Annotated in this window: 49 protein-coding genes and 3 tRNA genes (1 of these 52 running past the window's edge); 35 read left to right on the plus strand and 17 right to left on the minus strand. The window is 61.8% G+C overall.

The genetic code is table 11. The annotated features are described in order from the left end of the window. Window positions 1-261: 261 nt before the first annotated feature. Entirely contained in the window at window positions 262-1,650 is a 1,389-nt protein-coding gene (locus PHAMO_RS04335; RefSeq protein WP_002726812.1) for a TolC family outer membrane protein, read from the minus strand. A gap of 105 nt (window positions 1,651-1,755) precedes the next feature. Beyond that, complete coding sequence (locus tag PHAMO_RS04340) at window positions 1,756-2,409, minus strand: protein-L-isoaspartate O-methyltransferase family protein (protein WP_002726813.1); 654 nt, start codon at window positions 2,407-2,409, stop codon at window positions 1,756-1,758. 161 nt (window positions 2,410-2,570) lie between these two features. Between PHAMO_RS04340 and PHAMO_RS04345 the strand changes: the two genes are divergently transcribed. Together PHAMO_RS04345 and PHAMO_RS04350 are read left to right on the plus strand one after the other, a co-directional pair. Then, window positions 2,571-2,644 (plus strand) — tRNA-Cys (locus tag PHAMO_RS04345). 68 nt (window positions 2,645-2,712) lie between these two features. Next, window positions 2,713-2,787: transfer RNA gene (locus tag PHAMO_RS04350), tRNA-Asn, on the plus strand. A 217-nt stretch (window positions 2,788-3,004) separates the two neighbouring features. On the opposite strand, the gene PHAMO_RS04355 is transcribed toward PHAMO_RS04350, so the two are convergent. Then, on the minus strand, window positions 3,005-3,472 hold the full coding sequence (locus tag PHAMO_RS04355; protein WP_002726815.1) for a MarR family winged helix-turn-helix transcriptional regulator: 468 nt from the start codon (window positions 3,470-3,472) through the stop codon (window positions 3,005-3,007). Between the two features lie 157 nt (window positions 3,473-3,629). Here PHAMO_RS04355 and PHAMO_RS04360 point away from each other — a divergent pair, with 157 nt between their 5' ends. The 5 genes from PHAMO_RS04360 to sugE all read left to right on the plus strand — a co-directional run bounded on the left by PHAMO_RS04360 (window position 3,630) and on the right by sugE (window position 6,039). Further along, the gene (locus PHAMO_RS04360; RefSeq protein ID WP_002726817.1) at window positions 3,630-4,082 is read left to right on the plus strand and encodes a hypothetical protein; all 453 of its coding nucleotides are present in this window, start codon (window positions 3,630-3,632) and stop codon (window positions 4,080-4,082) included. Further along, entirely contained in the window at window positions 4,075-4,641 is a 567-nt protein-coding gene (locus tag PHAMO_RS04365; protein ID WP_081504454.1) for a DUF2269 family protein, read from the plus strand. The genes PHAMO_RS04360 and PHAMO_RS04365 overlap by 8 nt, the downstream gene beginning before the upstream one ends. A 150-nt stretch (window positions 4,642-4,791) precedes the next feature. Beyond that, a complete protein-coding gene (locus PHAMO_RS04370; protein WP_040566189.1) occupies window positions 4,792-4,983 on the plus strand; it encodes a hypothetical protein in 192 nt (63 codons plus the stop codon). A 157-nt stretch (window positions 4,984-5,140) separates the two neighbouring features. Beyond that, a complete protein-coding gene (gene fldA / locus PHAMO_RS04375; protein WP_002726824.1) occupies window positions 5,141-5,659 on the plus strand; it encodes a flavodoxin FldA in 519 nt (172 codons plus the stop codon). A 59-nt stretch (window positions 5,660-5,718) separates the two neighbouring features. After that, complete coding sequence (gene sugE / locus PHAMO_RS04380) at window positions 5,719-6,039, plus strand: quaternary ammonium compound efflux SMR transporter SugE (protein ID WP_002726826.1); 321 nt, start codon at window positions 5,719-5,721, stop codon at window positions 6,037-6,039. Between the two features lie 10 nt (window positions 6,040-6,049). Here sugE and PHAMO_RS04385 read toward each other — a convergent pair whose 3' ends face one another. The 3 genes from PHAMO_RS04385 to ygfZ all read right to left on the minus strand — a co-directional run bounded on the left by PHAMO_RS04385 (window position 6,050) and on the right by ygfZ (window position 9,239). Further along, window positions 6,050-7,552 carry a sensor histidine kinase gene (locus PHAMO_RS04385; protein WP_002726828.1) on the minus strand — a complete coding sequence of 501 codons (1,503 nt, stop codon included), beginning with the start codon at window positions 7,550-7,552 and terminating at the stop codon, window positions 6,050-6,052. Then, window positions 7,549-8,274 carry a response regulator gene (locus tag PHAMO_RS04390; RefSeq protein ID WP_002726830.1) on the minus strand — a complete coding sequence of 242 codons (726 nt, stop codon included), beginning with the start codon at window positions 8,272-8,274 and terminating at the stop codon, window positions 7,549-7,551. Before PHAMO_RS04390 ends, PHAMO_RS04385 begins: the two co-directional genes overlap by 4 nt. A gap of 62 nt (window positions 8,275-8,336) precedes the next feature. Next, window positions 8,337-9,239, minus strand: coding sequence for a CAF17-like 4Fe-4S cluster assembly/insertion protein YgfZ (gene ygfZ, locus PHAMO_RS04395; RefSeq protein WP_002726831.1), 903 nt, complete (start codon window positions 9,237-9,239; stop codon window positions 8,337-8,339). Window positions 9,240-9,328: 89 nt separating this feature from the next. Here ygfZ and PHAMO_RS04400 point away from each other — a divergent pair, with 89 nt between their 5' ends. The 4 genes from PHAMO_RS04400 to PHAMO_RS04415 are packed head-to-tail and all read left to right on the plus strand — an operon-like array spanning window position 9,329 to window position 14,520. Beyond that, the gene (locus PHAMO_RS04400; protein ID WP_002726832.1) at window positions 9,329-10,351 is read left to right on the plus strand and encodes a glycosyltransferase; all 1,023 of its coding nucleotides are present in this window, start codon (window positions 9,329-9,331) and stop codon (window positions 10,349-10,351) included. Further along, window positions 10,348-11,379, plus strand: a complete 1,032-nt coding sequence (locus tag PHAMO_RS04405) for a glycosyltransferase (RefSeq protein ID WP_002726833.1) — start codon at window positions 10,348-10,350, stop codon at window positions 11,377-11,379. The genes PHAMO_RS04400 and PHAMO_RS04405 overlap by 4 nt, the downstream gene beginning before the upstream one ends. Next, window positions 11,379-13,139, plus strand: a complete 1,761-nt coding sequence (gene asnB / locus PHAMO_RS04410) for an asparagine synthase (glutamine-hydrolyzing) (protein WP_002726834.1) — start codon at window positions 11,379-11,381, stop codon at window positions 13,137-13,139. The genes PHAMO_RS04405 and asnB overlap by 1 nt, the downstream gene beginning before the upstream one ends. A 37-nt stretch (window positions 13,140-13,176) precedes the next feature. Next, window positions 13,177-14,520, plus strand: a complete 1,344-nt coding sequence (locus PHAMO_RS04415; RefSeq protein WP_002726835.1) for a dihydroorotase — start codon at window positions 13,177-13,179, stop codon at window positions 14,518-14,520. Between the two features lie 3 nt (window positions 14,521-14,523). Here PHAMO_RS04415 and PHAMO_RS04420 read toward each other — a convergent pair whose 3' ends face one another. After that, on the minus strand, window positions 14,524-14,925 hold the full coding sequence (locus PHAMO_RS04420) for an HIT family protein (RefSeq protein WP_002726836.1): 402 nt from the start codon (window positions 14,923-14,925) through the stop codon (window positions 14,524-14,526). A 292-nt stretch (window positions 14,926-15,217) separates the two neighbouring features. Between PHAMO_RS04420 and PHAMO_RS04425 the strand changes: the two genes are divergently transcribed. The 6 genes from PHAMO_RS04425 to PHAMO_RS04450 all read left to right on the plus strand — a co-directional run bounded on the left by PHAMO_RS04425 (window position 15,218) and on the right by PHAMO_RS04450 (window position 23,438). Then, complete coding sequence (locus PHAMO_RS04425) at window positions 15,218-16,183, plus strand: SGNH/GDSL hydrolase family protein (RefSeq protein ID WP_235720789.1); 966 nt, start codon at window positions 15,218-15,220, stop codon at window positions 16,181-16,183. Window positions 16,184-16,371: 188 nt separating this feature from the next. Then, window positions 16,372-18,117: an AMP-binding protein gene (locus PHAMO_RS04430; RefSeq protein WP_002726841.1), complete on the plus strand. Its 1,746-nt coding sequence runs from the start codon at window positions 16,372-16,374 to the stop codon at window positions 18,115-18,117. Window positions 18,118-18,211: 94 nt separating this feature from the next. Next, a complete protein-coding gene (locus PHAMO_RS18320; protein WP_002726843.1) occupies window positions 18,212-20,305 on the plus strand; it encodes a sensor histidine kinase in 2,094 nt (697 codons plus the stop codon). A 41-nt stretch (window positions 20,306-20,346) separates the two neighbouring features. Next, window positions 20,347-21,633, plus strand: coding sequence for an FAD-dependent tricarballylate dehydrogenase TcuA (gene tcuA, locus PHAMO_RS04440; protein WP_162136942.1), 1,287 nt, complete (start codon window positions 20,347-20,349; stop codon window positions 21,631-21,633). Further along, window positions 21,620-22,696, plus strand: coding sequence for a tricarballylate utilization 4Fe-4S protein TcuB (gene tcuB, locus PHAMO_RS04445; protein ID WP_002726847.1), 1,077 nt, complete (start codon window positions 21,620-21,622; stop codon window positions 22,694-22,696). Before tcuA ends, tcuB begins: the two co-directional genes overlap by 14 nt. Then, window positions 22,686-23,438 carry a cobalt-precorrin-6A reductase gene (locus PHAMO_RS04450; RefSeq protein ID WP_002726849.1) on the plus strand — a complete coding sequence of 251 codons (753 nt, stop codon included), beginning with the start codon at window positions 22,686-22,688 and terminating at the stop codon, window positions 23,436-23,438. The genes tcuB and PHAMO_RS04450 overlap by 11 nt, the downstream gene beginning before the upstream one ends. Here the strand turns inward: PHAMO_RS04450 and cobJ are convergent. The 3 genes from cobJ to PHAMO_RS04465 are packed head-to-tail and all read right to left on the minus strand — an operon-like array spanning window position 23,425 to window position 25,987. Then, on the minus strand, window positions 23,425-24,630 hold the full coding sequence (gene cobJ / locus PHAMO_RS20270; protein WP_002726851.1) for a precorrin-3B C(17)-methyltransferase: 1,206 nt from the start codon (window positions 24,628-24,630) through the stop codon (window positions 23,425-23,427). The two genes, PHAMO_RS04450 and cobJ, sit on opposite strands and share 14 nt — an antisense overlap. Further along, window positions 24,627-25,361: a precorrin-2 C(20)-methyltransferase gene (locus PHAMO_RS04460; RefSeq protein ID WP_002726852.1), complete on the minus strand. Its 735-nt coding sequence runs from the start codon at window positions 25,359-25,361 to the stop codon at window positions 24,627-24,629. Before PHAMO_RS04460 ends, cobJ begins: the two co-directional genes overlap by 4 nt. Beyond that, a complete protein-coding gene (locus PHAMO_RS04465; RefSeq protein WP_040566227.1) occupies window positions 25,361-25,987 on the minus strand; it encodes a precorrin-8X methylmutase in 627 nt (208 codons plus the stop codon). The genes PHAMO_RS04460 and PHAMO_RS04465 overlap by 1 nt, the downstream gene beginning before the upstream one ends. A 183-nt stretch (window positions 25,988-26,170) precedes the next feature. Here PHAMO_RS04465 and PHAMO_RS04470 point away from each other — a divergent pair, with 183 nt between their 5' ends. Next, window positions 26,171-27,379: a bifunctional cobalt-precorrin-7 (C(5))-methyltransferase/cobalt-precorrin-6B (C(15))-methyltransferase gene (locus PHAMO_RS04470; RefSeq protein WP_002726856.1), complete on the plus strand. Its 1,209-nt coding sequence runs from the start codon at window positions 26,171-26,173 to the stop codon at window positions 27,377-27,379. Here PHAMO_RS04470 and PHAMO_RS04475 read toward each other — a convergent pair. Beyond that, entirely contained in the window at window positions 27,376-28,611 is a 1,236-nt protein-coding gene (locus PHAMO_RS04475; RefSeq protein WP_002726858.1) for a Coenzyme F420 hydrogenase/dehydrogenase, beta subunit C-terminal domain, read from the minus strand. The genes PHAMO_RS04470 and PHAMO_RS04475 overlap by 4 nt on opposite strands. A 206-nt stretch (window positions 28,612-28,817) precedes the next feature. Beyond that, a complete protein-coding gene (locus PHAMO_RS19940; protein WP_235720790.1) occupies window positions 28,818-29,138 on the minus strand; it encodes a hypothetical protein in 321 nt (106 codons plus the stop codon). Here PHAMO_RS19940 and PHAMO_RS04480 point away from each other — a divergent pair. The 12 genes from PHAMO_RS04480 to PHAMO_RS04530 all read left to right on the plus strand — a co-directional run bounded on the left by PHAMO_RS04480 (window position 29,130) and on the right by PHAMO_RS04530 (window position 37,925). Continuing rightward, window positions 29,130-30,308 carry an ankyrin repeat domain-containing protein gene (locus PHAMO_RS04480; protein ID WP_235720791.1) on the plus strand — a complete coding sequence of 393 codons (1,179 nt, stop codon included), beginning with the start codon at window positions 29,130-29,132 and terminating at the stop codon, window positions 30,306-30,308. The genes PHAMO_RS19940 and PHAMO_RS04480 overlap by 9 nt on opposite strands. Window positions 30,309-30,429: 121 nt before the next feature. Further along, window positions 30,430-31,095 carry an ATP phosphoribosyltransferase gene (gene hisG / locus PHAMO_RS04485; protein WP_002726861.1) on the plus strand — a complete coding sequence of 222 codons (666 nt, stop codon included), beginning with the start codon at window positions 30,430-30,432 and terminating at the stop codon, window positions 31,093-31,095. Beyond that, complete coding sequence (gene hisD, locus PHAMO_RS04490; protein WP_002726862.1) at window positions 31,095-32,393, plus strand: histidinol dehydrogenase; 1,299 nt, start codon at window positions 31,095-31,097, stop codon at window positions 32,391-32,393. Before hisG ends, hisD begins: the two co-directional genes overlap by 1 nt. Beyond that, window positions 32,393-32,866, plus strand: a complete 474-nt coding sequence (locus PHAMO_RS04495; protein ID WP_002726863.1) for a UPF0262 family protein — start codon at window positions 32,393-32,395, stop codon at window positions 32,864-32,866. Before hisD ends, PHAMO_RS04495 begins: the two co-directional genes overlap by 1 nt. Window positions 32,867-32,869: 3 nt before the next feature. Next, window positions 32,870-33,316, plus strand: a complete 447-nt coding sequence (locus PHAMO_RS04500; protein WP_002726864.1) for an arsenate reductase ArsC — start codon at window positions 32,870-32,872, stop codon at window positions 33,314-33,316. Window positions 33,317-33,406: 90 nt separating this feature from the next. Beyond that, window positions 33,407-33,625, plus strand: coding sequence for a translation initiation factor IF-1 (infA, locus tag PHAMO_RS04505; protein ID WP_002726865.1), 219 nt, complete (start codon window positions 33,407-33,409; stop codon window positions 33,623-33,625). 7 nt (window positions 33,626-33,632) lie between these two features. Beyond that, window positions 33,633-34,223: a Maf family protein gene (locus PHAMO_RS04510; RefSeq protein ID WP_002726866.1), complete on the plus strand. Its 591-nt coding sequence runs from the start codon at window positions 33,633-33,635 to the stop codon at window positions 34,221-34,223. Beyond that, a complete protein-coding gene (locus PHAMO_RS04515; protein ID WP_002726868.1) occupies window positions 34,216-35,352 on the plus strand; it encodes a ribonuclease E/G in 1,137 nt (378 codons plus the stop codon). The genes PHAMO_RS04510 and PHAMO_RS04515 overlap by 8 nt, the downstream gene beginning before the upstream one ends. Further along, window positions 35,349-35,543, plus strand: a complete 195-nt coding sequence (locus PHAMO_RS04520; RefSeq protein WP_040566190.1) for a DNA gyrase inhibitor YacG — start codon at window positions 35,349-35,351, stop codon at window positions 35,541-35,543. Before PHAMO_RS04515 ends, PHAMO_RS04520 begins: the two co-directional genes overlap by 4 nt. Window positions 35,544-35,595: 52 nt before the next feature. Then, window positions 35,596-35,671: transfer RNA gene (locus PHAMO_RS04525), tRNA-Phe, on the plus strand. Between the two features lie 376 nt (window positions 35,672-36,047). Then, a complete protein-coding gene (locus PHAMO_RS18875; protein WP_002726870.1) occupies window positions 36,048-36,275 on the plus strand; it encodes a hypothetical protein in 228 nt (75 codons plus the stop codon). 441 nt (window positions 36,276-36,716) lie between these two features. After that, window positions 36,717-37,925 (plus strand): glycosyltransferase family 4 protein, encoded by a 1,209-nt coding sequence (locus PHAMO_RS04530; RefSeq protein WP_002726872.1) that lies wholly within the window; start codon window positions 36,717-36,719, stop codon window positions 37,923-37,925. Here PHAMO_RS04530 and PHAMO_RS04535 read toward each other — a convergent pair. Continuing rightward, window positions 37,922-39,079 carry a glycosyltransferase gene (locus PHAMO_RS04535; protein ID WP_002726874.1) on the minus strand — a complete coding sequence of 386 codons (1,158 nt, stop codon included), beginning with the start codon at window positions 39,077-39,079 and terminating at the stop codon, window positions 37,922-37,924. The two genes, PHAMO_RS04530 and PHAMO_RS04535, sit on opposite strands and share 4 nt — an antisense overlap. A 169-nt stretch (window positions 39,080-39,248) precedes the next feature. On the opposite strand from PHAMO_RS04535, the gene PHAMO_RS20275 reads away from it, so the two are divergent. After that, on the plus strand, window positions 39,249-40,832 hold the full coding sequence (locus PHAMO_RS20275) for a Gfo/Idh/MocA family oxidoreductase (RefSeq protein ID WP_002726876.1): 1,584 nt from the start codon (window positions 39,249-39,251) through the stop codon (window positions 40,830-40,832). Then, entirely contained in the window at window positions 40,829-41,947 is a 1,119-nt protein-coding gene (locus tag PHAMO_RS04545) for a DegT/DnrJ/EryC1/StrS family aminotransferase (RefSeq protein WP_002726878.1), read from the plus strand. Before PHAMO_RS20275 ends, PHAMO_RS04545 begins: the two co-directional genes overlap by 4 nt. 200 nt (window positions 41,948-42,147) lie before the next feature. Here the strand turns inward: PHAMO_RS04545 and hemA are convergent, their stop codons facing one another. Beyond that, a complete protein-coding gene (gene hemA / locus PHAMO_RS04550) occupies window positions 42,148-43,374 on the minus strand; it encodes a 5-aminolevulinate synthase (RefSeq protein WP_002726880.1) in 1,227 nt (408 codons plus the stop codon). Window positions 43,375-43,497: 123 nt separating this feature from the next. On the opposite strand from hemA, the gene PHAMO_RS04555 reads away from it, so the two are divergent. Together PHAMO_RS04555 and adhE are read left to right on the plus strand one after the other, a co-directional pair. Next, window positions 43,498-44,910, plus strand: a complete 1,413-nt coding sequence (locus PHAMO_RS04555) for an aminotransferase-like domain-containing protein (RefSeq protein ID WP_235720792.1) — start codon at window positions 43,498-43,500, stop codon at window positions 44,908-44,910. Window positions 44,911-45,271: 361 nt separating this feature from the next. Beyond that, window positions 45,272-47,932, plus strand: a complete 2,661-nt coding sequence (gene adhE / locus PHAMO_RS04560; protein ID WP_002726884.1) for a bifunctional acetaldehyde-CoA/alcohol dehydrogenase — start codon at window positions 45,272-45,274, stop codon at window positions 47,930-47,932. A gap of 135 nt (window positions 47,933-48,067) precedes the next feature. Here adhE and PHAMO_RS04565 read toward each other — a convergent pair whose 3' ends face one another. The 3 genes from PHAMO_RS04565 to PHAMO_RS04575 form a co-directional block, all read right to left on the minus strand. Next, window positions 48,068-53,596 (minus strand): calcium-binding protein, encoded by a 5,529-nt coding sequence (locus tag PHAMO_RS04565; RefSeq protein WP_002726886.1) that lies wholly within the window; start codon window positions 53,594-53,596, stop codon window positions 48,068-48,070. 187 nt (window positions 53,597-53,783) lie between these two features. Further along, window positions 53,784-55,076, minus strand: a complete 1,293-nt coding sequence (locus tag PHAMO_RS04570) for an HlyD family type I secretion periplasmic adaptor subunit (RefSeq protein WP_162136943.1) — start codon at window positions 55,074-55,076, stop codon at window positions 53,784-53,786. A gap of 67 nt (window positions 55,077-55,143) precedes the next feature. Next, window positions 55,144-56,868, minus strand: coding sequence for a type I secretion system permease/ATPase (locus tag PHAMO_RS04575; RefSeq protein ID WP_002726890.1), 1,725 nt, complete (start codon window positions 56,866-56,868; stop codon window positions 55,144-55,146). A 424-nt stretch (window positions 56,869-57,292) separates the two neighbouring features. Here PHAMO_RS04575 and PHAMO_RS04580 point away from each other — a divergent pair, with 424 nt between their 5' ends. Continuing rightward, on the plus strand, window positions 57,293-57,671 hold the 5' end (the start) of the coding sequence (locus PHAMO_RS04580; RefSeq protein ID WP_235720794.1) for a DUF2264 domain-containing protein. 1,076 nt of this gene lie beyond the right edge of the window; 379 of the gene's 1,455 nt are visible here — the first part of the coding sequence; its start codon is at window positions 57,293-57,295; the stop codon falls past the right edge of the window.

The raw sequence follows: 57,671 nt of genomic DNA on the forward strand, positions 1-57,671 counted from the left end.
GTGGGGGGGGGGAGGTGGCGGCGGCGGAGCCTTAGCCTTCTCGTCAACCTCGTCTTCGGACAATATCCTGCGAATGGAGGCAAGGATATCCTCCATCGATGGTTCTTGCTGGGCCTTATCTTCGCTCATGTCACGGCTATTCTATCTGCCTGCGCCCGTAATAGGGCCCCGTTTCGATCATGCCGCACTGCCGGGAACAAATCACCAAAATCCTGCGTCCGATCAGAATGATGGGATCGACCGTGAAGCGTTTCACAAATCTTACTCGGCCCCTTTGTCGGATCCGATGCCGGTCCCGATCCACTTTTCCCGCACGGATTGGTAGTGCTGAACGGGGTCGAAGGTCTGGACAGGAAGATTAAGCCCCTGCGCCGTCATTTCTCCAACCGCTGATTTCAGCTGATAGGCCGCCAGCAATTGATCGTGGACGGCACGAACCAACGAGACGCGGGCGTCGAACACTTCCTGTTCGGCATTCAGCACATCAAGAACGGTGCGTGATCCCACCTTGGATTCCTCGCGAACACCAGCCAGAGCCAGATCGGATGCCTTGATCTGCGCATTGTACGAAGTGACCTGAGCCTGAGCCGACTGAAGGCTCTCCCACGCCTTGCTCGCGGTCTCGATCGCGTCGCGGCGGGCCTGATCGGCCTCGATCCGGCGCTGTCCCGCCGTTTCCTTCGCAGCGCGCAGACGGGAATAGGTGCCTCCGCCCTCGTATAGCGGCACCGACAGGTTCAACAGCACTTCCTTGTTCGTCGATTCTGAATCGTAGCCCCCGATCCCCGTTGCCGCAGCGTCACGATACCAGGACACGTTCGCGTCAACGGAAACCTTGGGCAGCAATTCGCCAAATACCAGATCGACCCCGCTCTTGGCCGCGTCGAAGGTGCGGTCGGCGGCAACGACGTTGGGATTGTTGGCAAGGGCGGCAGCCGTCGCCTCGATCAGCCCACCCGGAAGGGGAGCGGGCAAGGCTGGCTGGGCGACCGAATCCGGCAGAGCACCAACATTATTCAGATAATTGGCACGAGAGCTCTTCAGGGTTCCTTCCGCCCCGATGCGATCGGCGACCGCCTTAGCCAGGCGGGCTTCGGCCTGACTGACATCGGTACGGGTGATCTCACCGACACGGAAGCGTTCCTGGGTTGCCTCAAGCTGGCGGCGTAACACCTGCTCGTTATTAATCGACAGGTTCAACACCTCCTCATCGCGAACAACGTTCAGATAGGCGTTCGTCGCGCTCAACAGCACCGTCTGCTCGGTTGCGATCAGGCGGGCCCGCTCGGCCAAAACCTGCGCTTCGGCCTGATCGGTCGCGGCAACGGTGCGTCCACCGCTATAGATCGGCTGGCTGATATTAAGACCGGCGGATTTTGGGCTACGGTTGGTGTCGTTCTTTGGAAGCGTGTTGAGATAATAAGCTCCCCGCCCGGCCGCTCCAGTCACCGTCACCGTCGGACGCCACCCAGACAAAGCCTGCGGCACACCTTCGTCGGTTGCCCGCAGTTTGGCCCGGTAAGCCGAAAGATTCGGGTTCGACTCGTAAGTCGCCGCCAGAACATCGTTGAGCGATGCGGCCAGAACCGGGCTGGAACCGGACATTGCCATCAGGGTCACCCCGGCCAGCAGACCGTATGCCTTTTTCATCACGACACCTTCTTTTCGGGGGACTGTCCGTCCGGTTCTACTGCGCCCAATCCACAACCGAGGAAGATTAGCGGGACACGCTATAAGATCAAGGTCAAATCCCGCTCAGAACCTGAAGACCGGCTTTGGCTCCAGTCCGGGAAGAAACGGCGTGGCGGCATCAAACGGCGTATCGCGACCCAAAACAGCCCCCATCCGCGTCAAGCGCGTTCCAGCCCCACCCCCTGGCCCATGGGCGACCACAGCGACCAAACGCCCTCCATCGGCCAATTGAGCCGCGATTCCCTCGGGGATTTCGGCAACCGCGCCCAGGAAAAGAATAACGTCGTAAGGTGCCTGGGCCGGATATCCGACCGACAGATCGCCGGTCATGACCGCAACATTATCGACCCCCTGCTCGGACAATGTCGCGGCGGCGGCAGCGGCAAGGGCGCCGTCACATTCAAGCGAGACCACGGTACTGGCCAGTTTCGACAGAACCGCACTGCCCCACCCTGTTGCATCGCCGATGGCCAGAACCACATCACTGCTCCTGATCGCGGCGGCCTGAAGCAATCGGGCCATCACCAACGGCTCGATCATCACCCGCCCCCGGCCCAACGGCAAATCCTCGTCGGCATAGGCATATCCGCGCATGCGGCGGGGCAGGAACAATTCGCGCGGAGTGGACGAGAGCGCCCGAAGCGTACCGGATTCCACGACATTGTTGGTGCGAATCTGGCTCTCGACCATATTGAAGCGGGCGGCGGCAAAATCCATCTCGACATGGCTCCTAAGATTAGATTGCGCCCTGTGGCGACGGTTTCCTTATAGGGCCACCGCAAAATGAAAACAATGTCGCCACAAAGCCGCTTGACCGGGGTGAAATCTCCGTTTATAAGCACCCACCTCACGTCGGCCCCTGGGCCGGTCGGACCGGTGGCCGGGTGGCAGAGTGGCTATGCAGCGGACTGCAAATCCGCGTACGTCGGTTCAATTCCGGCCTCGGCCTCCATCGTCCTTCGGGCGGGTTCGATGTGAAAATAGTTTTTCGGTTTCCCGTAACCGCAGGGAAATCGTTGATCCGGAGTAGCTCAGCGGTAGAGCAGCCGGCTGTTAACCGGCTGGTCGGGGGTTCGAATCCCTCCTCCGGAGCCAATAAAAACAAGGCCTTAGCTGGAAACAGCTAGGGCCTTGTTGCATTGTGGCTAGCGGAATGGCCGGGATCACATCGGCTCATCCCGCCGCCTTCTGGCCGATCGCCTGGGCCTGGGCCACCGACATAACCATCGTGCCGCCGCAGCGGGGCAGGAACGTTCAAATTCAGCGTGAATTTGCAATCAGGTCCCGCTTGCCACGGCAGTAAGACGGGTGATCAACCAACCTGAGCGTGACGTGGCAGTGGACGATCCAGGCGGTTCATTAGCTCGCCAAGCACGTCTTTGGCTGTGATCAACATGACTTCGGAAAAAACCTGCCCCAGATCACCAGCCCACAAATCGCACAAGCGGTCAGCCTCGACGAAGGCATGTTTCCCTGTGTCGGTGAGGATGTAAAGAGACGAGCGTTCATGGGACGGGTTATGGCAACGTTGCAGCAACCCTTCATCAATAAGCAGATTCAACTGCTTCTGCGTCCCTTGTCGAGTGATGCCCATGGCGGCGGCAATCTGCGGGGCGGTCAGTGGCCGGCCGGCCAGGGCCAGGGCCCCGAGCACCTGCCATCGCGCACTCGTGAGGCCGAGCTCCCCGACCAACCGGTCACCCTGCTCCAGCAGGCGTCCGTTCAGGCGGAATACCAACACCATGATGTCGGCCAGCAGCTTTTCTTTCGGTCGCGTCATCGTTTCCTCTCGGCGGTTCGTGGCTTCAGAAGGTCATAAATGACAGCCGACTGTCAAAACACATTGACAGCCGGCTGTCATTTATGACAACTGGTTGTCAATTGACGTTCCAAGCCTCAGTGGCGTGGGGTAAATCCTGTGCCCGAAGGAGATGCCAATGTTGAAGCGAATTCATGTCGCAGCCGGTGCCTTGGCTCTGTTGACACTGCTCTCGTTCTGGACATCGAGCGTGTGGGTGGAGTGCTTCCAGGACGAGGCATCGGTGGCAGCCGTCAAAGGCACCATCGTCAAAGGGTTGTTTGTTCTGGTCCCGGCCATGGCGGCAGCCGGCATAACCGGAGCCTCGCTGTCCAAGGGACGCGGAGGCATGCTGGTGGCGAGAAAAACCAGACGGATGAGAATCCTAGCCGCAATCGGCGCTCTCTTGATGATCCCGGCAGCCCTGTTCCTCAACTCCAAGGCCACGGCTGGCGAGATGGATGGACTGTTCTACCTAGTCCAGGCCCTTGAGCTGACAGCGGGGGCCTTGCAGATCCGTTTCATGATTTTGAATGTTCGCGACGGGCTGCGGATGAGCGGACATCTTGGTGGGGGGCTCAACCATGACTGAGACAGCGAGGATCGCCCATATGGTGGGCGCGATGGTTCTGGGACTGGGGCTCTTCGCCGTGTGGGTCTTTGACCTCGTGGGACGCCGCGCTGCCTCGTTGGATACGATCGCGGCAGCAGCCAAGCGGGTCGCCCTCCTCTACGACGCGGTGGTGGTTCCCGGCGCTTTGCTGATCATGGCGTCAGGCGGATGGACGATCGTCACGATCCACGGGAGCTCGTTCCTGGAGATTCCCTGGCTAGCCGGAATGGTGATCCTGTTCTCGCTCGAATTCGTGGAAGGCAACACGATCACGCGGTTGTTCTTCCTGCGGCTCCGGCGAACGACAGCGGCAGCGGCGGCGGATCCCCACGGTCAGATGCCTGACGTACAAAGAAGCTTTCTGCCGTCGTTCACCCACTTTCTGGACATACCGGTCTTCGTGCTGATCATGTCCCTGGGCATATTCAAACCAACCGAATGGTCGGTGCTTATCCTGGGCTGTGTGCTCGCGGTCGCGGTTGCCCTGGCCCAAACCATATACTTTATCCCGCGCCTAAACGGTCAGGATGGGCATTGATGTACAGGGCATTCAAGCGCCATGGCGTGAACCCCAGGGTTGGCGGGCTATTTTCGAGTATCTCTAGAAAATCATTGCATCTCGACCTGCGGCAAGCGCCTAATAGGCCATTGGGCATAGTGCGACACCAGCCTAAGGGAGACACAGAATATGTCCGTCAGCTCGATCCCAAGCGGCTCCGCCCCTCCTCCTTCGGCACCGCCCCAGCAGGCCAAGCCTGCGGCTCGCGATGGCGACAACGATAACGAGGCCACAGAATCTTCGGCGTCGAAATCCAGCGAAGCATCCGCCACCGCCTCGAATAATGCCAATCTTGGCCAGAACGTCGATATCAAAGCCTGAGATTGCTTGGTTCCAAGCATGTAGGTTTCGAAGCCGATCGTCGCTGCGACGGTCGGCTTTTTATTGCCGTGCCCTGACAAGGGACATATTGCGAACGCTTCGCAATATCATTATCCTATCATCTTCACTAGGCCGCTTGATGTGGAGAGAGGGATCAATGAACGTCACCGTGATTTTCGGCTCGGAATCCGGCACCACCAAAGCGATCGCCAAACGCATTGCCGCCGGATTGCAAGCCAAGCTGCTTGACATCACAGCGGCAAAGACCGCCGATTTCGAGCAATGCGACCTTCTGGTTCTTGGCTCGCCCACCTATGGGATTGGCGACCTTCAGACCGATTGGGAAGACCGGATCGGCACGTTGCGGAACGCGACCCTGACCGGCAAGCGCGTTGCCCTGTTCGGAACCGGCGATCAGGCGACCTATGCCGACAGCTTTGTTGACGCGATCGGGATTCTTCACGATATCGTCGTCGAAAAGGGCGCGGTGATCGTCGGCCACACCTCGATAGAAGGATACGATTACGTCGCCTCTCTGGCCGAACGCGATGGACGCTTTGTCGGGTTGGCGCTCGATGAGGACGGGCAATCGTCGAAAACCGAGAAGCGGATCGCGGCTTGGATCGACCAACTGGTCAAGTCGGAATCCTTGCCTATCACGGCGCTTTCCGCCTAGAGATGAACGTGGCTCGGTCTCCAGAGGGGGGCGGCCGCCCTCCCCTTCTGGAGATGAAAATGTCCTGGGTTGCCTTATTCTTCGCGGGTCTGTTTGAAATCGGCTGGGCCATCGGTCTGAAATATACCGATGGCTTCACCAAGTTGATGCCGTCGCTGGCGACCTTGGTCGCGATGACGGTCAGCATCGTCCTGTTGGCCCTGGCGCTGAAGACCCTCCCGCTCGGCACCGCCTATGCGATCTGGACTGGTATAGGCACCGTCGGCACCGCACTGCTTGGGATCGTGCTGTTCGGTGAGCCGAGCGATGCCCTGCGGCTGGGCTGTATCGGCCTGATCGTCGCGGGGATCGTCGGATTGAAACTTTTGTCATCACACTGAGGCAAGCGGGTCACGCTTGCGGCAAGCTGAGGGTGACGCGAAGCCCACCCTCAGCCCGGTTGGCAAGAGCGATATCACCACCATGGGCGCGCACGGCGGCCCGCGCCACCGCCAGCCCCAACCCCGTGCCGCCAGTATCGCGTGACCGCGAGGTTTCCAGGCGAACGAACGGTGCAAACACCCGCTCTCGCGAATCGGCGGGGATACCGGGGCCATCATCATCGATGGTCAGGCGGATTTCGCCGCCGCTTACCGCCAGACCAACTCCGGCCCGCCCGCCATATTTGACCGCATTATCCAGCAGATTGGCGATGGCGCGCTTCAACGCCACCGGCCGCGCCGCGATCACCAGACTGTCCGGGCCGTCATAGCTGCATGTGAGGCCCATATCCTCCATGTCTTCCAGCATTCCCTGAACCATTGCAGCGAGATCCAGCCGCTGGCCCGGTTCTCTGGCGGCATCGTCGCGGGCAAAAGCCAGAGTGGACGCGATCATCTGCTCCATCTCGGCCAGATCGGCCAACATCTTCCCTCGCTGCTCGTCATCCTCGATAAATTCAGCACGCAGGCGCAGACGGGTGATCGGAGTCTTCAAATCGTGGCTGATCGCCGCCAGCATCTGCGTCCGGTCCTGAACAAAGCGGACGATCCGATCCTGCATCACATTAAAGGCATGGGCGGCGCGGCGAACCTCGCGCGGGCCAGTCACCTCCATCGGCGGCGCCCCGACATCGACACCCAACCGCTCGGCGGCAGCGGCGAAAACAGCAAAGGGTAAGGTCGCCTTACGCACTGCGATCAACGCCGCCAGCGTCACCAGGACGAGACCAAGCAGCAGTGGCGCGACAAAGCGCGGCCGCCACAGGGAAACGCCGGGATCGAGCGGTGCCAGCACGTTCAGCCACGACCCATCAGCCAGACGAACCGAAATGCGCAGCGCCGGACCGATCATGTGGTGAGAGCGACCAAAGCCAGACGACCGCTGGGACTCAGACCTACGCGACGGCAAAGGCTCGGTTCCCGGTCCAAGAAGAGACGGGTCATCGCCGGGAGGAGGCGGAGGGGGGGGCCGATTGTCGTCACGGCTACGCCCGTTCCATCCGAACATGCCGGTGGCCGGGCCGCCGACCGGGCCGGGCCGGGCCGAGACACGAATCTCGCGCCCCTCCAGCCCAACTTTCAACGTGTCGCGGACAAAGGCGGCAAGGCCGAAAGATTCGTCGTTTTCCACGACCGGATGGGTGCCCCAGCCGACCCTGAAGCGGGGGGTGTCAAGCCGACGCAGCGTGCCGTGTCGCCGATCCGGCTCGGTCTGTTCCGCAATCGCGACCAGCCCGCCGACCCGTTCGGCGGCATTGCGTCCGCCAATCGCCTCCAGCGCTTCCTGACGCTGGCTTTCGAACAGCATCACCGCCGACGCCACCGACAACAGCAACGCCAGCACCAAAACCAAGGCGGTGCGTCCAAGAACGGTATCCGGCCAACGAAACAATCGCCGGATCGGATGGGTCATGCCCGATCGACCTGGGCGGTGAACAGATAGCCGCCCCCACGCACGGTCTTGATCAGTTGCGGGTCCTTGGCATCGTCGCCCAGACGGCGACGCAGGCGGCTGACCTGGATATCGATGCTGCGATCGAACGGCGCTGCGGCGCGGCCCCGAGCGAAATCGAGCAACTGATCGCGCGACAGGACGCGACGCGGATGCTCGACGAACACCTGCAACAGCCCGAACTCGCCCGCCGACAGACCAATCATCACGCCATCGGGCGACAGCAGATCGCGGGTGGCGAGATCGAGAACCCAGCCGTCAAAGCGCAGCCTGACCCCTTGCGGCGCGACGTCACCCTCGTCGCCGCCGCCCTGGACCCGACGCAGCACCGCTTTGATCCGGGCCAGTAATTCACGCGGATTGAACGGCTTGGCGACGTAATCGTCGGCTCCCATCTCCAGCCCGACGATGCGATCGGTTTCCTCGCCCATCGCAGTCAGCATCACGATCGGAATCGCCGAGCGGGCTTCGCGCAGGCGACGGGTCAAGACCAGACCGTCTTCGCCGGGCAGCATCAGATCGAGAACCACCAGATCGATCCGCCGCTCGTCGAGCAATCGCATCATCTCGGTGCCGTCGCGGGCGGTCGTGACGCGCAGCCCATGCCGGGCGAGAAAGCGCGCCAGCAAGTCGCGGATTTCGCGGTCGTCATCGACGACAAGAATGTGAGGTCCGGGTTCCATACCGTTTTATACCGCGCCGTCACGATGCAAGTCGGTTGGTTTTGGGTAACCGAAGGTAACAGCTACTCCGTCTCGGGAAATTTCGCCCAATCGGGGCGGGTCGCGGTCAACACCGCATCGCCGCAGGTCAACCCCTGCCCGCCCGAGGCCTTGAACGCCTCCAGCCGGATCAGAGCCAAACCGAGATCGCCAACGCTGGAGCGCATTTCTCCCGCCTCGACCTCGCCATGATGGATGATCGTCCCCGCCGCCGGGGCCGGCCCCGAAATGACGACCGGCATCAACCGCTTGCGGATCAGTCCGCGATAGCGGGTGCGCGCCGTCAGTTCCTGCCCCATGTAGCAGCCCTTTTCGAAATCAACCCCGGCCAGTTCCTCATAGCCATTTTCAAGCAGAAGGGCCTTTTCCGGCTCCATATCGCGGGCGCCGTCGGGAAGGCCGAGACCGATGCGGGCACGGTCCCACTCACCGAGATCTCCCGGCGTGAACCCGGCGGCGGCCAGGGCCGTCTCGCCGCCCTCGGGCAGCAACAGCCGCACCCCGGCGGCAGCCAGACGCGGATCGACCAGAGCGATTCCGCCTGCGAACGGAGCTGTGGACCCGGCGGGAGCGGCGACGCCCAGTCGGGCGGCAGCACCGTCGCCCCAAGCGGCATAAATCGATACGGTCGGATCAGGCTCGATCGTCACCTTGGCGCGCAACCGATGCATTGTCAGCTTGCGGATCAGGGCGTCGGCCCGATCCGCCTCGGTATCGATCAGAAAGGTTCCGTCCGCCGCCTGGGCCAGGAACAGATCGAACAGAAACTTGCCCTGGGGTGTCAGCATCGCGGCGAACAGGGCGCGGTCGAACGACAGCCGGGTAACGTCGTTGGAGATCAGCCCCTGAAGATAGGTACGGCGATCGTCGCCGCCGATCGCGATGATGGCGCGCCGTTCCAGACGCACGAACCGCAGTTCCCTCATGATGATCCCCTTCATCTCGTTCGGTTCAGAGGGTGGGACAAAGCGCCCGTGATGACAAGCCCGTTCGCCAGCCGTATAAGGATCGGACGATGCATATTACCCTGGTGGACCAGTCCATCCCCTTCGACGGCCTCAGCGCCGCAACCCGGCCGCTGGGCGGCGCGGAAAAGGCGTTCGCCGCGTTGGCCGTCGCGCTGGCCCGGCGTGGCCACACGGTACGGGCCTTTAACGCCACGCCCTACGGCACCGATATCGATGGGGTGCGATGGGATCCGTTGGACGCGCGCAAACCGCCGCGCACCGATGTCCTGATCGCGTTTCGTCAACCGGCGCTGCTTGATTTCATCCGACTGGCCGACCGGCGCGTGCTGTGGATCACCGGACCGGGACGGCTCTTAGAGCGCGCCCCGGCCCGTGCCGCCCTCGACAGCTTTGCGCCGTTGCTGCTGCTGACCTCCGAAGCCCAGACGGCCGGGTTCGAACGGCGCGGACGAACCGCCGGTCTCCTGCCCCCGGCCGTGGCCGAGTCCTACCGCAGCGCCGAGCCGAGTCCGGTCCAGCCGCCTTATGCTATCGTCACCGCCCATCCCGCGCATGGACTCGACGGTATTCTGGACCTGTGGCAAAGCCGCATCCATCCTGCCGCCCCCCAAGCCGAGTTGGTACTCTGTTCAACGATCCTGGCCCGCGCCGAAGCCGGAGACGAAGCCGAAGGAGCGTTGCGCCCCGTCATCGATCGTGCCCTGGCGGCACGGGATCAGGGCGTGCGGATCGTCCGGCCTCAAGCCGATCCCGGCATGGCGGCTTTGTTCGCCGGGGCCAGCGTGCATCTTCATCCCGGCCATGCGGACGACATGGGCTGCTTCACCCTGATGGAAAGCCAGGCCTGCGGCTGCCCGGCCGTGGTGCGGCCGCTGGGAGCGGCAGGCGAGCGGGTCGCCAACGGTGTCTCTGCCTATGTCGTGCCGGACGACGATTCGTTCGCCAATTTGGCGCTGCTGCTGTTGACCGACCGTGCTCTTCAGGGGGTGTTGAGCCGCGAGGCCAAGGGACTCTACCGGACCCGATCCTGGGATAACGCCGCCATGGTGCTGGAAGGCTGGATTTCGTGACCCGGTTGCTCCAGATGATGGCCGGAGCCCGTCACGGTGGGGCCGAAGCATTCTTCGAACGGCTGGCACCGGCATTGGCCCGCGCCGGACTCGCCCAACATCTGCTGATCCGCGCCGACGCCGAACGAGCAGCCCGGCTGCGCGCCGCCGGGCTGGAAGTGACCGAACTCGGTTTCGGTGGCGCTCTCGACCTGTTTACCCGCCGTCGCGCCGCCACCATCGCCAAAACATTCCGGCCCGACATCGCTTTGGCCTGGATGAACCGCGCCGCCCGCTTCCTGCCCAAAGGCGACATCGTTCGGGTCGGACGGCTGGGCGGCTATTACGACCTCAAATATTACCGCGCCTGCGACCATCTGGCTGGCAACACCCCCGATCTGTGCGCCTGGATTGCCAAACAGGGCTGGCCCGCCGACCGGGTTCATTACCTGCCCAATTTCGCCGCCGATCCCGGCCCCTCCCCGGAGCCGTTGCCGCGCCAGTCGTTCGACACCCCGCCCGAGGCAAAGCTGATCGTCGCGCTGGGGCGGCTGCATCCCAACAAAGGCTTCGACGTGCTGCTGCGCGCAGTGGCGCGGGTCGAAGGCGCGGTGCTGTGGCTGGCTGGAGAAGGGCCATTGCGGGCCGAGCTGACCGCCCAGGCCGAAACACTGGGGATCGCCTCGCGGGTCCGCTTCCTCGGCTGGCGCGACGACGGCCCCCGGCTGCTGGCAAGCGCCGATCTGTTCGTCTGCCCGTCGCGGCACGAACCGCTCGGGAATGTGGTGATCGAAGCCTGGGCCGCCGCCCGGCCGGTGATCGCCGCCGCATCGCAAGGGCCAAGTCAATTGATCCGAGACGGCATCGACGGTCTTCTGGTGCCGGTGGACGATGACGATGCGATGGCGGCGGGACTCGCCCGGCTGCTGGCCGATCCGGCCCTGGCCGCCACCCTGGCCAGCGCTGGCCGTGCCGCCTACGACGCCCACTTCACCGAGGCGGCGGTGGTGGCGCGCTATATCGAATTCTTCGAACGGGTAAAACGCTGATGTGCGGGATTGCCGGTCTTATGACGGCCGATGGAACCGCCCCGGCGGCGGACATCCTCGACCGGCTGGCCGAGGCGCTGGCCCATCGCGGCCCGGACGGACGCGGACGCCGGGTCACAGGCTCGGTCGGGCTGATCCAGAACCGGCTGTCGATCATCGATCTGAAGGGCGGACGTCAGCCGATCCTGGACGAATACGGTAACGCGATCGTCGCCAATGGCGAGATCTACAATTACCTCGAACTGAAAGCGGCAATGCCGGAGCAGCGCTTCGCGACTGGCTCGGATAGCGAACCGCCACTGCATCTACACCGGCAACGCGGCCTCGACTTCATTCACGCCCTGCGCGGAATGTACGCTCTGGCAATCCATGATGTCGCCGCCGACCGACTGATCCTGTCGCGCGACCCGTTCGGGATCAAGCCGCTGTATCTGGCCGAAGGGCCGTGGGGACTGGCCTTCGCCTCGGAACCCGCGGCGTTGATCGCGGCTGGTCTGGTCAAACCCCATGTGGAGCCCCAGGCACGGGCGGAACTGCTTCAGATGCAGTTCACCAGCGGAACCGACACGATCTTTACCGGCATCCGGCGCCTTGCGCCCGGTGAGACACTCGTGGTCGAGCGTGGACGGATCGTCGAATCCCGCCACCGCGCCGCGTTGCCTCCCGGCCCTCCGGTCAAGGGACAGCCCGAGACGCTGCTGGAGCGGCTTGATTGCCTGCTGACAGAGACGGTCGAACTGCATCAACGCTCCGATGTGCCCTATGGAATGTTCCTGTCGGGCGGGATCGATTCCTCGGTGGTGCTGGCGCTGATGGCCCGGTTGAATCCAACTGGTATTCTTGCCTTCACCGCCGGTTTTCCCGGCACCGGCGTCCATGACGAGCGCGCTCATGCTCGCGCTCTGGCGGAATCGGTCGGAGCCAGGCATGTCGAAGTCGAATTCACCGAGGCCGATTTCTGGGACTTGCTGCCGAAGATCGCCGCCTGCATGGACGATCCCGCCGCCGATTACGCCTGCCTGCCGACCTACAAGTTGGCCCGCGAGGCAGTGAAGGACGTCAAGGTGATCCTGTCCGGCGAAGGCGGAGACGAATTGTTCGCGGGCTATGGCCGCCATCGTCACGCCGCCCGCCCCTGGCCGTTCGCACGGGCGATGCGCCGCAACGGCAGCTTCGACCGACTGGACGTGCTGCGCGCGGGCCTCGGCGATGGCTGGCGCGACCGCTTCGCTGCCGTGCAACGGGCCGAATCCGGTCAAGACCGCACCCGCCTTCAGGCGGCGCAGGCGACCGATTGTGCCGACTGGCTGCCCCACGACCTGCTGACCAAGGCCGATCGTTGCCTGATGGCACACGGCATTGAGGGGCGAGTGCCGTTCCTCGACCCCGTACTGGCCGAGTTCGCCTTCCGTCTGCCCGACAGGATGAAGATCCGGGACGGGATGGGGAAATGGCTGCTGCGCCGTTGGCTCGACGGCGCTCTGCCCCAGGCCCGGCCGTTCGAAAAGAAACGCGGTTTTACCGTCCCGGTCGCCGAATGGATCGCCCGCCGTCCGGAAATCGGGCCGCTGGTGGCGCGCCAGCCCGGCATTGCCGAGATTTGCCGCCCCGGCGCGGTCGAAGCTCTTTTCGCCGGATGCGGCAAGAGCACCGGCTTCGCCTGCTGGACCCTGTTGTTCTACGCCCTGTGGCACCGCCGTCATATCTTGGGCCTTCCGGCCGATGGCGACGTGGCCGCATTGCTGGGCGATGGATTATGATGTCGCTTCGTTCCTCCCCCAGCCCCCGAGGCCGCCGATGACCGTTCTCTTCGATCTGATCCTGCGCCACGGCACCCTTGTCACACCGGGCGGCATCGTCCGCACCGATGTCGGCGTCCGCGACGGTCGTATCGCCGCGATCGGCGATCTGTTCGCCGCCACCGCGATCGAGGATGTCGATATGTCCGGGCTGACCGTGCTGCCCGGCGTGATCGACAGTCAGGTTCATTTCCGCGAACCGGGCGCGGAGCATAAGGAAGATTTGGAGAGCGGCACCGCCGCTGCCGCACTGGGCGGCGTTGTCGGCGTGTTCGAGATGCCCAACACCCGCCCCTCCACCACGACGGACGAAGCCATCGCCGACAAGCTGGCCCGCGCCCGAGGCCGCGCCTGGGTCGATCACGCCTTCTATCTGGGCGCGGCGGCGGACAATATCGCCCACCTCGCCGAATGGGAACGCCTGCCCGGTTGCGCTGGAATCAAGGTCTTCATGGGATCGAGTACCGGCAACCTGCTGGTCGAGGACGACGCGACCCTGGCCGCCGTGCTGAAGGCCGGAACCCGCCGTGTCGCGGTCCATTGCGAGGACGAAGCACGCTTGCGCCAGCGCCGCACCCTGGCCGAGGCCGAAGGTCATCCCCGCGCTCATCCGCACTGGCGGGATGCCGAAACCGCGCTGATTGCCACCCAGCGGCTAGTCAGACTGGCCGAGCAGGTCGGGCGACGGGTCCATGTCCTTCACGTCACCTCGGCCGAGGAAATGGCTTTTCTCGGTCAGCACAAGGATTGGGCGACGGTCGAGACGACGCCTCAACATCTGACCCTGGCCGCGCCGGAATGCTACGAACGTCTGGGCACCCTGGCTCAGATGAACCCGCCGATCCGCGATGCGCGCCATCGCGAGGCTTTGTGGACCGCGATCGCAGGCGGAATCGTTGATGTGCTGGGGTCGGATCACGCGCCGCACACCCTCGCCGAAAAGGACCAGCCCTACCCCGCCAGCCCATCGGGAATGACCGGAGTGCAGACCCTGGTGCCGATCATGCTCGATCATGTCGCCGAGGGGCGGCTGGGGCTGGAACGGCTGGTTGATCTGACCAGCGCCGGACCGGCCCGGATTTTCGGCATCGCCGGTAAGGGCCGGATCGCCATCGGTTACGATGCCGACTTTACCGTCGTCGATCTAAAGGCCGAACGGACCATCACCAACGATTGGATCGCCAGCCGGTGCGGTTGGACTCCATTCGACGGCAAACGGGTCACCGGCTGGCCAATCGCCACCATCCTGCGCGGCCGTACCGTGATGCGCGACGGCCAGTTGCTGGGCCAACCCGGCGGCGAGCCAATCCGCTTTCACGAAGCCCCGCCGTCACACGGCTGAGGATCAGCCGAGAACAGCACGCCACTCTTCGACCCGGCGCATCAGATCTTCGGCATCGTAAGGAACGGGGGGAAGCGCGCCCCACACCGGACGGGGCCAGACGGGATCATCCCGGAACCGGGCGATGACGTGGACATGCAGTTGAGGCACGACGTTGCCCAACGCGGCGACATTGATTCGGTCCGGCGAAAGCCGGGCGCGGACGATATCGGAAAGTCGGGCAATTTCTTCGATGAGCAGGGCGCGGTCGGCGGCGTCGAGATCTCCGATCTCGGCGACGTTGGCGCGGCGCGGCACCAGGATCAGCCACGGATAAGTCCGTTCGTTCATCAACAGAACGCGGCTTAATTGCCAATCGGCAACCAAAATCGTGTCCGCAAACAACTTCGGGTGGAGTTCAAACATTTCGTCCTGTCTCCTCATTGCGCAAGAAGGCGCATTCGCGGTATCAGGGGGAGCAATCATTTCGAGGTCCGGTCTGATGCGTCCTACCCGCTCTAATCTTTTCGGTCGAGTGTTTTCTTCCCTGGCGGTAACGCTTCTTTCCGCGGCGATCTTTATCTGTGCCACCGAATATATTGCGGGTCTCATTCTTAAGCAGCTGCGCGAAAAACGCCCTCTTTTCTCTGTCGCCTATACTGACGACAACGTTCGGAAACTATTCGACACAGAGAATCCCGACCGCTACCGGGAGATCATGCTCGAAGGCTGGCGTCAGTCCGATACGACCTACAGTCCGTTCGTCGAATACCGAATGACCCCGTACCAGGGGCAACATTTTAATGTCGATGAAAATGGGATTCGTCCGAATGGCGGGACGGCTCCCGATCTCACCGCTGCCGGCCCCAAGATTTTTATCTTTGGCGGTTCGACGACACTGGGTCTTGGCGTCGGCGACGACGAAACGATCCCCGCTTATGTCGAACAGGCGTTGAGGGCCGCCGGTCGCACCGACGCCCAGGTGTTCAATTTCGGCGTGGTCTCGTACTATTCGACCCAGGAGCGGATCGCCCTCGAACAATTGCTGACCGCCGGGATCAAGCCCGATGTCGCCGTGTTCATCGATGGGATCAACGACTTTTATTACTGCACAATTCCCGATGTCAGTGCGTGGAACGACCGGCTGGTGCAGTTGACCAATGCACGGTCGCGGATGCCGATTTTGCTTGAACTGTCATCGCGGTCGAACGTGGTTTATCTTGCCCGCCATCTTAGCGGCGACAAATCGGTTGTCGTGCGCGAGTGGGGCAGCTTCTGCGACAACGAAGCCGATGTTGCCCAGGTGGCCCACCGTCTCGACACCAACCGCCGGATCATCGATGCCACCGCCGAGCGGCTGGGGTTCAAGGCTCTGTTCGTCCAGCAGCCGGTACCGACGTATTCTTATGACAACCGTAAGCGTCCGTTCCCGGTCCAGGAAGAAATGCTGGGCTATCATATGAATTCGGCGCGGGGCTATCCTCTGATGGCACAGCAACGGTCGCAGGGCCAATTGTGGAGCAGAGGGGTGTTATGGCTGGCCGAACTCGAACCGCCCGAGGGCAACGCCTATATCGACACCATCCATTATTCGCCCCGGTTCAATAAGGTGATCGGCAATAGAATTGCCCAGGCGATCCTGGACGAGGGACATCTGCCTCCCCTTACCACTCCATCGCCATAAATGTGCCCATCGCGGATGTTGCGGACATATTCATGACATACCCGATTCCGGCGCATCGGTGCCCTGCGTTTCCATATCTTGCGTGCTAATGTCGCCACGCTCAGTATCTTTCCCGCAGGGAATATGCACGTCCGCTCCGGGCCTGACGTCTGTCTGCCCTCCGTCATCGTCAAAAACGGGAAAAAGCTATGACTTCATCGAAGTCCAGTGACACCGTGAACGAAGGCGTCTCCGCCGGTTCCGTCTCGCGTTGGGACGAATTGCGGGAAGAGCTTTCAAGCCTTCCTGATGGTGGTTTCAATATTGGCACCGCCTGTAGCGACCGCCATGTCGCCGCCGGTCACGGCGACCGGATCGCGGTGCGTTGTCTTGGCCCGAGAATGGAGCAACGAGACATCCGTTATGACGAGCTGGCCGACAGCTCCAGCCGTCTGGCCGCCGTTTTGATCGGCCTGGGAGTCGAACCGGGCGACACCGTTGCGGTGTTGCTGCGCCGCGTCCCGGAACTGTTCGTTTCCGCCTTGGCCACGCTAAAGGCGGGCGGGGTCTATTGCCCGCTGTTCGCGACGTTCGGACCGGGGCCGATCCGCTCCCGCCTCGCTCTGGCCCAAGCCAAGGTCTTAATCGTCGCCGACGATCTATACGCCCGCAAGGTGGCGGCCAACCGTGCCGCCCTGCCCGATCTCCAGCATGTCCTGCTGGTCGGCGAGGACGGAATCCGTACCCAGCCCGGACCGGATTGCCTGGACTTCACGACCCTGGTCGAGGCAGCCCATCCTGCCGTCCCGGTCGCAACCCGGCCCGTCGATCCCGCATTGCTGCATTTCACCAGCGGTACGACCGGCACGCCCAAAGGGGTTGTTCAGTCCCATCGCGCCATGCTGGCCCATCTGGTCACCGGGCGCGAATTGTTTGGCCTGACTCCCGACGACATCTTCTGGTGCACCGCCGATCCCGGTTGGATCACCAACACCGCTTATGGGGTGATCGCGCCGCTGGCATGCGGAGCCACGGTTCTCGCCGATGAAGCCGACATCAATCCCCGCCGCTGGTACGGCATCCTCGCCGACGAAAAAGTCACCGCCTGGTACACCACCCCCACCGCGATCCGCGCGATGATGCGGTATGGCGCAGCACTGGCCCGGTCGTATCGCAGTAACTCGCTACGCGTTGCCGCCAGCGTCGGCGAACCGCTCAATACCGAAGCGGTGCTGTGGGGGCAAAAAGCCCTGGGCGTTCCCTTTCTCGATACGTGGTGGCAGACCGAAATCGGTTCGGTCGCGATCGCCAATTGCCCCAGCGAGACCCAGCGCCCCGGCAGCATGGGCCGGGTTCTGCCCGGCATTCAGGCGGCGGTGGTTCAACGCGAGGGATCTCATCTCGATGTGATCGAGAGTCCCGACACCATCGGTGAACTGGCGATCCGTCCGGGCTGGCCCTCGATGCTGTCCGGCTATGTCGGCAACGGCATTCTGCTGGGGGCCGGATTACACGATGGATGGTATCTGACCGGCGATCTGGTCCGGCGCGATGCCGATGGCTTTTACTGGTTCGTCGGCCGCGCCGACGACATGATAAAATGCGGCGGACTTCAGATCGGCCCCTTCGAAGTCGAGGGGCTGCTGATGAACCATCCCGCCCTGGCCGAAGTTGGCGTCGTGGGAAAGCCCGACCTTTTGCTGCGCGAAGTCCCGGTCGCATTCGCCTCTCTCAATCCAGGGTTTCAGGCTGGAGACGCGTTGCGGGCGGAGGTTCTAACATTCGCTCGTCAGGAACTGGGAGCGGCAATGGCTCCCCGTGAATTGCACTTTATCCCCGAGCTGCCCAAGACCATTGCGGGAAAGATCATGCGCCGGGTTCTGAAAGCCAAAGCGGTCGAGGAACCGGAAGAAGCCGATCCGTTGCCCCTGTCCAGTCCATGCGGCGAGGTCTGAAGAGGGGCAAGTTCTTTCCCGAGTCCGACAGACTCGCTAGCATAGGTAGAGATGGCGCCGCCATAATGGACGGCGTGTCCGATTGGAGTCCGTCGTGCCGCTCTCCAGCCTGCCCGTTTTGTCCGGACTACGCCGGATTTTTTCATCCCGGCAAGGCTGGCTGGTGGGATTCTGGCTGATCTGTGTCACGCTGATCGGCCTTTGGTTTCACCAATCGGCAGTGTCCGACCAGCGCAACACCTTGAAGGCGGCCGAGGCTCGCCTGAGCGCTCAGATCGAGCTGGCCAGCATTGAGATCAACGGTAAGATCGAAAGCGGCGACCTGGCTCTTCGCACCATCATCGCCCTGCTCGGAGCCAATCCGAACTGGCGTAATTTGCCGCGCGATCCGATGCTGTGGCGGATCATGAACAATATTTCGGAATCGATGATGGCCAAACCGCGTTTGGTCCTGATCGATGACAAGGGTCAGCTGCGCCTGCACAGCCACGTTCTTAATGCCGGGTCGGTCAGCCTGACCGACCGTGATTATTTCCAGCACCACCGTGACGATCCATCGGAAGAGCCGTTCCTGGGCACGCCGGTTCGCGGCAAAATCGCCGATTCCACGGTGATTCCCTTCACTCACCGGATATCGCTGCCGGACGGCAATTTTGCCGGCGTGGTGCTGACCAGCCTCGACCCCGCGATCTATTCCGCCTTTTTCCGTTCGCTCGACCACGATAACCAGATCGTCTTCACCCTGCTGCGAGGTGATGGCATCGTCCTGGTTCGGCACCCTTCCCTAGAAGGCGCGGTCGGCAGCAAGATTGATCTTGCCGCTTTACACCCCCCTCTATCGAGTGGAGAAGCCTTCGGTTCCTCAATCACGGTCTCGCCAATGGATGGGATCGAGCGACTATCGAGCTTCCGCCGACTTGAACGTTTTGACCTGACCATCGTCGCGTCCCTGCCGGTCGAGAATGCGCTGAAGCCATGGCGAGAGCAGAACCGACGGATGGAAGTGGTCATCGCCGCTTGCATCTTTTTGATGACAGTCGCCGGACTGGTATTACTGCGCCATATGCGCGCCGAGACCGAAGCATGGGCCCGGATCGCCGCCAGCGAAGCCGGCTTGAACCGCGCCCAGGCGGTGGCTCGGGTAGGAAGCTGGCAGGCTCATCTGCCCGAACTGTCGCTGACCTGTTCGGCAGAGGCCAGCCGCCTGTTCGCCCTGCCGATCGGGCGGTACGTTCGGGGCGAGGATGTGCTGGAGCGGATTCATCCCGAGGACCGCGAACGGGTGCTTGGTGCGGTGCGGAAGACCAGAATGGGCCACCCGCTCGATATCGAGCACAGGTTGCTAATCGACGGAACCGTGACCTGGATCAGGCTGCGGGCCGAAGTCTCGTCGCAATCTGCCGATGGCAGCGGCGAGATTCTCGGCACCGTTCAGGACATCACCGAACGTCGTCAGTCTGACGAAGCGCTCCGCCATCAGGCCGAGGAACTGGCTCGCTCGAACACTGAACTGGAACAATTCGCTTATGTCGCCAGCCATGATCTGCGCGAACCGCTGCGAATGATCGCCAGTTTCGTGGATTTGCTGGGGCGCCGCTATGGTGACCGACTGGACCAGGACGGGTTGGAGTTCATCGCCTTTGCCCGCGAAGGCGCGGCCCGGATGGATCGGCTGGTGCTCGACCTGCTCGATTACTCGCGGATCGGCCGCATCTGCAAGCCGATGCAACAGGTCGATCTGGGCATACTGACCGAACGGGTTGTCCGTGCTCTGGCGCTGAAGATCCACGAAAGCGAAGCGGATATCGTCCTGCCTGCCCCGCCTTTTCCGACCGTCATCGGCGATCCCGACGAATTGGTCCGACTGCTCCAGAACCTGATCGACAACGCGATCAAGTACCGCGAACCGACCCGGCCGATCCGGGTAACGGTCGCGGCTGAACGTCGCGGCGGCGAGGTGATGCTTTCTGTCGCCGATAACGGAATCGGTATCGATCCGCAATATTACGACCGTATTTTCGGCATCTTCCAACGCCTGCACACCCGCGAGAGTTTCGAAGGCACCGGCATCGGCCTTGCCATCTGCAAGAAGATTGTCGAGCGCCATGGCGGACAGATCTGGGTCGAGTCAAAGCCGGGCGAGGGCAGCACTTTCTTCTTCACCGTACCGACGGCGGCCCCGATCTGACGCCGCCCACAATGCCCCAGCCGGTCCCGACCTCCGTCCTAATGGACTCTCGCGATGTCGTCGTCGTGGGCGGCGGCACCGCTGCTCTGTGCGCTGCGATCTCGGCCCGCCGGAAAGGCGCGACGGTCACCCTGCTCGATCAGGCCCCACCGGACCAGCGCGGCGGCAACACCCGGCATTCGCGCAATCTGCGCATCATGCATTCCGCCCCCTCGCCACTCTTTCCTGGCAGCTACGACGAGACCGATTTTCACGCCGATCTGGTCAAGGCCGCCGAAGGCAAGGGAAATGAAGCGCTGGGGCGGATTCTGATCCGTGGCTCGGCAGAACTGCCCGACTGGTTGGCGGCACAAGGCGTAGTGTTTCAGACCATTGCCTGCGGCGGTCTGCCCTGGTCGCGCAAAACCGCCTTTTTCCTTGGCGGCGGCAAGGCGATGATCAACACCCTTTACGCCACGGCGGCCCGGCTGAGGATTATGGTTCACCATAATTGCCGCGTCACCACCCTTGCCCCCGATGGGCAGGTCTCGCTCAATGACGAGAATGGTGGCAAGCGGACAATCCGCGCCAGGGCGGTGGTGGTCGCCAGCGGCGGCTATCAGGCCAATCCGGTCTGGCTGGCCGAACGGTGGGGAGACGATGCGGCGGCACTCGTGGTGCGCGGCACCCCATTTGCCGCAGGCGATCCACTCCGCGCCCTGTTCGATCTGGGAGCCGCCAGCGTCGGCAGTCCCGGCGCCTGTCATCTTGTCGCTGTCGATGCCCGTCTGGCCGAAGCCGATGGCGGCATCGTCACCCGCGTCGATGGGGTAGAACTGGGCATGGTCATCGACCGCGACGGAAACCGCTTTGAAGACGAAACATCGATCACCGGCCCGACCCGCTATGCCCAGTGGGGACGGCGAGTTGCCGCTCTTCCCGGCGCCATCGCTCATGCGGTGTGGGATGCCGAAGCAATCGACCGCACCCCACCCGCGATCCTGGAACCGATCCGGGCCGACAGCCTGGAGACACTGGCCGGATTACTGGCAATTCCCGTTACGACACTGGCCGCCGCCGCAACCGCTTCGGGTCGGGTCAACCAACCGCCTTTTTTCACCGTGCCGATCCGCCCCGGCATCACCTTCACCTGCCACGGCGTCAGGGTCGATGAGCGGGCCAGGGTGGTAACACCCGATGGCCTGCCGCTGGGCTGCCTTTATGCCGCGGGAATGATCATGGCTCCGAACGTGATCGGAACCGGCTATCTTGCCGGAGCGGCGTTGACCATCGGCGCGGTATTCGGTCGGATAGCGGGAGAGGAGGCGGCGAACCATGCGCTTGGATGACCCGCACGAAGAAGCGCGGCGGGTACTCCGGCTGTGCAACGTCTGCAATTACTGCAACGGTTATTGCGAGATGTTTCGCGCCGCCGAGCGTCACCGCACCTTCAGCGATGGCGAACTCGCCACCCTCGCCCATCTTTGCCACAACTGTCGCAATTGCTGGCAAGCCTGCCAATATGCTCCGCCACATCCCTTTGCCGTCAATGTTCCCCTGGTCCTGGCCGAGCTGCGCCTGCTGTCGCAGGCCGAACTGGCGTGGCCGCGCCCACTCGGCCATCTCGGTCTGCTGTCACTGGTGGTGACCCTGCTGCCTCCGTTGCTGGTGCTGCTGCTGGTGCCGATAGAGGTTCTGTTCGCCGCCCATGCGGGACCGGGTGCCTTTTATCGGGTGATCCCGTGGAGCGTGATGAGTCTGGCGGCCGCCCTTCCGCTCGGCTGGTCAGCGCTGGCGCTGGCGGTAGGACTCGTCCGGTTCTGGCGTGCTGGGGGCAACAGCACCGGAGCTGAAATGCGGGCAGCCGCTCCAGAAGCCATCCGCGACGCGATTCTGTTACGCAATCTCGACGGTGGCGGGGCCGGATGCGACGATGGCAATGGTCCCCTGTCATTCCGGCGTAAGTACGCTCACCATCTGGTCTTCGCCGGTTTCCTGCTTTGCCTGGCTTCGACTTCGGTTGCGACGGTCTATCACCACCTGCTCGGACTGGAAGCGCCCTATCCCATGCTCAGCCTCCCCGTCGTTCTGGGCAGCCTGGGCGGAGTGGGCCTGATTGCCGGATCTCTTGGATTGCTGGCACTAAAGCGCGGGGCCGATCCTGCTCCGATTGCCCCGGCAGCGCAGGAATCCGGCCAGTTGCTGTTGCTTCAGCTTCTGGCGATGGCGGCAAGCGGTCTTCTCTTGCTGGCCTTGCGAGATGGCCCGGCGATGGGCATTCTCCTCGCCCTGCATTTGGGGACAGTGCTCAGCTTTTTCGTTGCCCTGCCCCATGGCAAGTTCGCCCATGCCCCCTACCGCGCCGCCGCCTTGCTGCGGGCCGCTCTGGAGCGACGGAACAATGAACGTTGAGGTTTTGATTCTCGGCGGGACCACCGAGGGCTATGCCCTCGCCGCCGCCCTGGCCGACCATCCCCGATTCACGCCGGTTTCCTCGCTGGCGGGGCGCACCGCCAGCCCGCGCAGCCCCGCCGGAGAGGTCCGCATCGGAGGATTTGGCGGCCCGGACGGGCTGGAAGCATGGCTGCGCGCCCGCCCGACGATAGCGGCGATCATCGATTCCACCCATCCGTTCGCCTCGCGGATGGGATGGAACGCCGCCACTGCCTGCGCCGCCCGCGCCTTGCCGCTGCTGCGGCTGGAACGACCGGCCTGGCGCGCTGTCCCTGGCGATTTATGGGATGAAGTCGAGGATTGGGAACAGGCCGCCGCCCTTGTTTCCGCCCGGTCACGGCGGGTGCTGCTGGCACTAGGGCGTCAGGAGTTGGAGCCGTTCGCAAGACTCGACACGATCCGTTTCCTGATCCGCTCGGTCGAACGCCCCGAACCGATGCCCGCTTTCGCCCAGGCGGAGATCCTGCTGGCGCGGGGACCGTTCGGATTGGAAGACGAACGTGCCTTGCTGTCCTCGCACGAAATCGACACCATCGTCTGCAAGAACAGCGGCGGCACCGCGACCGAATCCAAGCTTGCCGCCGCCCGCGAACTGGGGGTGCGGGTGGTAATGCGCCGCCGTCCGCGCCGCCCCGACCTCCCTAATGTCGCGACCGTGGCCGAAGCGGTGGCGTGGCTGGAAACGATCAGTCCGGGCTGACGCCGTACCAACGTGGAGTATAGACCCACGTTCCCCCGCCGGATCGGGGGAATGACCGAGTGGTCGAGGACCCGACGATCACCACCGTCCGCATATCGACCATATCGGGGCGCAGGTCGCCCAGGGTAACGACAATCGTCCGCTCACCGGGGCGACCGACATCGCGCCCCAACACCACTGGCGTCGCGGGATCGCGGTGACGGCGCAGCAGGTCAATCGCCTCTCCCAACTGCCACGGCCGGGCGATTGAAATCGGGTTATAAAGCGCCAAAACCAGATCGGCCGTCGCCGCATGATCGAGCCGACTGAGAATCACCGGCCAGGGCTTCAGATTGTCGGACAGAGAAATCGTACAGAAATCGTGCCCGAGCGGCGCACCGGCGCGAGCCGCCGCCGCCTGAGCGGCGGAAATACCGGGCAGGATCACCAGTTCGACATCGCTATGCCAGGACGGCTCGTCCGACAGATGCAGAGCCTCCAACACCGCCGTCGCCATCGCGAAGATACCGGGATCGCCCGACGACACAACGACAACATCCTCGCCAGCGGCAGCCAGGGCAAAAGCGTGGCGGGCGCGGTCCATCTCGACCCGGTTATCCGAGGAATGGATGATCTGATCCGGCCGGAACGGCCCGGCCATTCGGACATAGGTCTCGTAGCCGATGATGTGACGGGCACGGCGCAATTCCTCGCGCACTTCGGGAGCCATCAGCCCGCTTCCGCCCGGTCCCAGCCCGATCACCGCCAATCGTCCCTGCCGCCGCACCGGCGATACAGGACGACACACCCCCTCGTCCTCGTCGGACGAGGTAAAGGCCGGCACGGTTCCCAGAGACGCACCGACGACCCGCGACAGAGCAACCGCCCCCCGGCGCAGCCCCAGCAGCGGCACCACCGCACTGCCATCCTCGGCCACCGCCAGCACCGGCGGTTCGGCCTGCCCCTCCCCCAACAGCGGCCCCAGGGCGCGGATTACCGTTCCGGCCGCGCACAGAGCGATAATGGGAACGTCGCGCCGGTACAGATCGCGTAAGGCGGCTTCGATCGAATCGTGACGGATCTCCGCATCATCGACCGGCCCAGCCAGCCCACGGATCGCCGCATCGGGACAACCGGCACGGATTCGCCGCGCCGTTTCCAGCCCTTCCGGGCCGAGGCAAAGAATGGCTGGGGCCAGCACCGACTCCATCATGCCTCCCATCGAGGACCAGGGACCAGGATCATTGCGAAATAAGGTACCGTATCGGGGTCCACAGCCGCCAGAGGTTCTATCCGTTGATTTTCCATCGTCGCCCGCTCGACGTACAAGGCGCGGTCAAGCAATCCGAGATCGGCAACGACCTTGCGCGCCTTGGTGAAATTGGTCCCAAGCTTCATGATCGCGGCGGCCTCGGTATCGCCCAGGCGACGCTTCAACTCTTCCTCGGGCAGCACGCCCGACAGCACGGTCAGGGTCTGGTTGCGATAGACCAGCGGCGCGCCCAGCACCGAAGCGCACGCCAGCATCGAACAGACTCCCGGCACCACTTCAGTTTCGTAGCGGTCGGCCAGACGGTCATGCAGGTACATGAACGAGCCGTAGAAGAACGGGTCGCCCTCGCAGATTGCGGCAACGTCACGCCCGGCATCGAGATGGGCCGCGACCTCTTCGGCCGATTCGTCATAAAACGCGCGCATCGCCGTCTCGTAATTGAACGGCGGCGGCATTTTCTCGGTGGTCACCGGATAGATCAGCGGCAGCAATATCTGCGACGGATCGAGATGGGCTTCGACAATCGTCAAAGCGTTGCCCTTGCGGCCCTTCGCCGCCGGATAGGCCACCACCTGCGATGTGCGCAGAAGCCGCAGCGCCTTCAGCGTAATCAGTTCAGGATCGCCGGGGCCGACCCCCAGACCGAACAGACGTCCCTTCGCCTCCGACATTATTCTTGCTCCGAGGCCAGCGCATTGATCGCCGCCGCCACCATCGCGCTGCCGCCACGACGGCCACGCACCACCACGAACGGAACGCCCCGGCTGTTCTCGGCCAGCGCATCCTTGGACTCGGCCGCGCCGACATAGCCGACGGGAATACCCAGGATCAGGGCCGGTTTCGGCGCCCCCTCATCGATCATTTCCAACAAGTGGAACAAAGCGGTTGGCGCGTTTCCGACCGCCACCACCGCGCCACCCAGTCGCGGCCGCCACAATTCCAGCGCCGCGGCCGAACGGGTGGTGCCCATCGCCTTGGCCAGATCGGCAACCTTGGGGTCGTTCAGGGTACAGATCACATCGTTCCCGGCGGGCAGACGGGCGCGAGTGATGCCTTCGGCCACCATCCGGCAATCGCACAGAATCGGCGCTCCGGCCAGTAGAGCAGCGCGTCCGGCCGCGCCTGCTCCTTCGGAAAAGCGCAGATCGTCAACGATGTCCGGCATCCCGCAGGAATGGGCGACGCGAACCGCCAGCTTTTCCAGGTCGGCGGGAATCCGGGACAGATCGGCCTCGGATCGGATAATGGCGAAAGACTGACGATAGATGTCTTGGGCGTCGCGGGTATAGTCGACCATCATGCTCCTGGACTTTTAAAAGCCGCTACCTGTTCCCTTTTTGGCCCCAAGGAGCCCTGGCGGTGGCGCACTCATACACCAAAGGAGGGGGCCGATGAAAGATACAGTCTGCGCCCCTTGCCGCCACTGGGGGCCATGGCGTATCACCGCCCCGGTAACGCGGATCGACGAAAGGCCGAGAAGATGCCCGCATGGCTGACGGTGGTGGGATTGGGAGAAGATGGCCCGGCCGGTCTGGGCGAGACGGCGCGCGACGCGATCGGCGGCGCCTCCGTGCTGATCGGCGGGCGGCGTCACCTGGATCTTATCCCCGACCGCTCGGGACAGGAGCGGATCGTGTGGCCCAGTCCGTTCGAAACCGCGATCGATATGGTCCTGGCCCGACGCGGCCAGCCGGTATGTATCTTAGCCAGCGGCGACCCGATGCTTTACGGCATCGGTGCCAGCTTGGCTCGGCGCATTGATGCGGCTGAAATGCGAGTACTGCCCGCGCCGTCGTCGCCATCACTGGCAGCGGCCCAGCTCGGCTGGCCGTTGCAGGACGTCGCCCTGGTCAGCGTTACCGGCCGTCCGGTCGAATTGCTCCACCCCCACCTTGTTCCCGGCGCTCGGATTCTGGCGCTGTCCGCCGATGGCAGCAGCCCAGCCAAGTTAGCCGCGCTGCTGTGTCAGCGCGGTTTCGGCGATAGCCGGATGATCGTATTCGAACATTTGGGCGGCCCGCGCGAACGCCGGATCGAGACCAGCGCCGCCACCTGGGGCGATTCTGCGGCCGCCGACCTCAATCTGGTGGCGATCGAGTGCCGCGCCGCGCCCGACGCCGTATCGTGGTCGCGCCTTGCCGGTCTGCCCGACGAGGCCTATCGCACCGACGGCCAGTTGACCAAGCGCGATATCCGCGCCGTCACTCTGGCCCGGCTGGCTCCGCTGCCCGGTGAATTACTGTGGGATGTCGGCGGAGGCAGCGGCTCGATTGGAATCGAATGGATGCGCAGCCATCCCGCCTGTCGCGCTATCGCCATCGAATCCGAGCCGACACGGCAAGAGACGATCACCACCAATGCCGCCGCGCTTGGCGTGCCGGGCATGGTCGTCGTCGCGGGCCGGGCGCCAGAGGCGCTGGCCGGTCTGGAGCCGCCCGACGCGGTGTTCATCGGCGGCGGCCTGACGGTCGAAGGGGTAGTCGAAACCTGCTGGAGCGCGCTGAAGCCAGGCGGACGACTGGTCGCCAACGCGGTAACGGTGCAGACCGAAGCGGCCGTGGTTTCCTGGCGCGAACGCTTTGGCGGCAGCCTGACCCGGCTGTCGGTGGCCCAGGCCGGGGCATTGGGGCGGTTCGACACCTGGAGAACCGCCCTGCCGGTAACGATCTGGGTCGCAACCAAGCCCTAAGGGACGTTCCGCTCCCCATCGGCGGGGCTAAGTCCATAAGGCTCGACCAGGGTCCAGACATGGGCGGGGATCATCGCCGCCATCCGCCGGGGCTGCTGAAGGCGGAGATGAATCACCGATTCCGCCGCCTTCATCTCCAACCGCGCACGGGCCAGTTCCAACCCGCGCGGCCCGATCTTCGGCATCAGCCACGCAACGATCGGCCGGGCCCAATCCGGCATCCCCCGCATCGGCAGACCACCCGCCGCCCGCTCGGTATTCTTGATGAAACCGGAGACCGCCCCCTGGCGCTTCCCGGCGCTGGTCGGTTCAGTCAGACGAACTTCGTCGCCCAGCAGCGACAAGATTTCCTCGCCCTTCCGATTGCGCACCAGCAACCATTGCTCGCCCCGCCCCGCCATGTAACCGACGGTCAGATCGGACAGGGAATTGACGTAATCGACGCAGGTGCGACAGGTCAGCGGGAAGAAGTCCGGGGGTAACTTCGAGATCGGCAGTTTAAGGAACGGGATTTCCTTCTTCCCACCATCGGCAAAGCGCATCTCGACGTGATAATCGGCGCGGAATTCCAGATAGGTGACGCGATCGGGCGTATCGGTCAACAGCGCTAGGAAATCATGAAACTTCTCGGTGGTGGTGTTGTCGGAACAGGGAATGCCGATCACGTAAAGCTGCTCGAACCCCAGATCCGGCTCCAGCACCCGCAGCGGATGGATCTGACAGGGCACCCCGATCACCGCCAGACGGCGATAGCCCCGCTCCAGCGCAGGTTCAAGCCCGGACAGGAGCGGCGCATACCCCATACGCATGCCGCGACAGACGGCCATTCCCTCGGGCCGGGTCACCAGAACCGGCATCGGACGCCACGAATCCTGAGGGTCCGCCGCCATCGTCAGAACCGCATCGACCTTGCCGCTTTCCAGCAGCCGTTCGGCCAGTCGGGTGGTCAGGCCGGTCCATTGTGCCCCCGGCTTCGGCTCTTTCAGCGCGGCCTGCCACATCTTGAGGAATGGACCGAAATGAAGCTCGTCGGGACGGGCCGGATCGCGGACGCGACCGTGAATCCGCGCCTCTAATCCGGCATGGTCGGGATGGATGAACTGACAGGCACGGGAGCAGGCACGCGGATCGGACCGGCGCGACACACCGCAATCGGTACAAAGGGGACGGGCGACGGCATCATCGTATGGCGGCGCCCAAACCGGTGCGTTGGCTTGGTCGATCGTGGTCATGTCCCCCTGCTTTCCGGCGGTTCCAGGAAGGGGCGGAGTGTAGCCGAGCCTCCGGCCCGACGCCAGACCCGGAGGGCGCTGGATTTTCGATCGCGCGGCAGGAAGCATCTGCGGTCTTGCGTCAATCATTATCGCATAGATAAAGTGGGGGTGTGTACGATGCCGCTTCATCCGATGGGCTACCCGATGCCTTCACCTTTGGGGCGTCAAACCGTCTTGGCCTGCGTATATTTTCTGAAATGATATAAGAAACCAAACGCATGAACGCTCTTGAGGTGATCCACGACGACATCCAGACCCGCTTCGCCAAGATGACAGGTCGGTTCGATCGTTTTTTCATGCAATGGATAAAATTTAACGATAATTCGGAACGCTTGTTTGGAGCGAGGGGCTTCAACAACGAGAACTACCTCCAGTCTCGCCTCGCCGAAAACAATGTAGATGCTGCCGCCGCAGTTTTCGATGCCGTCCTTGTTCACTGGAAAGAAAAAGGACAGGATGGAAATATCTTCGCCTTCTTGAATCACGAAGATTATGATGGCAACGGAATCTGGCACTATCTGGCTGATACCCTGCGTCAGCACGAGGGGGCATCAACCTTAAAAATCGCCCGCACTCTTCTGGCGATGGACATCGATTTCTCCCGCCGCAACAAGAACGGCCAGTCGCCGCTGTTCAAGATGCTGGTGCCAACCCCACGTTGGCAATCGCTGAACGCCCTGATCCAGACCAAGCATCTGTCGATCGAGAATATCGAACGGGCAGTGGCTGAAGGGACTCCCGAGGAAGCCGAGCGCAATCATGTGATGTCGATGATTTTCTCGCGAGACATCGCGGAGAATCGGGGATTGCTGTCCCAGCACGTTTTGCGACAGGCGGTACAGCCTCAAGCCGACGTCACTTTGCGCGCCGCTACCTGTCGTCTCTTTTTCGAGTATTTCGATGTCGAAACAGGCGGCACCGCCTTTTTCGATCTGATCGGGATCGCCAATCACGCGATGTTTGACGATCTGATGCGTCTCCTGATGACCAACACCGCCGAGATGGTCAGAAAAATTGGCGCGCCCGATACCGCCACGGCCAAAAGCTACGCCCAGGCATATCTGGCCCAGAAGCTGCTGCGTCGTAAAAAGAATGGCCAGGGCGTTCTCTTCGTTGCTCTGTTTGCCCAGAAACACATGCACATGCGCAAGATCACCAGCCTTCTCCACAACGATGAGCTGGTCATCAAAAAAATCGTCCGTGGAGATACGGTGCGCAAAGAGATGGTGATCGACAAGACGTCACCGGCTCCGACCAATCCCCTGCTGTCGATGCTCTTGCAGCAGGACTTAGACGGTAATACGGTTTTTCATCACGCAACGATGCAGGGCGACCTTCAGGCCCTTAAATGGCTGTTCTCAGGGCTTGCTCCCAACGACATTCATGCGATCATCCTGTCCGTTCCCAACAAACTGGGTCTCTCCCTGATCGAGCTGACCCAGTTGGAGACAGTCAAGGCCCACCTGACCCAGGCGGTGATGCAGAAACGGATGCGGCCGGAACAGGCGATCGCCTACTTGCGCGCCCTGCCTGGAGAAAACGCCGATGTCGCGGGCTTTCTGACCTCGAAAGTCAACGAGATCGAGGAATTGGCCAAATCCGTCGGTCGCAAGGAACCGTTGCCGCCAACCTTCCAGATCCGCAAAGCACCCTGACGGATATCGGTTGCCCGGCTGGAGAGTTAAGGCATCCAGACGGCATCATAAGGTGGCACCCTCCACCGAAACCTTGTAGAAATCGAGCCCCGTCAGGATCGAATTTTTCGGAAGACGTATCGTGCTCCAGCAAGACAAATTGGTGATCGCCCTGCCCAAGGGCCGAATTCTCGACGAGGCGATGCCTCTGGTCCGCGCCGCCGGCATCGAACCGGAAGCCGCGTTCGACGATCCCCATTCCCGGCTGTTGCGCTTTACCACCAACCATCCCCACATCGATATCATCAGAGTGCGTTCGTTCGACGTCGCGACCTTTGTCGCCTTTGGCGCGGCGCACTTGGGAATCGCAGGAAACGATGTGCTGATGGAATTTTCCTATCCCGAAATTTACGCCCCGCTGGACCTTGGCATCGGCGGCTGCCGCCTGTCGGTCGCCGAGCCGGATGATATCGCCGCGACCGACGATCCCGGCCGGTGGAGCCATGTCCGCATCGCCACCAAATACCCCGAGATCACCCGCCGTCACTTCGCCCGACGCGGCGTTCAGGCGGAATGCGTGAAGCTCAACGGCGCAATGGAACTGGCCCCCACACTGGGTCTGTGCTCCCGCATCGTCGATCTGGTCTCGTCGGGCGCAACGCTAAAGGCCAACGGACTGAAGGAAGTCGAAGTGATCGCCCAAGTCACCAGCCGTCTGATCGTCAACCGCGCGGCACTGAAGACCCGACCCGACGAGATGGCCGGATGGGTCGAAGCGTTTCGCCGTGCACGGGGAGCCCAAGCCTGATGAGGACTCTCGTCTCCACCGATGCGGATTTCGAAACCGCATTCGCCGCCCTGCTCAACATGAAGCGCGAGACGGACGAAGACGTCGATTCCCAGGTCGCCGCGATCCTGGCCGACGTGCGCCGTCGCGGCGATGCCGCCTTGATCGAGTACACCGCCCGCTTCGACCGGCTGGAACTGAATGCCTCTGGTCTGGCGATCACCGCCGACGAGATCGAAGCAGCCTGCGCCAGTTGCGACCCGAACCTGCTGTCGGCGCTGGAACTGGCCGCCGCCCGCATCCGCGCCTTTCACCACCGCCAGATACCGGGCGACGATCACTTCGTCGATGACGTCGGCGTGCGCCTCGGCCTGCGCTGGACTGCGGTCCAGGCCGCCGGTCTGTATGTACCGGGCGGAACCGCCGCCTATCCCTCGTCGGTGCTGATGAACGCCATTCCGGCCAAAGCGGCGGGCGTCGAGCGGCTGGTGATGGTGGTCCCCTCGCCGGGCGGACGGCTGAACCCGCTGGTGCTGGCCGCCGCGCGGATCGCCGGAATCGACGAGATCTATCGCGTCGGCGGAGCGCAGGCGATTGGGGCGCTGGCTTATGGCACCGCGACCATCCGCCCGGTCGATAAGATCGTCGGGCCGGGCAATGCCTATGTCGCCGCCGCCAAGCGTCGGGTGTTCGGCACTGTCGGCATCGACATGATCGCCGGACCGTCCGAGATTCTGGTGGTGGCCGACAACGGCAACGATCCCGGCTGGATCGCCGCCGACCTGCTCAGTCAGGCCGAGCATGACACCGCCGCCCAGAGCATTCTGATCACCGACGATGCCGAATTCGGCCGCAGGGTTGCCCAGGCCGTGGACTCGCACCTGAAAACCCTGTCCCGCGCCGCGATCGCCCGCGACAGCTGGGACCGTCACGGTGCGGTGATCGTCGTCCCAAGTCTGGCCGACTCGGTGCCGCTGATCGATCGTATCGCCCCCGAGCATCTGGAATTGGCGGTCGCCGAACCGGAAGCCCTGGCGGCCCGTGTCCGCAATGCCGGAGCGATATTCCTCGGCCGCTTCACCCCGGAAGCAGTGGGCGATTATGTCGGCGGACCGAACCATGTCCTGCCGACGGCGCGCTCGGCGCGATTCTCGTCGGGGCTGGGCGTGCTGGACTTCATGAAGCGGACCTCCCTGCTCGGCTGCGATGCGGCCTCGCTGCGGGCGATCGGCCCGGCGGCGGCTCGTCTCGCCGAGGCCGAGGGATTGAGTGCGCACGGACTGTCAGTTGGAATCAGGCTCAATCTCGGGATGGAGTAATGCCAGAACGCCAGCGGTTGATCGACATCCGCCTGGACGACAAAACCCTGGTCCGCCGCTCGGCCGAGGTCGAGCATGAACGTGCCGTTGCGATCTATGATCTGATCGAGGAAAACAGCTTTATCCCCGAAGGGGGCTTCGTCGGCCCTTATCTGCTGCGGCTGCGGCTGGAGGACAACCGGCTGATCTTTGACATCCGCAGCGGAGAGGACGTGCCGCTGACCGAAGTCGGGTTGACGCTGACGGCGTTCCAGTCTCTGGTCAAAGACTATTTTCTGGTGTGCGAGAGCTATTACACCGCGATCCGCACCGCGCCGCCGTCACGAATCGAAGCGCTGGATCAGGGGCGCCGCGCCCTGCATGACGAGGGGGCCACCCTGCTGCTCCAGCGCCTGACCGGGCGAATCAGGCTTGATTTCGTCACGGCCCGGCGGCTTTTCACCCTGATCTGCATCCTCCATGTGCGGGGATAAGGGGTGGCGCACGACCTGCCTTCCGCCGTTTTATTCTGCTGCACCCTGAACGCGCTACGCTCGCCGATGGCCGAAGGGATCATGAAGCGGCTGCACGGCACCCGCCTTTATGTCCAGTCGGTCGGTGTTCGTATCGGCGAGACCGATCCGATGATGGTCCAGGTAATGGATGAAATCGGCATCGATCTGTCGCACCATCGCCCGCGCGATTTCGCAACACTGGAAGACAATAGCTTCGACGTAGTGGTGTCGTTATCGCCCGAGGCCCAGCATAAGGCCGTGGATCTAACCCGCGCCAACGCCTGTGATGTAGAATACTGGCCGACGTTCGACCCATCTTTGATTGAGGCAAGCCGCGAGGTTCGCCTTGAATCATACCGCGCCGTCCGCGACGAATTACAGCGGAAAATCCTCAAACGCTTCCCCTTGCCGAGGCTGGCACGCGAGTAAACACCCTCACATTGCGTGAAAAGGCTTGACCAAACAGCACCGAGCGCTCACTTATCTTCCCGCGCAGCAGGGAACCCGGATGGAGGCCAGATGGCGAAAGAGGATGTAATCGAGTTTTCAGGCACGGTGTCGGAGCTTTTGCCCAACGCCATGTTCAGGGTTAAGCTCGACAACGAACATGAAATCCTTGCTCACACGTCCGGAAAGATGCGCAAGAACCGGATCCGTGTCCTTGCGGGCGACCGGGTCAACGTGGAAATGACGCCCTACGACTTGACCAAGGGCCGCATCACCTTCCGTTATAAGTAGCATCGATATGATCGAGACGGCCGGACGCCCGGCGCTGGTCCTGGCCTCGGCATCGCCCAGACGGGTGGACTTGCTGCACCAGATTGGCATCGCCCCCGGCCGGATCGATCCCGCCGACATCGACGAAACTCCTTTGCGCGACGAGCTGCCCCAGGTTCTGGCCGGGCGGCTTGCCGAGCAAAAGGCTCGTGCCGTGGCCGAGCGCCACCCAGGCAGTTTCGTCCTTGCCGCCGACACGGTGGTCGCTTGCGGCCGCCGTGCTCTCCCCAAAGCCGAAGACGAAGCCACCGCCCGCCGCTGCCTCGCGCTGCTATCGGGTCGGCGACATCGTGTTCTGGGGGGGCTGTGCCTGATCGGCCCGGACGGGCGGATCGGACGACGGCTGGTTACCACCACCGTCACCTTCAAACGACTACTTCCGGCCGAGATCGAAGCCTATCTCGCCGCCGGGGAATGGCACGGCAAGGCGGGCGGATACGCCATCCAGGGCCGCGCCGCCCGGTTCGTCCGGGCTTTGTCCGGTTCCTATTCCAACGTCGTCGGCCTGCCGTTGTTTGAAACCGGCTCGCTGCTCGACGGCCTGGGCTGGCGTGACTGACCCCAGCGCAACGCCTCTGGGCATTGATGAAATTCTCTGGTCGTGGGGACCGGGCGAAAGCCGCTTCGCCCTTTTGACCCGTGGCCGCCTCACCGAACTGGTGATTGACCGCCCCACCCTTCACCTCGGATCGCGTTTTCTCGGCCGTGTCGTCGCGCTGGACCGCGCCCTGAACGCCGCCTTTGTCGATCTAGGAATTGGCGGCCGCCCCGGCTTTCTGCCTGGCGCGGCGGCCCTTAACCTGTCCGAGGGCGCGTCCGTCGCGGTCACGATCCGAGCCGAAGTCCGTGCGGGCAAGGGGCCGCTACTGTCGCCGCTGCCCGACGCATCCCTCGTCGGACAGGCAAAGGCTCCGGTGCTGCTCTCCCGCCCCCCCGCGCTGAAACGGCTGCTGGAGGCTCATCCTGGTATCCGGCGGGTTCGGGTTGACGATCCCGTCGCCCTGGCCGAGGCGAAGACGCTGGCTCCCGCTTTGGCCGAGGGGCATCGCGACGGCCCTCTGTTCAGCCTTTATCGTGTCGAGGAAGAAATCGAGTCCGCGCTGGCCCCCGTAGTGATGCTGGCGGGCGGCGGGCGGATGACAATCGAGAATACAGCGGCACTGACCGCGATCGATGTCGATTCGGGCGGCGGACGGGCCGATGAGGCCAATCGCAAGGCGGTCGCCGCGATTGCCCGCCATCTGCGCTTGCGCGGTATCGGTGGGCAGGTGGTGATCGATTTTGTCTCGGTTCGGCGCGGCTCTCCGCACCGTCTGGCTGACGCGTTGAAGGAAGCGGTTGCAGCCGACCCGGTGCCAACCCAGATCTTTGGAGTATCGCGGCTGGGGCTGGTCGAGTTGACCCGCGAACGGCGCGGACTGGCGTTGAGCGAATTGCTGTGCGAATGCCCGACCCTGGCCACGCCCGAGACCGTGGCCCTGGCTGCCCTGCGTCAAGTTCTGGCCGAAGCCGCCTGCCGCCCTGGGCGCCCCCTGGGGCTGGTTGTCGCTCCAGAGGTTGCAAAGGCCCTGGCCCTGCGTCCAGACGCCCTGGAGGACGCCGAAGCGCGCCTATGCCGCCCCCTGCCTGTCCGCGTGGCACCCGACCGGACACGCGAGGATATTTCGATCGAGGAGATAACCGGATGACCGAGACACCGTCCGCCCATGCCTGCCCGATTTGCGGCACTCCGGCAACACCGGACCTGCGCCCATTCTGCTCGAAACGCTGCGCCGACGTTGATCTCCATCGTTGGCTGGGCGGGGTCTACCGAGTCGAAACCAACGAGCGTTCCGAAGAAAATGCATCGGATGACGTTTTTTCGTCGAGAGGGGCTTGACCGCCCCCCGAATCATCATCTATAAGCGCCTCCTCTTCACGAAGAGCGACCTGCCCAGGTAGCTCAGTTGGTAGAGCATGCGACTGAAAATCGCAGTGTCGGCGGTTCGACTCCGTCCCTGGGCACCATTAACCCCCTGGAACCTAACGGTTCTGGGGGGTTTCCATTTGGGGCCAAAGAGCCAAGTGTCTAACATGTTAGACACTTTTTCCGCCATCCTTGTTCTTGAGATGGCCCATCGCCACCGGCTTGGGATGCACTCCATGCCCTGGAGGCCGATTTGCGGGCATAAGCACCAGCCGCCGGCTCTTCACGTTGTCGGCGGCTTTTGTGATTCGTGGGGGGAAGGTTTCTGAGACATCCAGAGCCGACCTTCCCAGGATGGCCGCTATGCATCCAGAGGTGCTGTAGGACGATGTGATTTCGTGTTAATTGGGCACTCACTCGCAAAACGGGACGAATAAGCCAACCCACGTCCCGACCAGCTTGCAAGGCTCCTTGATCATGAAGACGCTAACTGTTCTTTCCGCTTTCGCGGTACTTTTGGGACTTTCAGCCTGCGCCAGCTCGAACGCAAAAACGGTTCGCCTTTCCAATGTGTGGTCCACAACTTGCGTTTTGAGTGGGCAAAACGTGGCGATCAGTGCGCCGACACTGGCCGAGTTCCACGCCGCCGTCGAGCAGGCGCCCGAATGTGCCCGTGGTTACACCGCCACGCCGCCGTCGCAGTAGTTGGGTCTCAGGTCGGAATAGCACCGCCAGCACCGGACTCGGCACCATCGCAGCACGTCCTTCCGTGCCGCCACCCACGCCTGAATTATACCCCGGCGGCAACCGTCGCCCGCAGCCGGAGCCACAAATCGAAAACCCCACACCAGGGGGGATGGTGCGGGGCTTTCAGAGGGAGGACTTTCGAGTGGCTGAGGCTCAGAAGCTTATGAAGAGAGATTGCCACTGTCCGAGTTACCGCATCGTGGCGGGCGGGTGATATTTTTGTAATAATTCGAAAGAAGGGCAATACGCCCTCACCCGCTCCCCTCACGACCCGGCTGCGCGGCAAACGCCGACGATGGTTCTGAAAGCTGGAGCAGCCCCATCGCTTCCCTCCAGCGTACATCCCGGCTAAGGTCGCCGCCGACGCCCCGAGAGAATCCAGCTTCCCCAAAGAAACCGATGATCAAGACAACGGCACAAAGTACCCCCCCGGTCGCAGCCCCAAACGGCTCGGGACAAAATCCGATCAAGATCCTCTATGTCGTTACCGAGGATTGGTATTTCTGCTCGCACCGTCTCCCTACGGCGAGGGCAGCCCGCGATCTGGGGTATGAAGTCGTCGTCGCCACTCATGTCGGGACGCATGCCGACGCAATCCGCAGCGAGGGCTTCCGCGTCGTGCCGCTGCCGCCGATGCGGGGGGCAAAGGGGCTGCGGGGCCATCTTGCCACGCTACTGGGATTAGCCGCGCTCTATCGCCGCGAAAAGCCGGACATCGTTCATCATATCGCCCTGGTGCCGACCTTTTTCGGCTCGGTCGCCGTGCTGCTGGCTGGAATCGGCCATTCGGTTTCGACAATGACCGGACTGGGGCTGGTCTTCACCTCAGACCGCCCGAAAGTGCGCCTTCTCCGCGCGGTGGTGAAACCCGTCTTGCGTTTGGTCCTGTCGCTCCAACGCCACGACATGATCTTTCAGAACCACGACGATCGCGATTTCTTCATCCGCGAAAAGATCGTCCCGAAACCGCGCGCGCACTTGATTCCGGGATCGGGCGTCGATACCGAAGTCTTTCACCCCTCACCTGAACCGGACGGAATCGTAACCGCCGCCTTTGTCGGCCGCATGTTGCGTCCCAAGGGGGTTCTGGACATCGTTGCGGCAGCACGTCTTCTGCGCCAGCAAGGCGCGAAGGTCCGCATTGTTCTGGTGGGAACGCCGGATAACCTCAACCCGGAAAGCCTGAGCGAAGACGATCTCAAGGGCTGGCAGGCGGAGGGGTTGCTGGAATGGTGGGGCTTCCGCAACGACATCGCCACGATCTGGAGCCAAGCGCACATCGCGCTGCTGCCGTCCTATCGCGAGGGCTTTCCCAAAAGTCTGCTGGAAGCGGCCGCGTGCGGCCGCCCGATGATCGCCAGCGATGTGCCGGGTTGCCGCGAGATCGTTCGTCCCGGTACGACAGGGCTGCTGGTTCCGCTCCGCGATGGCGCCGCTTTGGCCGAAGCGATCCGCACGCTGGCCGAGAACACTGCGTTGCGCCGCCGGATGGGGATTGCAGCCCGCGCCCAGGTCGAGGCCGAATTCTCAAACAAACAGATCGCCGCCCAGATGCAGTCCTTGTACCGCCACCATCTTGCCGAACGCCAGAGCCGCCGCCCGCGCTAACCGGCCTGCTCCGCCAGCCGGATGAACAGGGCTTCGTAGTCGGCGATCATCTTGGCCATGCTGTAGCGCTCTTGTATCCGGGTCCGCGCCGCCTCCCCCAACGCCGCCCGCCCCGCAGAGGAAAGACGGGCCATGCGCAGGATGGCTTCACCCAGCGCCTGATCGTCCGCCGGGGGGACGACGAATCCGGTCTCTGCCACCAGAATGGCGGCATCTCCGACATCGGTGACGATGCAGGGGACGGCGGCGGCCATTGCTTCCCCAATCGCGTTGGACAGCCCTTCGCCAAAGGTCGAAGCCGATACGAGGCTGTCGAGACCATTCAGCAGATGACCGACATCCCGACGTTCGCCCAGAACGCACGTCCGATCCCGCACCCCGAGTCGGTCGATCTCACTGACGATGCCAAAATGAGGATCGTCGGTACCGCGACCAATCAGAACGAAGCGCAAGCGCGGCTCGATCGCCGCCGCCCACGCCGCCGCAGCCAGAAAGCCGGGATGATTTTTCATCGGGTCGGCACGGGCGATCATTCCGATCACGATGTCGTCATCGGCCAAGCCCAAGTCTGACCGCACCGCGTGGCGCGTCACAGCGGCAGAGGCGAGATCGGGCAGATCGAACCCATTGGGAATCGTCGCCCATTCACGGGGATGATAGCCCAGCGACTGATGGTGGATCTTTCCAGCGTTGGAATTAGCAACAACCAAGCGGGGCAGCGCCGACGCGCGGGCAAGCAGGCGGACGATCCACCCGGTCAGACGCGAATAGCGCGACAGATCCATGTTCGAGCAACGAACATTCCAGACCAGAATTGGCCTTCCGGCCAGGAGAGTGGCGACCGTTCCCATCAGATCGGCATGGTAAAGCCAAGTCATCACGATGTCGGGACGGGCACGCCTCAACTCACGGATCAAGGCCAGCCACGCCCCCGGCATGGGACGACCTGGATTCATCCCCAGCGTCGTCACCGACACCCCCTGAGCCCGGAGCGCGGCACCGTGGATACCGTCGTCGATCAGCGAGATCACCCGGTGCCGAACCGAACCGGGCGTCGCGGCAAGACGGGCCAGCACGCCTTCGGCGCCTCCGCTCCCCAGGCTGGTAATGACATGGGTAACGACGACGGGCGAGCGTGCTGCACTTTCGGACAAAGGACCGATCCTATTCTGGTGGCGGGAAACGAACGAGACGACGAAAAATCCTGCCGCGCGAAAGGGATATGGCAGCCATCCCACAGCATGCCGCAAGAGGTTGTGCGCCAGCGCTCTCTTTTTTTCGAAGGTATGTTATATAGTCGCCAGCCTGTTCGGACGAGAGCCAATGACACAAGAGAATAAGACCAAGTCGGGATATGTCGCGGTTGCCGGCTGCGGTTATTGGGGCAAGAACCTAGTTCGCAACCTTGCCGCCCTCAACGTCCTGGGCGCGGTCTGTGATCCGGTTCCAGCCGTCGCCGAGCGCCACGCCGCCGAATACGGCGTCAAGGCGCTGGACTGGTCCGAGGTGTTGCGCAATCCAGATCTGACCGCTGTCGTCATTGCCGCTCCCGCAGCCCTCCATGCATCGATGGCGATGGATGCCCTGATGGCGGGCAAGAACATCTTCGTCGAGAAGCCGCTTTCGATCAACGTGGCCGAGGCCGAAGCACTGTGCAAGGAAGCCAACCGGCGCGGTCTGGTGCTGATGGTCGGTCACCTTCTCCAGTATCATCCCGTCTTCCTGAAGCTGAAGCAGATGGTGGCCGACGGTACACTGGGCCGTCTCAACTACATTTATTCAAACCGCCTCAATCTGGGCAAATTCCGCAACGAAGAAAACATTCTGTGGAGCTTTGCGCCGCACGATATCTCTATGATCCTCTCGCTGGCGGGGCAGGAACCAGCCAGCGTCTCGGCGGTCGGAGCGAACTTCCTGCACGAGCACATCGCCGATGTGACCACCACCCATATGAGCTTTGCCGACGGTATCCGCGCCCATGTCTTCGTCTCATGGCTGCACCCGTTCAAGGAGCAGAAGTTGGTGGTGGTCGGCGACCGCGGCATGGCTGTGTTCGACGACGGTCAGCCGTGGGGCAACAAGCTGGTTCTGTTCAAGCATTCCGTCCACTGGAAGAACGGGATGCCTGAACCGGATAAGGCAGAGGGACTGCCGGTCGAAGTGCCTCAGGACGAGCCGCTGCGCCTTGAGTGCCAGCATTTCCTTGATTGCGTCCGCACCGGAGCCACGCCCCGCACTGACGGCTGGGAAGGATTGCGGGTGCTGAAAGTGCTGCAAAAAGCACAGGATTCGCTGGCGGAAACGCTGAAGCCGCCCGAAACGGCGGCAAAGCCTGCTTTCCCCGGCGTCATTGTCCACGAAAGCGCCTATATCGACGATCAAGTTCAGATTGGAGAGGGAAGCCGCGTCTGGCACTTCAGCCACATCCTGTCGCGCACCACCATCGGCCAGAATGTTAACATCGGCCAGAACGTTGTCGCCGGTCCCGACGTGACGGTGGGCGACAATTGCAAAATCCAGAACAATGTCAGCATCTACAAGGGTGTAACGCTGGAGCAAGGCGTGTTCTGCGGCCCATCCTGCGTATTTACCAACGTACTGACGCCTCGCGCCGAAGTGAACCGCAAGGCAGATTTCCTTCCCACCCTGGTCAGACGCGGCACCACCATCGGCGCCAATGCCACAATCGTCTGCGGCCATACCATCAATGAATACGCGATGATCGCCGCCGGGGCTGTCGTCACCCACGACGTTCCTGCTTTTGCCTTGATGGCCGGCGTCCCGGCCCGGCGGATCGGATGGGTCTCGCGTGCCGGCGAACGGTTGGGCGATGATCTGATCTGCCCGCGCGATGGCAGCCGCTATCGCGAGACCGGCCCCGATCAACTAGAGGAAATTCTCACGTGAGCATTGCGTTCATCGATCTTCAAAGCCAGCGCCGCCACCTCGGCGACCGTATCGAGCGCGCCATCGCCAAAGTGCTCGAACACGGCAACTACATCATGGGGCCGGAAGTCGCTCAGTTCGAAAAGGGTCTGTGCGAGTTCAGCGGCGCCCGTCACGCCATCACCTGCGGCAACGGCACCGATGCCCTGCAACTGGTGTTGATGGCCGAAGGCGTCGGCGCGGGCGATGCCGTGTTCGTACCCGCCTTTACTTTTGTCGCCACCGCCGAGATGGCGCCGCTGGTTGGCGCGACCCCAGTGTTCGTCGATGTGAACGAAGAGACCTTCAACCTCGATCTGGGGTCGCTGGAGCGGGGAATCGCCACTGCGAAGGCTGCCGGTTTGCGCCCGCGCATGGTGATCGCCGTCGATCTGTTCGGTCAGACCGCCGATTACCCAGCCATCGCCAAAATTGCCGAGCGCGAAGGAATGGTGGTGGTCGCCGATGCCGCCCAGGCATTCGGAGCTTCGCTGAACGGGGCTAAGGTCGGCACTCTGGCCAAATACACCACGACCAGCTTTTTCCCCGCCAAGCCACTCGGCTGTTATGGCGATGGTGGCGCGGTCTTTACCGACGATGCGGACAAGGCTGCCCTGCTGCGCTCGTTGCGCGTCCACGGTAAGGGCAGCGACAAATACGATAACGTCCGTATCGGCCTCAACAGCCGCCTCGACACCCTTCAGGCGGGCATCCTGATCGAGAAATTGGCAATCCTCGCCGACGAAATCATCGCCCGCAATCAAGTCGCCGACCGCTACGCCCAGGGATTAGGCGATATCGTTGCCGTGCCGAAGGTACCCGCAGGCTACGTTTCGGTCTGGGCTCAATACACCATCCGCGTGACCGACCGCGACGGACTGGCCGCCCGGCTGAAAGAAAAAGGTGTCCCCACCGCCGTTTATTACCCGATCCCGATGCCAAGCCAGACCGGCTATAGCACCTATCCGGTTGCAACCGGCGGAGTGCCCGTATCGGAGCGTCTGTCGCGTGAGGTCATCAGCCTGCCCATGCACCCCTATCTTGATGAACCGACCCAAACCAAGATCATTGAGGCAGTCCGCGCAAGCTTGGCCTAGCTGGCCGTATCGCCTCGCGGAGCGTTCTCCCGATGGGATGGAACGGATTTTAACAAGCAGCTTGGCAGCCTGAAAAGACAGGCTGCCAAGTCAATGCTTGATACCGGAGAACCACCGGCCATCCGGAACACCGAGCCTCCCTTTCGGAACGCGGATGAACACAGTCAAATCGCGGCTCGGGATTATGCCTTACGCCCCGGTTATGCCACCGTCTTGTTTTTGCTGCCCCATCCCAGGCGATCCCGCACATCCTTGAGCGCAGCGACAAGCTGCTCGGCGAGGTCTGGCGTATGGAATGGCGTCGCCGTTATACGCAGACGCTCCTGACCGCGCGACACGGTGGGATAGTTGATCGGTTGAACATAAATCCCGTGCCGTTCCAACAGCATATCGCTGGACTGCCGGCACATATGGGCATCGCCGATAATGAGGGGCAGGATGTGGCTGGGGCTTTCCAGAATCGGCATGTCCGCTTCTTTCAGCAACGCCTTCAGATTCCGGACCGCCTCCTGATGCCGCTGGCGCAGATCGGGATGAGTCCTGACATACTGAATCGACGCCTGGGCTCCCGCCGCAACATGCGGGCAGAGCGACGAGGAAAAGATAAAGCTGGGGGCAAGGCTTCTAATCGCATCGATCAGAACGTCGGGGCCAGTTACATACCCCCCCATCACACCGAACGATTTGGCAAGCGTCCCTTCAATCAAGGTCAGGCGATCGGAAACGCCGTCCCGTTCCGAGACTCCGCCGCCGGTGGATCCATACAATCCCACGGCATGAACCTCGTCGAGATAGGTTATCGCTCCATATTTTTCGGCAACGTCACAGATGTCGGAAATCGGGGCGATATCGCCATCCATACTGTAGACGCTCTCGAAAGCGACAATCTTAGGACGATCCGGCGCAACAGAGGCCATCAGTTCGTCCAGGTGCGCCGCATCATTGTGGCGGAAGATATGCTTTTCGGCACCAGACCACCGGATCCCCTCGATCATCGAATTGTGATTGAGGGCATCCGAGAAAATGACGCAATCCGGCAGAACCCGCCCAAGCACGCCCAATGCGGCCAGATTGGAAATCCAGCCCGAATTGAACAGCAGACCGGCCTCTTTGCCATGCAGATCAGCAAGTTCGCGTTCGAGCAGGACATGCTGGCGATTGGTGCCGGAAATATTCCGGGTGCCGCCGGTGCCCGCACCGAACCGGTCGATGCTCTGATGCATCGCCGACAGAACCTGATCGTTTTGCCCCATTCCAAGATAGTCGTTGCTGCACCAGACAACGACCTGACGGGGCGTTCCATCGGGGTGATGCCAAAGCGCACGCGGAAACTTTCCCGCCTGACGCTCGATCTCGATGAAGGTCCGGTAGCGTCCATCGGTCTTCATGGTCCCGATGAGCGACTCAAAAAATGCCTTATAATCCATGCTCTTGATCCATTTTGCCTGTCAGCATGAATGCTGTATGCTTCTGGCGCGGCACGGCGAGCCATTGCTGCAGCAATAATTTACATATATATGGCATACAAAACATTCGCAATGGGTGACGACGTGACGGCGGATTCCTGGATCTCCGATATCGATATGGACCACGGCCCTCTCTATCTGGCGATCGCCGACGCGCTTGAAGCGGGCATCCGATCAGGAAAGCTCGGCAATGGCTTCCGGCTACCGCCTCAGCGAAGCTTGGCCAAAGACTTAGGGATCGATTTTACCACCGTGACCAGAGCCTATGCCGAGGCGCGCAAGCGCGGGCTGGTCGAAGGAAAGGTTGGCCTGGGCACCTACATTCGGGTCGAGATGAGCCATACAATGCCGACGCGCGCCCGTCCCCTCCCTGACGAGGCCCGGCGTGGCGGGGTGGTTGACATGAGCATGAATCTGCCGCCCCGCTTCGACGATCCAGACCTCACCAAGACGATGCGGCAAAGCCTTGCGCGGATTGACGGCGATGGCGGTCTTTCTTTGTTGATGCGCTATCAGGAACCGGGAGGAACCCATGCCGATCGGATGGCCGGTGCGCACTACCTATCGGCGCGCATTCCCGGCTTAACGGCGGATCGGGTTCTGGTCTGTCCGGGGGCCCAAGGGGCATTCCTGGCCATTGCCGGGATGCTGCTCAATCAGGGCGATGCCGTCTGCACCGAAGCCCTGACCTATCCGGGGTTCAGATCCTTGGCAAGCCACATGAAGATGCGGCTTTTACCCGTTGAAATGGATGCAGAAGGCATGCGCCCCGACTCGTTCGAGGCTCTATGCAAGTCCGCTGCCCCCAAGGCTCTGTATTGCACGCCGACGCTTCACAATCCGACGACCGCCACCATGTCGTTATCGCGGCGAGAGGACGTTCTGGCGATTGCCAGAACCTACGCGGTCCCCATCATCGAAGACGATGCTTACGGGGCGCTTCCATACACTCCAATCCCTCCCCTTGCCGCCTTGGCGCCGGATATGGTCTATCATGTCGCCAGCCTGTCCAAGGCGCTTTCGCCAGCGTTGCGGGTCGCTTACGTCGTTCCGCCGGATTCGAGGCAGGTTCCCCGTCTCGTGGGGGCTATCCGGGCGCTGACATCGATGACATCCCCGATTACGGCGGCCCTAGCGCGGGAGTGGATAGAAAACGGCACGGCCGTGAGAATCCTTGAGGCCATCCGCCAGGAAACGGCGGCCAGACAACAGATTGCCCGCGAAACCCTGCCGCCCGGCTGTTTCAGCAGCGATCCCGAGGGCTTTCACCTGTGGCTGAGACTCGAGGCTCCGTGGAGTCGCGGGGAGTTCGTGGACCGTCTGCGGGGAAGCGGAATCGGCACGGTGCCAAGCGATCCCTTCGCCGTTCAGACCCCGCCGGAATGCGTTCGCCTGGGCCTGGGCGCGGCAACGACCAGGGCCGATCTGACACAGAGCCTTTTGTCGGTCAGGGATCTTCTGACGACATTGCCCTCACTGTCATCGATGGTCATTTAAACTGAAATCAATTAAAGATTGAACAACTAAAACGACGACAAAAAGAGGGGCAAGACCTCCGATACGGGCTGCTTTGACTCAAGACATAACGTCAATCCGCCCACCGATGATATCCAACCATAAAGGGTAGCATTACCCCCACCTAACGGAATGGATCTATATTTCAGATATAATGCATAATCACGAAAAAAGAGCCGCGACACCCTGCGGAAGGAATTACAATTTTGATAATAATCCATTCAACAAAATCAGAACTGGACCCAGACCTCCTTCTGTGAACAATAAGATGATGGCATCATAACACTGGGGTAACCCCCGGTTTCACATTCCATCTTTGTAACAATCTCAATGGGGGTTGACGGTGAATTTTTCTGCTCTGTCCGGCCTCGATCAATTGGTTGCGCGCGTCAAAGCCGCCCAATTGACCTTCGCCACCTATTCGCAAGAACAGGTGGACCTTATTTTCCGCAGCGCCGCCCTGGCTGCCGCCGATGCCCGTATCTCTCTGGCGCGCATGGCCGCCGAAGAAACCAAGATGGGCGTCGTTGAAGATAAGGTGATCAAGAACCACTTCGCCTCGGAATATATCTACAACGCCTACAAGGACGATAAGACCTGTGGCATTGTCGAGATGAACGACGACGCAGGCACCATCACCATCGCCGAGCCGGTGGGGCTGATCTGCGGCATCGTCCCGACCACCAATCCCACCTCCACCGCGATCTTCAAGGCACTGATTTGCCTTAAGACCCGCAACGGCATCATCTTCAGCCCGCATCCGCGCGCGGCGCGATCGACCTGCGCCGCCGCCAAGCTGGTGCTGGACGCCGCCGTTGCCGCCGGTGCCCCGCCCGATATCATCGGCTGGATCGACACACCGTCGCTGGAACTCTCCAACGGCCTGATGCACCACCCCGATGTCAATCTGATCCTGGCCACCGGCGGCCCCGGCATGGTGCGAGCAGCCTATTCCTCGGGCAAGCCCGCGATCGGCGTCGGCGCGGGCAACACGCCGGTGGTGATCGACGAAACCGCCGATATCAAGCGGGCGGTCGCCTCGATCCTGATGTCAAAGACCTTCGATAACGGCGTGGTCTGCGCCTCGGAGCAATCGGTCATCGTCGTCGATGCAGTGTACGAAGCGGTGCGCCAGCGTTTCGCCACCCACGGCGGCTACATCCTCAATGCCCTGGAACTGGAGGCGGTGCGCAAGGTGTTGCTGGTGGACGGCAATGTTAATGTCAACATCGTCGGACAACCGGCCACCCGCATCGCCGAATTGGCCGGGATCACCGTGCCGCTCGACACCAAAATTCTGATCGGCGAGGTCAACGATACCGTTGCCTCCGAACCCTTCGCCCATGAAAAGCTGTCGCCGACTCTGGCAATGTACCGGCGGGCCGACTACCGGCAGGCGGTGGCGGCAGCGGTGGAACTGGTGGCGCTGGGCGGCATTGGCCACACCTCGGTGCTGTACACCGATCAGGATCTTCAGCCGCAGCGGATTCTCGATTTCGGCAAGCACATGAAGACCGCCCGTATCCTGATCAACACCCCCTCCTCGCACGGCGGAATCGGCGATCTCTACAATTTCAGCCTCGCACCGTCGCTGACACTCGGATGCGGCTCGTGGGGCGGCAATTCCATCTCGGAAAATGTCGGCCCCAAGCACCTGATCAACAAGAAAACCGTCGCCAAGCGAGCTGAGAACATGCTGTGGCATAAGCTGCCCAAATCGATCTATTTCCGGCGCGGCGCCCTCACCGAGGCGATCAAGGATCTTGCCGGCAAGAAACGGGCGCTGATCGTCACCGACCGGCTGTTGTTCAGCAACGGCTTCGTTGACGACACCATTGCCCTGCTGAAGAAAAACGGAATGGAGGTGGAAACCTTCTTCCAGGTCGAGGCCGACCCGTCTCTGTCGATCGTCAACAAGGGCGTCGAAATGGCGCAGGCGTTCCAGCCCGACGTGATCGTGGCGCTGGGCGGCGGCTCGCCGATGGACGCGGCCAAGCTGATCTGGGTGCTGTATGAGCATCCCGAGGTCAACTTCGCCGACCTCGCCCTGCGCTTCATGGACATCCGCAAGCGTATCTATAAGTTCCCGAAGCTGGGCATCAAGGCGGAACTGGTCGCCATTCCCACCACCTCGGGCACCGGGTCGGAGGTAACGCCGTTCGCCGTGGTCACCGACGACACCACCGGCATTAAATACCCGATCGCCGATTACGAGCTGACCCCCAACATGGCGATTGTCGATGCCAATTTTGTGATGGGTCTGCCCAAGTCATTGACCGCGTTCGGCGGCATCGATGCGGTGGTGCACGCGCTGGAAGCCTATGTTTCGATCATGGCCAGCGAATTCAGCGATGGGCAGGCGTTGCAGGCCCTGAAACTGCTTAAGGAGTACCTGCCGTCGGCCTATGCCAACGGAGCCAAAGACCCGATCGCGCGGGAACGGGTCCACAGCGGCGCGACCATCGCCGGCATCGCCTTTGCCAACGCCTTCCTCGGCGTATGCCATTCGATGGCGCACAAGTTGGGCGCAGCCTTCCATCTGCCGCACGGCTTGGCGAATGCCCTGCTGATCTCCAATGTCATCCGCTACAACGCCAACGACAATCCGACCAAGCAGACCGCGTTCTCGCAGTACGACCGGCCGAAATCGCGCCATCGCTACGGCGAGATCGCAATCGCCCTGGGTCTGGACGGCGTTAATACCGCAGAGCGGATCGAACGGCTGCTGGACTGGCTGGAGGAACTGAAGCGGGTGCTGGACATCCCGGCGTCGATCCAGGCCGCCGGAGTGCCCGAAGCCGACTTCCTGGCCAAACTCGACACCCTGGCGGTCGAGGCGTTCGACGATCAGTGCACCGGCGCCAACCCGCGTTTTCCGCTGGTGGTCGAACTGAAAGCCATCCTGCTCGACAGCTATTACGGCCGTCCTTTCGTCGAGATCCACGCCCAGGGCGCGGCCGAAGTCGCGGCAGAATCCAGCCAGGAGATGAAGGCGGAAGGCTGACACCCAGCCGACCGGATGCACACTTCAGGGGCGAAGCAATAGGGCTTCGCCCAAACATGGTGCTGCCGTCTTTGGCAGCACCATGGAATAAGGAAGACGAGACTTTTTCAACAATCCCGATGAGCGGGTGTCACCTCACCCCATCCACCGGATATCCGCCGTGGACATCTGCCCGATATGCACGCCCAGCAACGTAATTTCCAGGTCGTGAGAAAGGTGAAGAACGGCATTGTCATTGGTATCTGCGGTAGCACCAGCCAGCAACGCACTGACTGAAGCAACCCCACCCGCCGTCTGATGGACCTCAAGGTGATCCTGGCCGATGGTAAAATCCGCCACGGTATGATGTCCGGCGACGTTTTCGGTGAAAACGAACGTGTCGGAACCGGTCCCGCCTTTGAGGAACTCATTTCCCTTCCCGGCGATCAAACGGTCATCGCCCGCATTGCCGAACAGGTAATCGTTACCGGACACGCCATCCAGAATATCGTTGCCATTCCCGCCGAACAGAAGGTCGATGCCGGTGCCGCCCGTGATCTTGTCATTTCCCGAGCCTCCATGCAGCAACTGGTCGCTGTTGGAGCCTTTCAGCACCGTATCGGCGCTGCTGGTAACGACGTGAATATCATCGTTGCGCAAATACTGACCGTCGGACAGCTTAGGCGTAATCGCCCAAGTGGGGTCATTGACGTAATCGCTGCCCATCTTCGCCGTCATGCCCGCCAGGTAGCCATAGGCTTCGATCGACTGGGTTGAACCCGTCGCCGAAATGATACTGGCCAACGACGCCTTTGCCACGGCCGCCGCCCCTCCGGCCCAATCGGGATAGCCTTCCTGCCCCGTTACGGTGTGGGTCATCGTGGCCATGGTCGCGTTATAGACCTCGGCCCAGGTGGTCAAAGGCTGGCCGCTGACAGGATCCACCACGGTCAGATAGGGTGACGTCAGCGATCCCAGAAGCGGATCAAATCCTTCATCGGCATGGGTAAAGCGGCCTGAAATGAAGTTATCCATCCAGGCCAGAGCCTGCCCGGCCTCAGCATAGCCGCGTTGCGCCATGTACCCCAGCGTAATGGCCAGATAATCCTGCTGCCAGGGAGAAATCAACCCCTTCTGATGGAAGTTATAGTCTGTCGTGAAGCCCTCGATTTCACCGAACTTATCCATGGCTCCGCCAGTGACATAGGTCTCGATGAAATTGTGAAGGTTGCTTCCAGTCAGAGAGGTAAAATATTCTTTCAACGCGTAATCGTCGGGCAGAACATAGGCTGCGTCGCTCAAATCGCGCAAGGTCCAGGCACTCGCCCGCTCCTCGGCCTTGAAGGTCAAATTCCCGTCGAGGTCACGCCAGTTGCCGGGGGCGTAGAAGGCAATGGTGGAACTCGCCTGGAAGGCCAGTTCGTCCGCGTAATAATGGCTGCCGGTCAGAAGATATGGAACGTAGGTCAGCGATGGCCGGTGCGAAGCATCGACCGTCCACCCTGTATTGGCCTGACTGAACGCTTCGGGCAACTGATCGCTGCCATAGGCTTTTCCGGTGCCGCGCCCATCGAGCCACAACAGGGGGTGGTCGTCGATGCGAACCGGAGCACCCGTTGCCTCGTCGCGGAAATGCCAGGGGATCGAACCGGCCGCATCGGCGTTTTCAAACAGAACCTTCATCGCCGTCGGGTCCTGACTGAGCAGAGCCCGCGCCGCCCAGGTGGTTTCCGGCCCGATATCGGGCCGCCCGCCTGGCGTTCCCATGTATTGCTGAACGGCCCCCGGATCCATGAGCCCGGTGTTGCTGTCATTCAGCTTGGCGGCAGAAGCACTAATCGCCGAACTGCTGACTCCGACCGTGGTGTCGTAGGCCGGAATGGCACCGCTTTCCACCAGATATTGGACATCGCGCACCAAATATTGATCGGGAGCGCCATTGCTCCATACCTCTTGATGCCAAGTGGCGTTCTGGTTGTGATGGAAATTGTTTTCGCTGGCGATCTTGGTGCCGTTACGGATAATGGCGTAATCGTAATCGAAAGCTCCGACACCCTTGGTGTAGGTCGTATCGTTGGCGACGATCACATCGGTGGTGTTGGTGCCATCGGCATAGCCGCGAATATCAAAGGTAACCGTCAGCCCGTTGCCCACCGGGACATTGACCCGATATTCGGTCGCTTGCGGACCGCTCATCCAGGTACTCAGGGTTCCGCTCGTCATCGCCTGCTGCAACGCTTGGGCGGCATCGAAAGTGTGCGGCGTCAGGGTGCCGTCAGCATTGTGGATATCAAGAGTAACCTTGAGATCGAGGCCGTGAGCGAGGATGTCCTTCGCGCCGATCGACGAAGCCTGGGCGTGGGCGTCGCCTTTGGTCAGCACCATGTCGAGGCTGCCGTTGGCTGCAATGTCCGGGGTCTTCAGGGTCAGAATGGCATTGCGAACCGACCCATCGTCATTGGTCGCCTTGACGTCCATCTGGACCGGAATCTCTACGCCATTGATGCGGGCGTAAAGAACGTCGCCGGGCATGACATTCCCTTCCACGAAGGGCTGACCGAAGCTCATGAAATGGGCCGCAGCCGTATGATCTGTTGTGTTTTTCAGTTGGAAACCAACCACGTCACCGCTTCCGTGGGCCTCGATCACCTGCGGATTGATGACAACATTGGGAGTAGAGGAACCGCCTGTGGTGGGGGATCCATTCCCGGAGGACGGAGCAGTGGTGACCGCCGCAGGACCCACCGTAACCGTGATGGTGCCGACCGAAGTGGCCGTTGATCCATTGGAGGACTCGGTCGCAACCGCGGTAACAGTCAAATGCGCGGTTCCAACAAAGTCGGACGGCGGAGTCATTTTAAGGTTGCTCAACTGGGCCGACGTCAGGGTCCAGGTTCCATCCTCATTATGCGTTCCGCTGCTTAAAACGGCCCGATCTGGAACCCCGGAGAGAGTAACGGACAGCGTTTCCGAACCATCGGTATCGGTCAGCGCACTGCCAACCAACAAACCGATCGGTGCCCCCGCCTTACCGGACGAATCGCTGACGCGAATGGCTGGCGCATCGGCAACTGCCTCGACATCAACCTCGAAACGAAGGCGGGCGGTGGAGAGCTCGCCATTGGCTTTCGTTGTGGTCGTGGCAAGAACGAGATCCATCGTCCCCGCGTAATCATGGGGGGATATCAGGCTCAACCCCTTTAACTGCGTCGGCGCCAAGGTCCAACTGCCGTCTGCATTAGCGGTGCCAGCGCTCAGACTGGCTCCCGCGGGCAGGCCCTCGATCCGAATCCCCAGAACGCCGGTGGCATTCGTGGGCAAGTGCGCCGAAAGATTGAGAGGAACGCGAACATCCTCACGTCCATCTGCTGGAGCCGCGCTCAGAACCGCCGGGGTGGAGCCGGTGGTGACCACACTGGGTAAGACCGAAACCAGCAAATCCGTCGTGATGCTGGCCGTTGAACGGTTGGATTGCTCGGTGGACGACGCCGAGACGATCAGATGCAATTGCCCGAAGAATGTCGCCGGTGGCGTCACGGTCAGCCCTTTGAGCTGGCTGGGAGACACGGTCCAAGTGTTATCGGCATTTACTGTTCCAGCGCTCAGAACCGAACCCTGAGGCAAGCCGGAAATCGTGGTCGATAGTGCTTCCGATCCATCGGTGTCGGTCAAGGCGGCGGCAATGGACAAGGCAATGGGCTTACCTTGCACACCGGACGTCGGTGCCACCGTCAGGATCGGAGCATCGGCGACCGCCGCCACCGCCACGGAGAAGGTTGCCGCTTTGCTGGCAACCGATCCGTTGGACAGTTCGGTGGTGGTGGTCGTCACTGTCAGGGTCATGGTGCCAGAGAAGTTTTTAGGCGGAGTAACCGTGAGCCCATCGAGATGATCCGGGGGCAAGGTCCAACTACCATCGGCATTGCGGGTACCGGCGTTCAGGCTGGCATCGGCGGGGAGGCCCGACAGAGTCACTCCCAGCACTTCCGAACCGTCAGAATCGGCCAAGCGAGCCGCGAGCTTAAGCGCAATGGCGGCATCTTCCTTGCCAGCTACCGAGGCGGCGCTGACAATTGCGGAATCGGCCACCGCCGCGACATCGACGGTAAAGGTTCCCGACCGACTGGCTGCGCCATCCGAGGCCAAAGCCGACAGAGTGAAAGAACCGGAATAATCCTTAGGCGGGACCAGGGCCAGACCGGGCAATTGGTCACCAGAAACCTTCCAGCTTCCATCGGGATTCTGTACGCCAGCACTCAGAATGGCTCCGGCAGGCAAGCCGGTCAGCGTCAGCGACAGCGCCCGGCTGGGATCGGCCGCCTGAGCCGTGATGTTGAGGAGGATAGCGCCGTCCTCAAGACCGGACACCGGCCCGACCTCTAGTTCCGGCTTGGTCACTTGGGGATGCAGCCCTACGCCCGGCGTGTAGACATAGGTGCCATCGGCAAAGCTGAGACGCTCGACGGAAACGAGCAAATCGGTGCCATCGGAGCCGGTCAAGGCTCGCACAGAAAGCCCCGTCGTCGTCTCAGTCACCGCATAATCACTGCGCGCCCCAGCATAGACGGCTGTATCGACGCCGCCACCGCCACGGAGAAGGTCGTTGCCATCGCCGCCAATCAGGGTATCGGCTCCGGCCGAGCCGATAAGAGTGTCATTACCGGCCCCACCAGAGATAGCGGCAATACCGACCAATGTCGTCGCCGAGAAATCCAGCACGTTGGCACCACCGTCACCGGCAATGGTGACATTGGCATACGAATTGGCGCTGATCTGCTCGATCCCATCGGTCGTGCGGAACGATTGCAGCCCGATACGGGTACCATCGGACCCGGCAAGAATGGTGTCGGTGCCACTGGTGCCGGTGTCGCGATAGGTGTCGAAGCCATCGTTGGTCCCGTTGACCAGATAGCTGTCACCGCCGCCGCCGCCGTTCAGCAAATCGTTACCATTGCCGCCGATCAGGGTATCAATGCCAGCCGAGCCGGTGATGGTGTCGTTGCCCGCGCCGCCATCGATGACGGTAATTCCAGTCAGCGTCGTCGCCGAGAAATCCAGCACGTTGGCACCGCCGTCACCGGCAATGGTGACATTGGCATACGAATTGGCGCTGATCTGCTCGATACCATCGGTCGTGCGGAACGATTGCAGCCCGATACGGGTACCGTCGGCCCCGGCAAGAATGGTGTCGGTGCCGCTGGTGCCGGTATCGCGATAGGTGTCGAAGCCATCGTTGGTCCCGCTAACCAGGTAGCGGTCACCACCGCCGCCACCGTTCAGCAGGTCGTTACCATTACCGCCGATCAGGGTATCAATGCCAGCCGAGCCGGTGATGGTGTCGTTGCCTGCGCCCCCATTAATCGCGGCAATCCCACTCAGGGTCGTCGTCGAGAAGTCCAGCACATTGGCACCACCGTCACCGGCAATGGTGACATTGGCTTTTCCGCCCGCCGAAATCACCTCGATCCCGGCCCTGGAGGAGAAACTCTTGAGGCCAATGCGAGTGCCATCGGTAGCGGCAAGGATGGTGTCGGTGCCGGATGTTCCCGAGTCGAGGAAGGTGTCAAATCCACCGCCCGTCCCCGAAAAAATGTATGTGTCGCTTCCAGCGCCGCCATCCAGGGTGTCGTCTCCCGAGCCTACGGCAAGGATATCGTTGACGTTTGAGCCAATAATGGTCGCCATTTTGTTCAACTCCGCTCCTCGCCTAATCGCATTAGCGCCCCACAACCAAAGTCGGCAGCCTGTTTACGACCTAAGCGATATACCTATGACGAAAGTTACACCAAAAGCACGGCAAGGTCAAAACAAATAAACAGGCATCATAAATCCCGCCTCTATTGTAGTCATTTGCATATAATTTTACGTAATTTTAGTACTTCATTGATCTGTATATAGTATCCTTAACAGGTTTGATAAAGTATTCAGCCATTGTTCTTGAACCTTTGTCGATAACAACCTCACACGGCATACCTGGAATCAAACTAAATTGCTCCAGTTGCCGACGGCCTTCTTCATCGATCTCTATACGAACGATATAATACGGAGCGTCTGTTCGTTCGTTCACCATGCGGTCGGCGGAAACAAAGATCACTTCGCCTTTAACGGTTGGTGATGCCCCTCGATTGAACGCAGAGAAACGCACCTGCGATGGCTGGCCCACATAAACTCCGTCGATGGAATCTGGAGACACGGTTGCCTCGACCAGAAGGCGATCATCCCGAGGGACGACATCCATAAGATGTCCACCCGGCGCCACCACCCCGCCAACCGTATGAACGGCTAAATCCATCACCACGCCAGCCACCGGAGACCGCACAGTCAAACGGGAGATCTGATCAACCACGGCAGCCAGACGTTCTTCGGAATCGAAACGGATGCCCTGCACATCGCGCAGTTCTTTTTCCACATCTTCCCGGAACTGCTTATCCAATTGCAGAATCTGAAGATCGGATTCGCTGATGGTCTGACGGATCGAAGCAATACTGGCCAGAGACTGACCTCGCTCTCCTTCAAGGCGCGCCACATCGCGCTGGAGCGACAGAATTTTGTTTTTCGAGGAATAGCCTTTTTCCTCAAGAATCTGCTGGCCGCTCAATTCCTTGCGCATCAAGACAGCCTGATATTCCAGCGATTTTTCGAGAGTGGTCAGCCCTAATATCTGTTCACGCGACTGCTCAATCCTGGCGCGCAACAATTGGATCTGGCCATTCCGGCTACTGCGGCGGGCCTCAAAGAGGCGGCGCTGGGTATCAAGAGTACTGGCAACCTCGACATCGGTGCGCCGACTGATCAGTTCGGCGGGAAACGAAATGACGTTTTCCCCCGACCGCTCCGCCATCAATCGTGCTTCCTGGGCAAGGGCGCTGTCGAGTTTGGCGCGCAACAACGCGGCCGACGCCAACACCTGCGACTGATCCAGACGCAGCAGCGCCTCGCCCTCCCCCACGATTTGACCATCGTGGACCAGGATTTCCTTCACGATGCCGCCTTCGAGATGCTGGATGACCTTGCGGCTGCTATCGACCACAAGCGAACCCTGCGCCATCACCGCCGCCGTCAGCGGTGCCAGAAAAGACCACAGAATCAGACCGCCGAATGTCACGGCGATCACCAGCCAACCGGCCAGAATGCTCCGGCTGTAATCGGCGGCGCGATCCGGCACGGCCAGAGCCTTGGCGGGGGCTGGCACCAGATCGGTCATGGCCGCCTTTTCCTCTTTCATGAGCGGCTCAACCGACCGACCGGGTAACGGCTGTCACGGCGGTAGCGGCAGTCGCGGCAGTCGCCGCGATCTGACTCAGCACCTCATCCTTAGGACCAAAAGCGAACATGCCGCCCGGATGCAGCACCAGCAGCAAATCGGCGACCTGAAGGACACTGGGGCGATGCGACACCATCAGAACCGCACAGCCGCGCTCTCTCATCGCGAGCAGGGCCTCGATCAGCGCACGATCGCCATCCTGATCGAGATTCGAATTGGGTTCGTCCAACACAATCAGCACCGGATCGCCATAAAGGGCACGGGCCAATCCGATCCGTTGGCGCTGACCCGCCGAGAGATTGCGACCGTTGGGACCGATGGGGGTGTCGTAGCCCTGGGGCATGCGCAAGATCATGTCATGCACCCCCGCCAGCTTGGCGGCAGCGATGATCGCCTCGTCGGAGCCACCGCTGAAGCGGGCAATATTCTCGGCGATCATTCCGCCGAACAACTCTACATCCTGGGGGATATAGCCGATATAGGGGCCGAGATCGTCCTGGTTCCATTGATGGACATCCGATCGATCCAGCCGAACCTTGCCGGCGAGCGGCAGCCAACTGCGAACGATCGTCCGGACCAAGCACGATTTACCGCTTCCACTTGGCCCGGTGATCCCCAACACCTGGCCCGGCTGCACACTGAAATTGATCCCGCGCAGAACGGGCACCCTGACTCCCGGCGGTGCCACGGCAAGGTCCATCACATCAAGCAGCCCTTTTGGGCGCGGCAGAGTGGTACGTGGTCCAGCGTCCCGATAGGCGTCGAGCAGAGCGGTGAGGCGATACCAGGCGCTCCGCACCGTAATAATCTGCTTCCACGTCGCCATGGCAGATTCAAAGGGAGCCAGCGCGCGCCCCACAATGATCGAACTGGCAATCATCGCGCCCGAGGTGATTTCATTATCGACCGCCAGTGCCGCGCCCGTGGCCAGCAGCGCCGTTTGCAATCCCATTCGCAGAAACTTCGACACCGCGATTACCGCTGCGGCGCGGTCGCTGCCAATTTCCTGGTAGCGCAACATCGTGCCGCGCTGGATCTGCCAGCGGCGACGAAAAGAACCCAACATTCCCATCGCATGCAGAACTTCAGAGTTTCGCACGCCGTTACCGATGGCACCGATGGTGGAAACCGCTTCGCAATTAGCGGATTCAAGCGGCTTTTTGGTCACCATCTCGTTGGTAATGGCAGCCCCCAGCAAGATCACGGCTCCAAACAGCGCCAGCGCTCCCAGCAAGGGGTGAAGCAGGAAGATGACCCCGATCAACAGGGGCGACCACGGCAAGTCAAAGAAAACCAGCAGCGCCTGCCCGGAAAAGAACTGGCGAACGGTATCGAAATCGCGCATGCCCTGAACGGCCCCCTCGCGCGGCGCGGTAACCACCGTCGCAAAGATCGCGCGCACCACCACATCGGACAGCTGGGTGTCAACCCGGTGCGAAATCCGCACCAGAATGCGAGACCGCACCACTTCAAGCCCGGCACTGGCAGCCAGCAGCACAACAACTAGAACTGTAAGAACAATAAGCGTTTCCAAGCTGCCGCTAGGAAGAACCTTATTGTAAACCTGCATTGAATATATAGGAACGGCCAAAGCAAACATATTGATGAAGAAGCTAAACGCTCCCACCATGAAGAATCCATCAGCACAGGCCTTTAGCGCCTCTTGAACTTTCTTATATTTCTTTTCTTCCATGAAATTACCGATAAAACCCCTTCCTCATACCATCGAAAAAACAAATGCACTCCGGAGCGATGACAGTCCCCAGGGATGACCGAATGAATCGAATGCGGGGTTACCACGCCCCCGCAGGGGCGATATGCAAAACCCGAACCAAAACATTAGGAATGAAAATAAATATTACACATCAATGGCTTGATAAAAAGCATCACAACTCGCTTCTGCCTCCATGTAAAGTTAGCCTTACACCTTGCCCCTCCAGTCCCCTTGGCGTGTCGATTTAAGTAATTCTGCTCGCCCTTGACCGAAATCGTTCAAGAAGACACCTGAGTTTTCAGGCATAATGTCTTTTTATTTTCGCTTTCCGGTTGAACCTCTGTACAGCTTGCGGAGCATGGGGGCGGGCATGAAGACGGAATGGATACGGAAAGGAAAGATCGTGGCCTGGGGAGTGATTGGCATCCTGATGGCAACTGCCGCGACCGGACTTTTACTGTCAGCGCGCTGGGGTACGAACAATTACTGGCTCCTAGAAGCCCGATTCAGTAATAACGATAACGATTCAATTCTGCGACAGCACTTCCTCGCCGAGGACAGTTCTGACGCAGCACGCTACCAGGATCTATTTCTCTATTTCGTCTCTGGTTTCATCGCCGGATTGGACGATACCGGGGCGCGGGTCAGACACCCCGGAGCGCCCAGTATCGCCGGGCGCGAGATGGATTCGGTCGAAGGCTTTACCCGCACCGCCCCGATGCTGGCCGCCTGGATCGCATCGGGGCGTCCGGCTGAAGTTCGCATAGCCGATGGACGCTCGA

The organism is Magnetospirillum molischianum DSM 120, assembly GCF_000294655.1.
GTDB classification, from domain to species: Bacteria; Pseudomonadota; Alphaproteobacteria; order Rhodospirillales; family Magnetospirillaceae; genus Phaeospirillum; species Phaeospirillum molischianum.

What these genes read in the sequence shown, in the direction of transcription:
- PHAMO_RS04520 (WP_040566190.1), top strand. Translation starts at nt 35,349, where the DNA reads ATGACCGAGACACCGTCCGCCCATGCCTGCCCGATTTGCGGCACTCCG.
- PHAMO_RS04365 (WP_081504454.1), top strand. Translation starts at nt 4,075, where the DNA reads ATGACTGAGACAGCGAGGATCGCCCATATGGTGGGCGCGATGGTTCTG.
- infA (WP_002726865.1), top strand. Translation starts at nt 33,407, where the DNA reads ATGGCGAAAGAGGATGTAATCGAGTTTTCAGGCACGGTGTCGGAGCTT.
- PHAMO_RS04470 (WP_002726856.1), top strand. Translation starts at nt 26,171, where the DNA reads ATGCCCGCATGGCTGACGGTGGTGGGATTGGGAGAAGATGGCCCGGCC.
- PHAMO_RS04575 (WP_002726890.1), bottom strand. Translation starts at nt 56,868, where the DNA reads ATGGAAGAAAAGAAATATAAGAAAGTTCAAGAGGCGCTAAAGGCCTGT.
- PHAMO_RS04340 (WP_002726813.1), bottom strand. Translation starts at nt 2,409, where the DNA reads ATGGATTTTGCCGCCGCCCGCTTCAATATGGTCGAGAGCCAGATTCGC.
- PHAMO_RS04565 (WP_002726886.1), bottom strand. Translation starts at nt 53,596, where the DNA reads ATGGCGACCATTATTGGCTCAAACGTCAACGATATCCTTGCCGTAGGC.
- hemA (WP_002726880.1), bottom strand. Translation starts at nt 43,374, where the DNA reads ATGGATTATAAGGCATTTTTTGAGTCGCTCATCGGGACCATGAAGACC.
- PHAMO_RS04495 (WP_002726863.1), top strand. Translation starts at nt 32,393, where the DNA reads ATGCCAGAACGCCAGCGGTTGATCGACATCCGCCTGGACGACAAAACC.
- tcuB (WP_002726847.1), top strand. Translation starts at nt 21,620, where the DNA reads ATGCGCTTGGATGACCCGCACGAAGAAGCGCGGCGGGTACTCCGGCTG.
- hisD (WP_002726862.1), top strand. Translation starts at nt 31,095, where the DNA reads ATGAGGACTCTCGTCTCCACCGATGCGGATTTCGAAACCGCATTCGCC.
- ygfZ (WP_002726831.1), bottom strand. Translation starts at nt 9,239, where the DNA reads ATGAGGGAACTGCGGTTCGTGCGTCTGGAACGGCGCGCCATCATCGCG.
- PHAMO_RS20275 (WP_002726876.1), top strand. Translation starts at nt 39,249, where the DNA reads ATGACACAAGAGAATAAGACCAAGTCGGGATATGTCGCGGTTGCCGGC.
- sugE (WP_002726826.1), top strand. Translation starts at nt 5,719, where the DNA reads ATGTCCTGGGTTGCCTTATTCTTCGCGGGTCTGTTTGAAATCGGCTGG.
- PHAMO_RS04475 (WP_002726858.1), bottom strand. Translation starts at nt 28,611, where the DNA reads ATGACCACGATCGACCAAGCCAACGCACCGGTTTGGGCGCCGCCATAC.
- fldA (WP_002726824.1), top strand. Translation starts at nt 5,141, where the DNA reads ATGAACGTCACCGTGATTTTCGGCTCGGAATCCGGCACCACCAAAGCG.
- PHAMO_RS04335 (WP_002726812.1), bottom strand. Translation starts at nt 1,650, where the DNA reads ATGAAAAAGGCATACGGTCTGCTGGCCGGGGTGACCCTGATGGCAATG.
- asnB (WP_002726834.1), top strand. Translation starts at nt 11,379, where the DNA reads ATGTGCGGGATTGCCGGTCTTATGACGGCCGATGGAACCGCCCCGGCG.
- PHAMO_RS04530 (WP_002726872.1), top strand. Translation starts at nt 36,717, where the DNA reads ATGATCAAGACAACGGCACAAAGTACCCCCCCGGTCGCAGCCCCAAAC.
- PHAMO_RS18875 (WP_002726870.1), top strand. Translation starts at nt 36,048, where the DNA reads ATGAAGACGCTAACTGTTCTTTCCGCTTTCGCGGTACTTTTGGGACTT.
- PHAMO_RS04430 (WP_002726841.1), top strand. Translation starts at nt 16,372, where the DNA reads ATGACTTCATCGAAGTCCAGTGACACCGTGAACGAAGGCGTCTCCGCC.
- PHAMO_RS04355 (WP_002726815.1), bottom strand. Translation starts at nt 3,472, where the DNA reads ATGACGCGACCGAAAGAAAAGCTGCTGGCCGACATCATGGTGTTGGTA.
- PHAMO_RS04420 (WP_002726836.1), bottom strand. Translation starts at nt 14,925, where the DNA reads ATGTTTGAACTCCACCCGAAGTTGTTTGCGGACACGATTTTGGTTGCC.
- PHAMO_RS04415 (WP_002726835.1), top strand. Translation starts at nt 13,177, where the DNA reads ATGACCGTTCTCTTCGATCTGATCCTGCGCCACGGCACCCTTGTCACA.
- PHAMO_RS04400 (WP_002726832.1), top strand. Translation starts at nt 9,329, where the DNA reads ATGCATATTACCCTGGTGGACCAGTCCATCCCCTTCGACGGCCTCAGC.
- PHAMO_RS04370 (WP_040566189.1), top strand. Translation starts at nt 4,792, where the DNA reads ATGTCCGTCAGCTCGATCCCAAGCGGCTCCGCCCCTCCTCCTTCGGCA.
- PHAMO_RS04360 (WP_002726817.1), top strand. Translation starts at nt 3,630, where the DNA reads ATGTTGAAGCGAATTCATGTCGCAGCCGGTGCCTTGGCTCTGTTGACA.
- tcuA (WP_162136942.1), top strand. Translation starts at nt 20,347, where the DNA reads ATGGACTCTCGCGATGTCGTCGTCGTGGGCGGCGGCACCGCTGCTCTG.
- PHAMO_RS04510 (WP_002726866.1), top strand. Translation starts at nt 33,633, where the DNA reads ATGATCGAGACGGCCGGACGCCCGGCGCTGGTCCTGGCCTCGGCATCG.
- cobJ (WP_002726851.1), bottom strand. Translation starts at nt 24,630, where the DNA reads ATGATGGAGTCGGTGCTGGCCCCAGCCATTCTTTGCCTCGGCCCGGAA.
- PHAMO_RS04385 (WP_002726828.1), bottom strand. Translation starts at nt 7,552, where the DNA reads ATGACCCATCCGATCCGGCGATTGTTTCGTTGGCCGGATACCGTTCTT.
- PHAMO_RS04450 (WP_002726849.1), top strand. Translation starts at nt 22,686, where the DNA reads ATGAACGTTGAGGTTTTGATTCTCGGCGGGACCACCGAGGGCTATGCC.
- PHAMO_RS04390 (WP_002726830.1), bottom strand. Translation starts at nt 8,274, where the DNA reads ATGGAACCCGGACCTCACATTCTTGTCGTCGATGACGACCGCGAAATC.
- PHAMO_RS04460 (WP_002726852.1), bottom strand. Translation starts at nt 25,361, where the DNA reads ATGTCGGAGGCGAAGGGACGTCTGTTCGGTCTGGGGGTCGGCCCCGGC.
- PHAMO_RS04465 (WP_040566227.1), bottom strand. Translation starts at nt 25,987, where the DNA reads ATGGTCGACTATACCCGCGACGCCCAAGACATCTATCGTCAGTCTTTC.
- PHAMO_RS04425 (WP_235720789.1), top strand. Translation starts at nt 15,218, where the DNA reads ATGCTCGAAGGCTGGCGTCAGTCCGATACGACCTACAGTCCGTTCGTC.